50 protein-coding genes and 3 pseudogenes (1 of these 53 running past the window's edge) are annotated in these 57,671 nt (G+C 68.9%); 27 read left to right on the top strand and 26 right to left on the bottom strand.

Going from position 1 to position 57,671, the window contains the following annotated elements:
- On the top strand, window positions 1-513 hold the 3' end of the coding sequence (gene dapC / locus A5760_RS14235; RefSeq protein ID WP_064881778.1) for a succinyldiaminopimelate transaminase. It extends 606 nt beyond the left edge of the window; only the last 513 of its 1,119 coding nucleotides appear in the window; its start codon lies off the left edge, out of view; it ends in the stop codon at window positions 511-513.
- Between the two features lie 37 nt (window positions 514-550).
- A complete protein-coding gene (locus A5760_RS14230; RefSeq protein WP_419538247.1) occupies window positions 551-2,923 on the top strand; it encodes an APC family permease in 2,373 nt (790 codons plus the stop codon).
- 226 nt (window positions 2,924-3,149) lie between these two features.
- Here A5760_RS14230 and A5760_RS14225 read toward each other — a convergent pair.
- Window positions 3,150-4,332, bottom strand: a pseudogene (locus A5760_RS14225) (PPE family protein).
- Between the two features lie 854 nt (window positions 4,333-5,186).
- Here A5760_RS14225 and cysC point away from each other — a divergent pair.
- The 3 genes from cysC (at window position 5,187) to A5760_RS14210 (ending at window position 7,515) form a co-directional block, all read left to right on the top strand.
- Window positions 5,187-5,855, top strand: a complete 669-nt coding sequence (cysC, locus tag A5760_RS14220; RefSeq protein WP_064881982.1) for an adenylyl-sulfate kinase — start codon at window positions 5,187-5,189, stop codon at window positions 5,853-5,855.
- A gap of 74 nt (window positions 5,856-5,929) precedes the next feature.
- Window positions 5,930-7,189 (top strand): sulfate adenylyltransferase, encoded by a 1,260-nt coding sequence (sat, locus tag A5760_RS14215; protein ID WP_064881776.1) that lies wholly within the window; start codon window positions 5,930-5,932, stop codon window positions 7,187-7,189.
- Entirely contained in the window at window positions 7,186-7,515 is a 330-nt protein-coding gene (locus A5760_RS14210) for a DUF6955 family protein (protein WP_064881774.1), read from the top strand. Before sat ends, A5760_RS14210 begins: the two co-directional genes overlap by 4 nt.
- A 2-nt stretch (window positions 7,516-7,517) precedes the next feature.
- Here the strand turns inward: A5760_RS14210 and A5760_RS27370 are convergent.
- A pseudogene (locus tag A5760_RS27370) lies at window positions 7,518-7,613 on the bottom strand (hypothetical protein); the annotation flags it as partial.
- Window positions 7,614-7,624: 11 nt separating this feature from the next.
- Window positions 7,625-9,220: a PucR family transcriptional regulator gene (locus A5760_RS14205; RefSeq protein ID WP_064881772.1), complete on the bottom strand. Its 1,596-nt coding sequence runs from the start codon at window positions 9,218-9,220 to the stop codon at window positions 7,625-7,627.
- Window positions 9,221-9,303: 83 nt separating this feature from the next.
- Between A5760_RS14205 and pruA the strand changes: the two genes are divergently transcribed.
- Both pruA and A5760_RS14195 read left to right on the top strand, forming a co-directional pair.
- Window positions 9,304-10,935: an L-glutamate gamma-semialdehyde dehydrogenase gene (pruA, locus tag A5760_RS14200; RefSeq protein WP_064881770.1), complete on the top strand. Its 1,632-nt coding sequence runs from the start codon at window positions 9,304-9,306 to the stop codon at window positions 10,933-10,935.
- Window positions 10,935-11,906, top strand: a complete 972-nt coding sequence (locus A5760_RS14195) for a proline dehydrogenase family protein (RefSeq protein WP_064881768.1) — start codon at window positions 10,935-10,937, stop codon at window positions 11,904-11,906. Before pruA ends, A5760_RS14195 begins: the two co-directional genes overlap by 1 nt.
- Before the next feature lie 85 nt (window positions 11,907-11,991).
- Here the strand turns inward: A5760_RS14195 and A5760_RS14190 are convergent, their stop codons facing one another.
- The 9 genes from A5760_RS14190 to A5760_RS14150 are packed head-to-tail and all read right to left on the bottom strand — an operon-like array spanning window position 11,992 to window position 19,779.
- Window positions 11,992-12,597 (bottom strand): TetR/AcrR family transcriptional regulator, encoded by a 606-nt coding sequence (locus A5760_RS14190; protein WP_064881766.1) that lies wholly within the window; start codon window positions 12,595-12,597, stop codon window positions 11,992-11,994.
- A complete protein-coding gene (locus A5760_RS14185) occupies window positions 12,594-13,664 on the bottom strand; it encodes a zinc-binding dehydrogenase (RefSeq protein WP_064881764.1) in 1,071 nt (356 codons plus the stop codon). Before A5760_RS14185 ends, A5760_RS14190 begins: the two co-directional genes overlap by 4 nt.
- Before the next feature lie 11 nt (window positions 13,665-13,675).
- Window positions 13,676-14,845 carry a lipid-transfer protein gene (locus A5760_RS14180; RefSeq protein WP_064881762.1) on the bottom strand — a complete coding sequence of 390 codons (1,170 nt, stop codon included), beginning with the start codon at window positions 14,843-14,845 and terminating at the stop codon, window positions 13,676-13,678.
- Window positions 14,842-15,303 (bottom strand): MaoC family dehydratase, encoded by a 462-nt coding sequence (locus A5760_RS14175; protein WP_064881760.1) that lies wholly within the window; start codon window positions 15,301-15,303, stop codon window positions 14,842-14,844. The genes A5760_RS14180 and A5760_RS14175 overlap by 4 nt, the downstream gene beginning before the upstream one ends.
- A complete protein-coding gene (locus tag A5760_RS14170; protein WP_064881758.1) occupies window positions 15,300-16,412 on the bottom strand; it encodes an acyl-CoA dehydrogenase family protein in 1,113 nt (370 codons plus the stop codon). Before A5760_RS14170 ends, A5760_RS14175 begins: the two co-directional genes overlap by 4 nt.
- 7 nt (window positions 16,413-16,419) lie before the next feature.
- Window positions 16,420-16,830, bottom strand: a complete 411-nt coding sequence (locus tag A5760_RS14165) for a Zn-ribbon domain-containing OB-fold protein (RefSeq protein ID WP_064881756.1) — start codon at window positions 16,828-16,830, stop codon at window positions 16,420-16,422.
- Window positions 16,830-17,375: an FAS1-like dehydratase domain-containing protein gene (locus A5760_RS14160; RefSeq protein ID WP_064881754.1), complete on the bottom strand. Its 546-nt coding sequence runs from the start codon at window positions 17,373-17,375 to the stop codon at window positions 16,830-16,832. The genes A5760_RS14165 and A5760_RS14160 overlap by 1 nt, the downstream gene beginning before the upstream one ends.
- Before the next feature lie 18 nt (window positions 17,376-17,393).
- Window positions 17,394-18,578, bottom strand: coding sequence for an acyl-CoA dehydrogenase family protein (locus A5760_RS14155; protein ID WP_064881752.1), 1,185 nt, complete (start codon window positions 18,576-18,578; stop codon window positions 17,394-17,396).
- 4 nt (window positions 18,579-18,582) lie between these two features.
- Window positions 18,583-19,779: a cytochrome P450 gene (locus A5760_RS14150; RefSeq protein ID WP_064881750.1), complete on the bottom strand. Its 1,197-nt coding sequence runs from the start codon at window positions 19,777-19,779 to the stop codon at window positions 18,583-18,585.
- A 196-nt stretch (window positions 19,780-19,975) separates the two neighbouring features.
- Between A5760_RS14150 and A5760_RS14145 the strand changes: the two genes are divergently transcribed.
- From A5760_RS14145 to A5760_RS14125, 5 genes are all read left to right on the top strand, one after another.
- Window positions 19,976-21,436, top strand: a complete 1,461-nt coding sequence (locus A5760_RS14145; RefSeq protein ID WP_064881979.1) for an aldehyde dehydrogenase family protein — start codon at window positions 19,976-19,978, stop codon at window positions 21,434-21,436.
- On the top strand, window positions 21,433-23,724 hold the full coding sequence (locus A5760_RS14140) for a CaiB/BaiF CoA transferase family protein (RefSeq protein WP_064881748.1): 2,292 nt from the start codon (window positions 21,433-21,435) through the stop codon (window positions 23,722-23,724). Before A5760_RS14145 ends, A5760_RS14140 begins: the two co-directional genes overlap by 4 nt.
- Window positions 23,725-23,767: 43 nt before the next feature.
- A complete protein-coding gene (locus A5760_RS14135) occupies window positions 23,768-24,676 on the top strand; it encodes an alpha/beta fold hydrolase (protein WP_064881746.1) in 909 nt (302 codons plus the stop codon).
- Between the two features lie 29 nt (window positions 24,677-24,705).
- A complete protein-coding gene (locus A5760_RS14130) occupies window positions 24,706-26,121 on the top strand; it encodes an acyl-CoA synthetase (protein ID WP_064881744.1) in 1,416 nt (471 codons plus the stop codon).
- A 190-nt stretch (window positions 26,122-26,311) separates the two neighbouring features.
- Window positions 26,312-27,607: an MFS transporter gene (locus A5760_RS14125; protein ID WP_064881742.1), complete on the top strand. Its 1,296-nt coding sequence runs from the start codon at window positions 26,312-26,314 to the stop codon at window positions 27,605-27,607.
- Between the two features lie 8 nt (window positions 27,608-27,615).
- Here the strand turns inward: A5760_RS14125 and dapD are convergent, their stop codons facing one another.
- Complete coding sequence (gene dapD / locus A5760_RS14120; RefSeq protein WP_155764338.1) at window positions 27,616-28,569, bottom strand: 2,3,4,5-tetrahydropyridine-2,6-dicarboxylate N-succinyltransferase; 954 nt, start codon at window positions 28,567-28,569, stop codon at window positions 27,616-27,618.
- 306 nt (window positions 28,570-28,875) lie between these two features.
- On the opposite strand from dapD, the gene A5760_RS14115 reads away from it, so the two are divergent.
- The 3 genes and pseudogenes from A5760_RS14115 (at window position 28,876) to dapE (ending at window position 32,021) form a co-directional block, all read left to right on the top strand.
- Window positions 28,876-29,691 (top strand): PPE family protein, SVP subgroup, encoded by an 816-nt coding sequence (locus A5760_RS14115; RefSeq protein WP_064881976.1) that lies wholly within the window; start codon window positions 28,876-28,878, stop codon window positions 29,689-29,691.
- Between the two features lie 49 nt (window positions 29,692-29,740).
- A pseudogene (locus tag A5760_RS14110) lies at window positions 29,741-30,903 on the top strand (PPE family protein).
- A 53-nt stretch (window positions 30,904-30,956) separates the two neighbouring features.
- Window positions 30,957-32,021: a succinyl-diaminopimelate desuccinylase gene (dapE, locus tag A5760_RS14105; protein ID WP_064881737.1), complete on the top strand. Its 1,065-nt coding sequence runs from the start codon at window positions 30,957-30,959 to the stop codon at window positions 32,019-32,021.
- Here dapE and A5760_RS14100 read toward each other — a convergent pair.
- Entirely contained in the window at window positions 32,018-34,144 is a 2,127-nt protein-coding gene (locus tag A5760_RS14100) for an AAA family ATPase (protein ID WP_064881735.1), read from the bottom strand. The genes dapE and A5760_RS14100 overlap by 4 nt on opposite strands.
- 88 nt (window positions 34,145-34,232) lie before the next feature.
- Here A5760_RS14100 and A5760_RS14095 point away from each other — a divergent pair, with 88 nt between their 5' ends.
- From A5760_RS14095 to A5760_RS14065, 7 genes are all read left to right on the top strand, one after another.
- Window positions 34,233-34,796, top strand: a complete 564-nt coding sequence (locus A5760_RS14095; protein WP_064881733.1) for a TIGR00730 family Rossman fold protein — start codon at window positions 34,233-34,235, stop codon at window positions 34,794-34,796.
- A 74-nt stretch (window positions 34,797-34,870) separates the two neighbouring features.
- The gene (gene fadD6, locus A5760_RS14090; protein WP_064881731.1) at window positions 34,871-36,649 is read left to right on the top strand and encodes a long-chain-acyl-CoA synthetase FadD6; all 1,779 of its coding nucleotides are present in this window, start codon (window positions 34,871-34,873) and stop codon (window positions 36,647-36,649) included.
- Window positions 36,650-36,815: 166 nt separating this feature from the next.
- Window positions 36,816-37,682, top strand: coding sequence for a dihydropteroate synthase (gene folP / locus A5760_RS14085; protein ID WP_064881729.1), 867 nt, complete (start codon window positions 36,816-36,818; stop codon window positions 37,680-37,682).
- Window positions 37,679-38,695, top strand: a complete 1,017-nt coding sequence (locus tag A5760_RS14080; RefSeq protein ID WP_064881726.1) for a glucosyl-3-phosphoglycerate synthase — start codon at window positions 37,679-37,681, stop codon at window positions 38,693-38,695. Before folP ends, A5760_RS14080 begins: the two co-directional genes overlap by 4 nt.
- A gap of 59 nt (window positions 38,696-38,754) precedes the next feature.
- Window positions 38,755-39,114, top strand: coding sequence for a DivIVA domain-containing protein (locus tag A5760_RS14075; RefSeq protein WP_064881724.1), 360 nt, complete (start codon window positions 38,755-38,757; stop codon window positions 39,112-39,114).
- Window positions 39,111-39,692: a DNA-3-methyladenine glycosylase I gene (locus A5760_RS14070; RefSeq protein ID WP_064881722.1), complete on the top strand. Its 582-nt coding sequence runs from the start codon at window positions 39,111-39,113 to the stop codon at window positions 39,690-39,692. The genes A5760_RS14075 and A5760_RS14070 overlap by 4 nt, the downstream gene beginning before the upstream one ends.
- 166 nt (window positions 39,693-39,858) lie before the next feature.
- The gene (locus A5760_RS14065; protein ID WP_003878471.1) at window positions 39,859-40,032 is read left to right on the top strand and encodes a DUF3117 domain-containing protein; all 174 of its coding nucleotides are present in this window, start codon (window positions 39,859-39,861) and stop codon (window positions 40,030-40,032) included.
- Between the two features lie 29 nt (window positions 40,033-40,061).
- Here A5760_RS14065 and glgA read toward each other — a convergent pair whose 3' ends face one another.
- Window positions 40,062-41,225, bottom strand: a complete 1,164-nt coding sequence (glgA, locus tag A5760_RS14060; protein WP_064881720.1) for a glycogen synthase — start codon at window positions 41,223-41,225, stop codon at window positions 40,062-40,064.
- Window positions 41,226-41,397: 172 nt separating this feature from the next.
- Between glgA and glgC the strand changes: the two genes are divergently transcribed.
- Entirely contained in the window at window positions 41,398-42,612 is a 1,215-nt protein-coding gene (gene glgC / locus A5760_RS14055; protein ID WP_064881718.1) for a glucose-1-phosphate adenylyltransferase, read from the top strand.
- Here glgC and A5760_RS14050 read toward each other — a convergent pair.
- From A5760_RS14050 to A5760_RS14025, 6 genes are all read right to left on the bottom strand, one after another.
- Window positions 42,609-44,300, bottom strand: a complete 1,692-nt coding sequence (locus A5760_RS14050) for a CocE/NonD family hydrolase (protein ID WP_064881716.1) — start codon at window positions 44,298-44,300, stop codon at window positions 42,609-42,611. The two genes, glgC and A5760_RS14050, sit on opposite strands and share 4 nt — an antisense overlap.
- A gap of 29 nt (window positions 44,301-44,329) precedes the next feature.
- Window positions 44,330-45,004, bottom strand: coding sequence for a methyltransferase family protein (locus A5760_RS14045; protein ID WP_064881714.1), 675 nt, complete (start codon window positions 45,002-45,004; stop codon window positions 44,330-44,332).
- A 7-nt stretch (window positions 45,005-45,011) separates the two neighbouring features.
- Complete coding sequence (locus A5760_RS14040; protein ID WP_155764336.1) at window positions 45,012-46,655, bottom strand: ABC transporter permease; 1,644 nt, start codon at window positions 46,653-46,655, stop codon at window positions 45,012-45,014.
- A complete protein-coding gene (locus A5760_RS14035) occupies window positions 46,652-47,605 on the bottom strand; it encodes an ABC transporter ATP-binding protein (protein ID WP_064881709.1) in 954 nt (317 codons plus the stop codon). Before A5760_RS14035 ends, A5760_RS14040 begins: the two co-directional genes overlap by 4 nt.
- Window positions 47,595-48,233, bottom strand: a complete 639-nt coding sequence (locus tag A5760_RS14030; protein WP_064881707.1) for a TetR/AcrR family transcriptional regulator — start codon at window positions 48,231-48,233, stop codon at window positions 47,595-47,597. The genes A5760_RS14035 and A5760_RS14030 overlap by 11 nt, the downstream gene beginning before the upstream one ends.
- Window positions 48,234-48,362: 129 nt before the next feature.
- Window positions 48,363-49,031 carry an O-methyltransferase gene (locus A5760_RS14025; protein WP_064881975.1) on the bottom strand — a complete coding sequence of 223 codons (669 nt, stop codon included), beginning with the start codon at window positions 49,029-49,031 and terminating at the stop codon, window positions 48,363-48,365.
- A gap of 201 nt (window positions 49,032-49,232) precedes the next feature.
- Between A5760_RS14025 and sigE the strand changes: the two genes are divergently transcribed.
- The 4 genes from sigE (at window position 49,233) to tatB (ending at window position 52,581) form a co-directional block, all read left to right on the top strand.
- Window positions 49,233-49,988, top strand: coding sequence for an RNA polymerase sigma factor SigE (gene sigE / locus A5760_RS14020; protein WP_064881705.1), 756 nt, complete (start codon window positions 49,233-49,235; stop codon window positions 49,986-49,988).
- 129 nt (window positions 49,989-50,117) lie between these two features.
- Window positions 50,118-50,513 carry an anti-sigma E factor RseA gene (gene rseA, locus A5760_RS14015; protein WP_196772089.1) on the top strand — a complete coding sequence of 132 codons (396 nt, stop codon included), beginning with the start codon at window positions 50,118-50,120 and terminating at the stop codon, window positions 50,511-50,513.
- A 146-nt stretch (window positions 50,514-50,659) separates the two neighbouring features.
- Window positions 50,660-52,171, top strand: a complete 1,512-nt coding sequence (locus tag A5760_RS14010) for a S1C family serine protease (RefSeq protein ID WP_064881701.1) — start codon at window positions 50,660-50,662, stop codon at window positions 52,169-52,171.
- Complete coding sequence (tatB, locus tag A5760_RS14005; protein ID WP_064881699.1) at window positions 52,171-52,581, top strand: Sec-independent protein translocase protein TatB; 411 nt, start codon at window positions 52,171-52,173, stop codon at window positions 52,579-52,581. Before A5760_RS14010 ends, tatB begins: the two co-directional genes overlap by 1 nt.
- Window positions 52,582-52,614: 33 nt before the next feature.
- Here the strand turns inward: tatB and A5760_RS14000 are convergent, their stop codons facing one another.
- The 5 genes from A5760_RS14000 to A5760_RS13980 all read right to left on the bottom strand — a co-directional run.
- On the bottom strand, window positions 52,615-53,772 hold the full coding sequence (locus A5760_RS14000) for an Mrp/NBP35 family ATP-binding protein (RefSeq protein WP_155764335.1): 1,158 nt from the start codon (window positions 53,770-53,772) through the stop codon (window positions 52,615-52,617).
- 90 nt (window positions 53,773-53,862) lie between these two features.
- Window positions 53,863-55,227 carry a lytic transglycosylase domain-containing protein gene (locus A5760_RS13995; RefSeq protein ID WP_196772088.1) on the bottom strand — a complete coding sequence of 455 codons (1,365 nt, stop codon included), beginning with the start codon at window positions 55,225-55,227 and terminating at the stop codon, window positions 53,863-53,865.
- Between the two features lie 107 nt (window positions 55,228-55,334).
- Window positions 55,335-55,877, bottom strand: a complete 543-nt coding sequence (locus A5760_RS13990) for a DUF1003 domain-containing protein (protein WP_064881694.1) — start codon at window positions 55,875-55,877, stop codon at window positions 55,335-55,337.
- Entirely contained in the window at window positions 55,874-57,181 is a 1,308-nt protein-coding gene (locus A5760_RS13985) for a magnesium transporter MgtE N-terminal domain-containing protein (RefSeq protein ID WP_064881692.1), read from the bottom strand. Before A5760_RS13985 ends, A5760_RS13990 begins: the two co-directional genes overlap by 4 nt.
- Before the next feature lie 128 nt (window positions 57,182-57,309).
- Window positions 57,310-57,671: DUF4190 domain-containing protein (locus A5760_RS13980; RefSeq protein WP_155764334.1), on the bottom strand; the 362-nt coding region annotated here is incomplete at its 5' end.

Raw genomic sequence — 57,671 nt, 5'->3', positions numbered from 1 at the left:
GGCTGGGACGACCAGCCGCTGTCGATCCTGCATCCCTCGGTGTGCGACGGCGACCATGCCGGCCTGCTCGCGATCCACTCCCTGTCCAAGAGCTCCTCGCTGGCCGGATACCGGGCCGGTTTCGTCGCCGGCGACCCCGAGCTGATCGCTGAGCTGCTCGCCGTGCGTAAGCACGCCGGGATGATGGTGCCAACGCCGGTGCAGGCGGCCATGGTGGCGGCCCTGGACGACGACGCCCACGAGCTGGCGCAGCGGGAGCGCTACGAACGGCGCCGCGCGGCGCTGCTGCCCGCGCTGCGTTCGGCCGGCTTCACCATCGACCACTCCGAAGCCGGCCTCTATCTGTGGGCCACCCGCGGCGAGCCGTGCCACGACAGCGTCGCCTGGCTGGCGCAGCGCGGCGTCCTGGTGGCGCCGGGCGATTTCTACGGGCCGCGCGGTGCGCAGCACGTGCGGGTCGCGCTGACCGCCAGCGACGAGCGGATCGCCGCCGCCGTGCAGCGGCTGAGTTAGCCGGACCACCTGCCGCACCGGCGAGGCGAGCGGCAGAATGCATGTCGTGACGACTACGGCGGGCAAGACGTACATCCCAACCTCGGTCGGGGACATCGCCAAACGCATCTTTCTCGGAAAGCCGCTGATCAACGAGAGTCTGTCAACCGAGAAGCTATCCAATCCCATTGCACTGGGTGCGCTGTCGCCGGACGCGATCTCATCCACCGCCTATGGCACCGAACAGATTTTGATCGAGCTGCTGCCCAACGCCGGGCTTGCGGCTTTTGCGCTGTTGCTGCCCATCAACGCCGCGATTTTGGTGATTCTGGTGTTGGTGGCCGCGTCGTATCGGCAGGTCGTCATGGCCTACACGCGTGCGGGCGGTTCCTACATCGTGGCGCGGGAAAACTTCGGACCTCGGGTGGCGCAGGTGGCCGCCGCCGCGCTGCTGATCGACTATGTCGTTACGGTGGCCGTCCAGGCGGCGGCCGGGACGGTCGCGGTGGCGTCGGCGCTGCCGGCACTGGGACCCTACAGCCTCGCGATCACCGTCGGCGTCGTGCTGGTCATCTGTTACGCGAACCTGCGCGGATTGCGGGAAGCGGGCGTGCAATTCGCGGCCCCGACCTACTTTTTCGTCGCGATGATCGGCCTGACGATCCTGACCGGCGTCATCCGCGAATTATTTTGGCAATTACCGACTTACGATGCCCAGCACATTGCCGGAACAGTGCCGATCCATCAGGGCGACGGTTTGGTGATGGGCGCGACGGTCCTGGTATTGCTGCGCGCGTTCGCCAACGGCGGTTCGTCGCTGACGGGGGTCGAAGCGATCTCCAACACGGTCAACGTTTTCCGTAAGCCGCAGGGCCGCAACGCCCGCCGCGTTCTCACCGTTATGGCCTGCATACTCGGATTCTTGCTGACCGGTGTCGCGTATCTGACGTTTGTCACCCACGCAACGCCGTATGTCGCCGGATTTCCGTCCGTACTATCGCAGGTTGCCCGCGCGGTCTTCGGCAATGGGACGATCGGCAACGTCTTGTATATCCTCGTTCAGGCGTCTACCGCCGCGATCCTGTTCACCGGGGCCAATACCAGTTTCAACGGATTCCCCGCCCTGGCGAGCTTCGTTGCCGAAGACCGCTTCCTGCCGCGTCAGTTGATGAAACGCGGTCACCGCCTGGTGTTTTCGAACGGCATCATCGCCCTCACCGCGCTGTCGGTTGCGTTGCTGCTGGCGACGGGCGGTTCGGTCAACGCCTTGGTTCCGTTCTACGCGATCGGCGTGTTCACCGGGTTCTCGATGGCGGGCTACGGAATGACCAAACACCATTTGACCCAGCGTGAGCCGGGTTGGCGACGTCGGCTGGCGATCAACCTGTCCGCGGCGATTTTGTCGACAATCGTGGTGGGCATCTTCGCGGTGGCGAAGTTCACCGAGGGCGCGTGGTTGGTGGTCGTCGTGTTCCCCGTGCTGGTCTTCGTGCTGATGCGACTCAACCGCGAATATCGCGCCGAGGCGGCCATTCTCGAGATGTTCCGCACCGACCGACCGGAGTTGGTGAAGTATGCCCGGCACAAGGTCTTCGTGTTTGTGAACTCAGTGGACCTCGCGGTCATTGAAGCGCTGCGCTACGGCCGTGGACTACGGGCCGACGAACTGGTCGCGGTGCACTTCATGGTCGATGAAGCCCATGCCCAGTTGATCCGAACGCGTTGGGATCACTTCGAACTCGACACCCCGTTGCGGGTGGTGGACTGCCCGGACCGGCGGATCACCCGGGCCGCGCAGGTGCTGGTCGCCAACGCGCGCGATGAGCAGCGGAACACCAACGTCACGGTGTTGCTTCCACGCCGCACGTACGCACCACTGCTGGGCCGGCTGCTGCACGACCGCACCGCGGACAAGGTCTCCCGGGCGGTCAGCCTGATTCCGGACGCCGCGGCGACGATCGTGCCCTACGACGTGCAGACGCGGATTCAGCAGGCGTACCCGGACAACTTCGAGCAACGGATCGCGCGCGAGCTCGACAAGGTGGAAGCCTGGATCAGCCAAGACGAGCAGCGGGACGTCGAAGCCTATGAACATCCCGACCGCGGGCCGGCGCCGATCACGGTCTCGGGTCTGATACCCGGCCAGCGCGCCACTTTTGAGGGACGGGTCAACGAAGTAGAGGACGTCAACGAGGGCAGGCGGACCCGCCGCCGGGTTGTCGTCGGCGACAATAGCGGCGAAATCTGCGTCACGTTCCGTTCGGGGCGGGGCGGTGCCGACATAGCGCCCGGTCAGCTGCTGCGGATCACGGGTAAGCCCAAGCAGACCGGCAACCGGCCCATGTCGTTGGTTGACCCGGCGTACCACGTCATCGAGGATCCCGCGAAGCAAGAAGGGTCCGGCGAGTCCGAACAAGCCAGCAAAACGTAGCCACGATCGAATTACGTTGTAAACGCGGGATTTTCGATTTCGGCCCAACGTGTCCACGTCATTCCTCGCGCCGGTGCGCGAGGAATGACGCAATCGCGCGCTCACGGCGCGGGTTTCGCGGCCCTGGAAGATTCGTGCGCCGTTTTTGTATGCCCAGCCGCACTTCTTAACTCCCGCTGAGCTGGCATGGTTCCTAAAGGTCAACTGGAGGGTGGAACCCGATCGGCTATCCGCCGGCGGAAGGGCGCGGCATCTTGAACTGACGCGGCGTCACGCGCAGCACGTTGTTGACCGAGGGCCGCGACAAGAGTCCGGACCCTCGACCCCGCCGCCGGCGGCGCCCCGTTCCACACGTTGGTCGCCGGGGCCTCGTGCCATGACGGGCCCGCGTCGAGCTCGGCGTCCGACAGCCAGTGCGCCTCGGCGACGCTGGTGACCGCCGGATTTGTGGCCGCCCAGCTTTGCGGAACGGACAACCGGCCTACCGCGGTCGCGCTGCCCGTGCTCGCCAGCGTCGGACCTGCCACGCGTGCCGGGCCGGTTGAGGCGCTGGCAGCCGCGGCGGCTTTGGCGGCTCCGCCCGCCGCCTGAAGGTTGGAGGGGAGCAGCCGGGTGCCGAAGGTTCCCGCCGAAGTGACGGTGCGGCTCATGGCGTCGCCGAGGTTCACCGGCGCCGTCAGCGTGTTGAAATCGCTTACCGCGCCTAGCGCGGAGGACGACCCCGACGACGAGGACGAGCCCGAAGAGCTTGTGGTGGAAAGGGTTTGGAGCTGTTGCGGCACGGTCGACATCGTTCGGGACAGGGCGGCGTGCGACTGTCCGGCCGCCGAGCCGCCGGCTGCGTGGGTCACCGCGGCGGTCTGGGTGGATTGCCCGTCGGAGGTCGTGGTCTGGGGCGGTTGGCCGAACTGCCTGAGCGTGGTCGCGCCCGACGATGATGCGGCGTAGCCGTACATCGCGCCGGCATCCTGGGCCCACATCTCGGAGTAGGTGCCCTCGGTGGCCCCGATCATCGCGGTGTTCTGCCCCAGGAGGTTGCTGGCGACCAGCTGCGCCAAGAAGGTGCGGTTGGCGGTCACCAGGGCGGGCGGCACGGTGGCGTCGAACGCCGTCTCGTAGGCGGCCGCCGCGGCGCGGGCCTGCCCGGCGGCTTCCTCCGCGTGTGCCGCCGCGTTGGCCATCCATGCCAGGTATGGAGCGGCCGCGGTGGCCATCGCGGCCGACGCACCGCCAGACCAGCTTTCGCTTTCCAGCCGGGCGAGCACCGAGGCGTAGCCGCGCGAGGCCGTCTCGAGTCCGTTGGCCAATACGTCCCAGGCGGCCGCCGCGTCGATCAGCGGCCCTGAGCCTGGACCGGCATACATTCTGGTCGAGTTGATTTCTGGGGGCAGCGCCCCGTAATCAAGCATTCGCCTCCCCCGCGTCGCACGCCCGCCGTGCGTTTGCCGGCCGGCTTGAGACCTGGTCGAGGCGGCCGTCTCGAACGGTAGCTACGGGCGGTCATGACGAATCCCGCCGTCATCGTGTCTCGCCGCCCGCGCACCCGATCCGGGCACGGCAAATTACGTCCGCCTGAGTGAAGCCCACCGACACCCGCCGGACAACCCCGAACACTGGATGTACAGAAGATTAACAGCTAACCCGGCTCACGCCTACGTGGCATGTCCTGTTGAACCGCGTTCAGGGCCGAGCGGCGTGATACCGAACGGCAATCCCCCTTCGCTGTGGGCAAGGCCCGAACCTGTGGCGCCGGGCGCCCGGGACGCGGGCCGGATGACTCCTCCGGGCACGGGCCGCGGTGCGGCGGCGACACGACAGGTCGCAACGGGGGTGTCGACGCGTCACCATTTGCATCATGACGCCGCCCGCGCACGGCGGCGTTCTCCGGCGTCAATGCGCCGATCGGCATACCGAACCGGACGTGATTTCATTTGCCGCCGGACCCGAAACCGGGCCCGGCGGGGGACAGCGCGGCGGGGCCGCCGGGAAGCGAAAAAACTCCCGTAAATTGGCCATCTTTACTTGTGGACTGGTTCTGATCCGGATTGATTGATAAACAATATGGTGAAGGTGTGTGGCCGGGATCGGCGTGGCGAGGTTGCCGCACCGAAGCCGGGCGTCGGTGTCGGCAGGCAAACAAATCCTGCGGAGCGGGCGCAACGCCCTGCCGGCCGCCGGTGCGGCGACCGGTGATGCGGAGGATGGCAAGTGGCCGTCAGGGTTTCGTCGGCGCCGGCTGAAACGTTGTGAACAGGAGCTGGCAATGTCGAACAACATCACCTGGCACGAACACCAGATAAGCCGCGCCGAACGCGAAAGACTCAACGGTCACAAGGGCTGCGTCATCTGGTTCACCGGCCTGAGCGGCAGCGGCAAGAGCACGGTGGCCAACGTCGTCGAGCAGAAGCTCTACGAGCGAGGCATCCGCAGCTACCTGCTGGACGGGGACAACGTCCGCTATGGACTCAATGCCGGCCCGGACCTTCTCGAGGAGCGCCACGGGCCCGAGTTCGCGAAGCGGTTCGGACTGGGATTTTCCGCCCAGGACCGCGAGGAGAACATCCGTCGTATCGGCGCGGTCGCGAAGCTGTTCTGCGAGTCCGGCACCATCGCGCTGACGGCGTTCATCAGCCCGTACGTGCGTGATCGCGACGCCATCCGGGCCACCCTGAACGACGGCGATTTCCAGGAGATCTTCATCGACACCCCGATTGAGATCTGCGAGCAGCGCGACCCCAAGGGGCTGTACAAGAAAGCCCGCGCCGGCGAGATCAAAGGTTTCACCGGAATCGACGATCCCTACGAGGCCCCGGCGCAGCCCGAGCTGCGGCTCGAAGGCGGCAACAAGGACGCGGACACGTTGGCCGAGGAAGTGATCGCCCATCTCGAGCGGGCTGGCGTCATCTCGGCCCCGGTCCGGCCAGACGCTTAGCGGACGGGTCCGGCAGTGACGGCGTCGGGAGCCGTCCACGGGCAACCGCTGAATACCGAAACGAGGTCACTTTCATGAGCTATCAAGGTCATAACGGCAAGCCGATCGTGGAACGGGTGTCCACGGAGAATGCGGCGGGTCAGATCGCTGGGTTGCCGCGCATCCCGATCTCGAAAGCCACCGCGCACGAGGTGATCAGCCTGTCCTACGGGTTCTTCACCCCGCTGACCGGGTTCATGGGCCGGCGCGAAGTGGATGGCACGCTGGACGACTTCAAGCTGCCGGACGGCACGCTGTGGAGCATCCCGATCGTCTTCGACCTTTCGGCGGAAGACGTCGAAAAGTACGGGGTGAAGGAGGGCGAACGCGTCGTCCTCGAATATCTCGATGCCCCGATGGCGCTCTTCGAGGTCTCCGAGATCTACCAGTACGACCTGGAGAGGATGGCCGAAAAAACCTACGGCACCATCGACCCCCGGCACCCGGGCGTCAAGAAGACGCTGGCTTATGCGAATCGGTTCATCGGCGGCGACATCACGCTCATCAACGAGCCGGTGTTCAACGAACCCTTCAAGCGCTTCTGGCTCACGCCGCGGCAGCACAAGGATGCGCTGGCGGAAAAGAACTGGGTGCGCGCCGTCGCCCATCAAACCCGCAACGTCCCGCACACCGGCCACGAAGCCTTGATGAAGCAGGCGTGGCTGGCCGCCAACGAGGACCAGCCCGTCGACAGCCTGAACACCGGCGTGCTGGTCAATGCCATCATCGGCCAGAAGCGCGTCGGCGACTACATCGACGAGGCAATCCTGTTGGCACAGAACGAGTTGCGGACCAGTGGGTATTTCCGCGAGGACGTCCACCTGGTGTCGTTCACGCTGTGGGACATGCGCTACGCCGGGCCGCGTGAGGCGATCTTCCACGCGATCCTGCGGACGAACCTCGGCTGTACGCATCACATGTTCGGGCGAGACCACGCCGGCGTCGGCGATTTCTACCACCCCTACGATTCCCAAAACATCCTCAAGCAACACCGCAGCGAGCTGGGCATCAAACCGGTGTTCCTGCGCGAGAACTGGTACTGCCCGGTGTGCCAGGAGGTCACCAACTCGGCCCTGTGCGGTCACGACGACCAGTCACAAAGCTTCAGCGGCAGCCTGATTCGAAGCATCCTGACCGACGAGGTCAAGCCGACCCAAAAGGTGATGCGGCACGAGGTTTTCGAAGTCGTGATGGACAGCGCCGCCAAGTACGGCCAGGGCTCGCCGTTCGTCACCGAGGAATACCTGAAAGACAGATTGCCGGTCTTTACGCTGAACCAGTTGGAGAACTCATGAGCAACGGCGAGAAGAAGATCAAGGTCAACGTCTGGATCAACGAGGAAAGGCTGGAAGCGCTGGCGAATGCCGGAATGGCGGACCAGGCGATCGAGGCGTTCGCCGGCATGAAGCTACTCGAGATCTACGCCACCGACGAGCAGAAAGACGTTCTGCTGCAGCGCTTTCCCGGGGCGAAGTATGACTCGGCCACCACTCGCTCGATCGAGCTGCTGCCCAAGCAGGCCAAGGACAGGTTGCTCGAACTGTCCATCAAGATGCACTCCACCGGCCCCGACGTGGTGGGTCGCTTCCTGGAGGAAGCCCAGACGGCGAACAGCCAATAGGGCTAAGCGTCCAGTCGGGTGAACCGCCGGCGGCGGTACTGCTCGACGCATGCGGCCCGCCGGATCTTGCCACTGGTGGTGGTGGGAATCGATCCCGGTGTCGGGCGGGTCAACGACTTTCCAGCACCCGCAGTCCCAGCGAAAACAGCAGCCGCACCTCGGGATCGCCCAGCGACGTCGACAACAATTTCTCGACCCGGCGCACCCGGTATCGAACCGTATTCGGATGCACCCGCAACGCTTTTGCGGCCGCGGCGATGTCGCCGAAGGCGTCCAGATAGACCCGCAGCGTCTCGGCGAGCACCGGCTCGTCCTCGCGCAGCGCCACGATCCGCGGATCGATCAATCGCTCGTCGCTGCCGACCAGGGTCACGATCTCGTCGAGCAGCACGGTGGTACGCGCTTCGGCCAGCGACGTCACCTGCCCGAACGAAATCGGGTGCCGCTCAGCGCTGTCCAGCACGCGGTCCACCTCGATGCGCGCCGCCGCAATCCCGGCCAGACCGGCGATCGGTGCGGCGATGGCCGCCCGGAGCTGCACTCCGAGTTCGGCGCGCATGGCGCCGATGGTGCCACGCACCCACGAGGTGACCGACCGGTTGCGCGTCTGGGGGAGGAGGACATACGTGCGCGTGCCGTTCGACGCGACCTGGGCGTCAGTGCGAAAAGCACTGGCGCTCAGGGCGATAACGTCGGCAAGCCGGCCGTGACCGGGTGAGCCGTCCGCCGCGTCCCAACCGATCAGAGCCGCGTCGCCGTCGGCGGCCAGCCCGAGTTCACCGGCAACCGCGGCAACATCGACGTGCGCAGGGGTCTCCGCATCGGCGAGGCCGAGGAGTTGCTGCACGCGCCGGGCGTGCGTCGACGGCCGGGCAGCCAGCCGCGACATGATGCGGGCGGCCAGCACGGCGGCACCCCGCAAGATTTCCTCGGCGTCCTCGGCCAGTGGTTGCGAGCCTTGCTGCACCCAGATGGTTCCGGCGAACACCGGCGGCCGTCGCGCATCCGGTGCGGGCCGGTGGATGCCGACGGCGAGTCGCGGACGCAGCCCCAGCTCGGGCCGCTCGGCGACGCGGACGACGTCGCCGCCCGACCGCAACGCGTCGAAGATGCCCCATTGGCCGATCCACTCGAGATGCTCGGGCGGGCCCGCCCTGCCCAGGATGGAAAGGCGGCGCAGCTCGTCGGCTTCGTCGTTGGAGGCGGAATAGGCCAGCACGTGCGATTGGGCGTTTTCGATGCTGACCATGCCGTGAATGCGGTCGGCGAGCGACTGGGCCAACCCGAACAGGTCGGTGCCCGAGTCGTCCGTCGCATCCGCGCGGTCCCCGTGATGCTCCAACACGTGGTTGACCAACTGATAGAGGCGCTCCCAGCGGGCCCGCGGGTCGGCGGCCACCACGGCCGAGCCCGCCGCAACGGCCTTGGCCACCAACGCGTTCGACGGCTCCTTGACGAAGATGGCCACCGGAACGCGCTCGCGCGCCTGCTTGCCCACCCAGCGCAGCGCCTCGTCGTCGGCGACCCCCAGCAGGAAGAAGACATCGGCCGAGCCCGCCGCGGCCGCCAGCCCGAGCCGCACGTCGTCGGAGTCGATCAGCGCCGCCGACACCACCGGCAGGTCCAGGCCGCGGGGCGCGTCGACCAGGCTCACCAGGGTCGCGTCCAGCGCGAGTAGCAGCTGCCCCAGCCCCACACCGGCCATGTTGTCCGATTTTACTACGGCTACCGGCCTGTATTGTCCGATCGGCTAATTCTTCGCCGGGCCGCCGCGAGGATCCTTGCAGCATGGACGCGATAACCCAGGTCCCGATGCCGGCCAACGAGCCGGTCCACGACTATGCGCCACACTCGCCGGAACGCGCCCGGCTCCGCACCGAACTGGCCACGCTGGCCGATGGCCCGATCGACCTGCCGCATGTCATCGGCGGCACCCACCGGATGGGCGACGGTGAGCGCATCGACGTCGTCCAGCCACACCGGCACGCCGCGAGGCTGGGCACCCTGACCAACGGCGGGCACGCGGACGCGACGGCGGCGGTCGAGGCCGCGATGGCCGCGAAACGCGCATGGGCCGCACTGCCCTTCGACGAGCGGGCGGCGGTGTTCCTGCGGGCCGCCGACCTGCTGGCCGGGCCATGGCGGGAGAAGATCGCCGCCGCGACGATGCTCGGCCAGTCCAAGTCGGTCTATCAGGCCGAGATCGACTCGCCGTGCGAGCAGATCGACTTCTGGCGATTCAACGTCGCGTTCGCACGACAGATCCTGGCGCAGCAGCCGATCAGCGGGCCGGGAGAGTGGAACCGCAGCGAGTACCGACCGCTGGACGGCTTCGTCTACGCGATCACGCCGTTCAACTTCACCTCGATCGCGGGCAACCTGCCGACAGCTCCGGCGCTGATGGGCAACACCGTGGTGTGGAAGCCGTCGATCACCCAGACGCTGTCGGCGTATCTGACCATGCAGCTGCTCGAGGCCGCGGGACTCCCGCCCGGGGTGATCAACCTGGTCACCGGTGACGGCCTCGCCGTTTCCGATGTGGCACTGGCCGATCCGCGGCTGGCGGGCATCCACTTCACCGGGTCGACGGCCACCTTCCAGCACTTGTGGCAGCAGGTGGGCACCAATATCGGCCGCTACCACAGCTATCCGCGGTTGGTCGGCGAGACCGGCGGCAAGGACTTCGTCGTCGCCCACGCCTCGGCACGCCCGGAGGTGTTGTGCACGGCGCTGATTCGCGGCGCGTTCGACTACCAGGGGCAGAAATGCTCGGCCGCGTCGCGGGCCTTCGTCGCGCAGTCGGTGTGGCGCCGCATGGGTGACGACTTCCTGGGGAAGACCGCCGCGCTGCGCTACGGCGACGTGACCGATCTGACCAATTACGGGGGAGCGCTGATCGACCGGCGCGCCTTCATCAAGAACGTCGACGCCATCGAGCGGGCCAAGGGCGCGCCGCACGTCACCATCGCCGTCGGTGGCGAATACGACGACAGCGAAGGCTATTTCGTGCGGCCCACGGTGTTGCTGTCCGACGACCCGTCCGACGAGTCGTTCGCGACGGAATACTTCGGCCCGCTGCTGTCGGTGCACGTGTACCCCGACGACGATTACGAGCGAATCCTCGACGTCGTCGACGCGGGGTCGCGCTACGCGCTGACCGGCGCGGTCATTGCCGACGACCGCGACGCCGTGCTGGCCGCGCAGGACCGGTTGCGGTTCGCGGCCGGGAACTTCTACGTGAATGACAAGCCGACCGGCGCGGTCGTCGGGCGGCAGCCGTTCGGGGGTTCGCGCGGCTCGGGTACCAACGACAAGGCCGGATCGATGCTGAACATGTTGCGCTGGACGTCGGCTCGCACCATCAAGGAGACCTTCATCCCGGCGACCGACCACAGCTATCCGCACATGGGCGCCGACTGATGGCCGGACTGTTCGCCACCACCCTGCGCCCGGCGATCCTGGCCGCGGGCCGGCGCGAAGGGTTGCGCCGCACCGCCGAACGGCTGACGGTCACCCGTAAGGTCGTGCAGCGATTCGTGCCCGGGGAAACCATCGATTCCGTGCTGAACAGCGCAACGGTGCTTCGTGATTCGGGCCGACTCGTCAGCATCGACTATCTGGGCGAGGACGTCGCCAACGCCGACGACGCCGACGCGGTGGTGCGGACCTACCTCGGTCTGATCGACACGCTCGGCGGGCTCGGCGCAGCGGGCGACGACGTCCGGCCGCTGGAAGTCTCGGTCAAGCTGTCGGCCCTGGGGCAGTGGCTGGAGCGCGACGGGCACAAGATCGCGCGGGAGAACGCGTGGTCGATCTGCGCCGCCGCCCAGCGCGCGGGCGTGTGGGCGACGGTGGACGCCGAGAACCACACCAGCACCGATTCGACGCTGCGCATCGTGCGCGACCTGCGCGCCGAATTCCCCTGGCTGGGCCTGGTTTTGCAGGCGTATCTGCGGCGCACCCTGGATGACTGCGAGGAATTCGCCGCCTCCGGCGCCCGGGTCCGGCTGTGCAAGGGCGCCTACGACGAACCGGCTGCGCTGGCCTACCGCGAGCCTGTCGAGGTCACCGACTCGTATCTGGCGTGCCTTCGGGTGCTGATGGCCGGGTCCGGCTACCCGATGGTGGCCTCCCACGACCCGCAGATCATCGGCGCGGTGCCCGAGATGGTGCGCGAATCGGGCCGTCGCGTCGGCGAATTCGAATACCAGATGCTCTATGGCATCCGCGACGACGAGCAGCGGCGTCTCGCCTCGGCCGGCAACCAGGTGCGGGTGTACGTGCCGTTCGGCACCCAGTGGTACGGCTACTTCATGCGGCGGCTGGCCGAACGCCCCGCCAATTTGATGTTCTTCCTGCGGGCGCTGGCGCAGCGGGGCCGCCGAGTGTGAATCGTTGGCTTCGGGTGTGCGCTCACGGCGGCGACACGCCGACGATCACCGCCAAGGATTTACACTCAACGCTGTGGGCGCGCGCTCAACGCCGCCGTGGACGATCGCTGGCGAAGCCGCGAACCACATGGGCCCGAACGAATTCCGCCGCCACCTCCGGATCGTCCATGTCGAGCGTCGAGGACGGTGTGCTGAAAAGCGAGAACAGGATGCGCGCGAACCATTCACCGGCGGCTTCTATGTCGAGGTCCTTGCGCACCTCGCCCGTGAGCCGGGCGGCCGACAGGTAGGGCGCAAAGAACTCGACGCATTCGCGCAGCAGCACAGCGGCGTCCTTGGTCAGCAGCAGGCTGATGGCATCCTCGTCAAAGTACTTCTCCGAGGCGATGGCCCGTCGCGCCTGGGTGACGAAGACCGCTGCGGCACACAGCTTGTCCTCCAGGGTGCCGCCGTCGCGGTCCATGGCCTTGGTCATCTCGCGATAGAACTGCTGCGACGCGTGTTCGGCGCACGCCTCGACGATGGACGCCTTGTCGGAGAAGTATTCGTAGATCGTGCTGCGGGATACCCCGGCGTGCTTTGCGATGTCGACGATGGTCGCCTTCTGCAACCCCTGCTTGCCGAAGCACGCGAACGCGGACACCACGATGAGCTCGCGGGTGTCGGTCAGCTGAGCCGCCTGAGTCGTCACGGAACCAGTGCCCCTCGAGGGACCAACCCGGCATCGGCCGAGGCGAACGCGGCGTTGACGTCGGCCAGATGGAACGGCTTGGGCATCAGCCGGTCGAACGGAAAACTGGTGTGCTGCAGGAACGATAGGCCGGTGGCCAGGGTGACCGGGTCGTAGAGCATCACGCCGCGCACGGACTTGTTGCCGTAGACCAATGCGCTGGGGTCGAGCTCGAAGGTGCGTCCCATTCCGACGTTGCCGGCCTCGAGCAACGTGCCGCCGTTGTTGAGAAACCCGATCCCCTCCGGGATGACGCCCGGCACGCCCACGACCTCGAGCACCCAGTCCGCACCGATGCCGTCGGTGTGTTCGCGCACCCGCTCGGTGACCTCGGCGGCCGAGATCCCGCTGGCGTCGATGCAGTGGGTGGCACCGAAACCGGCGGCGACGTCGAGCCGTTCGGCGATCTTGTCGATGACGATGACCGCGCCGGCGCCTGCCGTCCGCGCCACGGCAGCGGCGTTGATGCCCAGCCCGCCGGCGCCCTGAATGACGACGGTGTCCCCGAGCCGCACATCGCGCAGTGCGAAAAGCGCTTGGGCGAGGGCGCAATTCAGCGGCGCGACCGCCTCGTCGGGCAGGTCCGCGGGAACTTTGTACAACGGCTGCCGGCGGCTGGTGTAGTAGTAATCGCCGTAGGCGGCAACGAAGTGCGGCGCCTGCTCGTGGGTGCGGTATTCGCCGGCCATCAGGTTCTGGCAGGCGTAGGAGCGTCCGCGCGCGCACGCGTGACAACTGCCGCAGAACCAGAAGTACGGCGCCACCACACGATCGCCGACCGCCAGCGGCTTACCGGTCGCGTCGGTGGTCAGGCCCTCGCCGAGTTCGGCTACCTCGCCGACCATTTCGTGGCCCATGGCGAACGGGCACGGCAGCGGCAGCTCGCCGCGAAAGATGTGCAGGTCGGATCCGCAGATGCCGGCCATCCGCAGACGCAGCGCCGCGGTGCCCGGCGCCGGTGTGGTCAACGGGAATTCGGCCAGCTCGATGGGCCCGCCGTGGGCGGTCAGGAGCGCGAGCCTCGGCATGACGGTCCCCCTCAGCCGGCCGGCGCAAGAATCAGGCCGCTGGTCGGCACCCCGGTTCCGGACGTGACCAGCACGTGTTCGACGTTGTCGACCTGGTTGTACGATGTGCCGCGCACCTGGCGCACCCCCTCGGTGATGCCGTTCATGCCGTGGATGTAGGCCTCGCCGAGCAGGCCACCGTTGGTGTTGATGGGGAAGTCCCCGCCCAGCGACAGCCGTTCGACGGTGGCGAAGTCCTTGGCCTCCCCGCGACCGCAGAATCCGAGCTCCTCGAGCTGGGTGAACACGAACGGCGTGAAATGGTCGTAGATGAAGGCGGTTTGGATGTCTTGCGGCTTGAGGCCCGAGTCGCGCCACAGCTGCCGGCCCACCACGCCCATCTCGGGCAGCCCGGTGATCTCGTCGCGGTAGTAGCTGGTCATCATCTCGCCGTTGTGGGCCGCGCCCTGGGCGGCCGCGGTGATGATGGCGGGCGGCTGGCGCAGGTCGCGGGCGCGCTCGGCGCTGGTGATGACCAGCGCGACGCCGCCGTCGCTCTCCTGGCAGCAATCCAGCAGGCGCAGCACGGGTTCGACGATCCAGCGCGAATTCTGGTGGTCTTCCAGCGTGATCGGGCGTTGGTAGAACCAGGCGTCCGGGTTGGTCGCGGCATGCTTGCGGTCGATTACGGCGATCCGGCCGAAGTCCTCGTTGGTGACCCCGTACGTCGACATGTAGCGCTGGGCGTGCATCGCGACCCAGGCAGCGGGGGTGAGCAGTCCGAACGGCGCGTAATGCGCCATGAACAAGGGCGTTTCGGCCATGCTGCGGCCGCTGCCGCCGAACCTGAAGCCGGACCGTTCGTTGAACGCGCGCCAGCACACCACCACGTCGGCGACACCGGTGGCGACGGCCATCGCCGCGTGCACGACGGTGCCGGCGGCCGCGCCGCCGCCGTGGTGCACGCGGGAGAAGAAGCTCAGGTCACCGATCCCGACGTTGCGCGCGATGTCGATCTCGTCGCTGGAATCCATGGTGAACGTGACCATGCCGTCGACGTCACTGGGCGCCAAGCCGGCGTCGTCGAGTGCGGCACTGACCGCCTCGCACGCCAATTGCAGCTCGCTGCGCCCGGATTCCTTCGAGAACTCCGTCTGGCCGATCCCGACGATGGCCGCGGCGCCGGGCAGCGTCCGGCTCATGCCTGCCTCGTTTCTGAGGCCTCGTCGAGCAGGCTGAGCACCGCGGTGCCGGACACATGGTCACCCAGGCTGTTGGTGCCGGCGAAGGTCACCTCGACGAAGTTCTCGCCGTCCGATCCTTCGGTCTTGCCGGTGACGCTGCCGGTGAATCGCAGCGGGTCGTCCGGGAAGCACGGCACGCCAAGGCGGATCGACAGGTTCTTCACCATTGCCTCGGGTCCGGCCCAGTCGGTGAGGAAGCGCACGCAGTAGCCGTTGGTGGTCAGGATGTTCATGAACAGGTTGGGTGAGCCCTGCTGCTTGGCGTAGTCGCGGTCGTGGTGCACCGGCATGAAGTCGCGGGTGGCGATCGCGCCGGCGACGATCATCGTTGTGGTGATCGGGATTTCGAGCGGAGTGACCGCGTCACCGACCGAAATGTCCTGCCATTGCAAAGTGCGGCTGGCGGTTGTCGTCATGCGGGTCCTTCCGAATAGGTTGCGCCGAGGTGGGCCAGCTGCGCCGAAGCCGGACCGAGGGTCAGCTCGTTGTGCTTGGCCCACAGGAAATAGCGGTGCAGGGGATAGGTGACATCGATGCCGATGCCGCCGTGGACGTGCTGGGCGGTGGCGGCCACGCGGGCGCCGGCCTCGGCGGCCCAGAATTTCGCGATGCGCGCCGCCCGGTCGGCGGGGCGCCCGTGTGCGATCAGCCAGGCCGCCTGCCAGGTGGTCCACCGGATCGCCTCGACGTCGATGAATGCGTCGGCCATGCGCTGCTGCACTGCCTGGAAACTGCCGATCGGGCGACCGAATTGCTCACGGCCCGTGGTGTATTCGGCCGCGATCCGCAGCGCCCGCTCGGTGACACCGAGCTGGATCGCGCACAGCGCGACCAGGGCGCGGGTGTAGAGCGCGTCGACCAGCCCGGCGCCCGTGATCATGCCCTCCGCGGAAACTGTTGCGCCGTCCAAGAATACGTCCGCGTGCGGCTCGCGGTTCGTGGTGGGCGCCGAGCGGATCTCGACGCCGGGGGCGTCGGCGGCGAGCAGGAACAGGCTCACGGTGCCGTCATCGACGGCGGCGGGAATCAGCACCGTGTCGGCGAGTTGCGCGGCCGGCACCAATTCCTTGGCGCCGTCGAGGCGCCAGTTGGGGCCGTCACGGCGGGCGGTGGTGACCGGGCGGGCCGGGTCCGAACGGCCGGGTTCGGCCAATCCCGCTGTCAGGATCCGGGATCCGGCGACCACGCCCGGCAGGAACCGCTGCTGCTGTTCCTGGCTGCCGTGCCGGGCGATCGGGTCGGCGCCCAGCACCAGCGTGGCGTAGGCCGGTACCGGCGCGACGCTGTAGCCGACCTCGGCCAGCAGCACCCCGAGCTCCACGAAGCCGCCGCCGTTGCCCCCCACCGACTCCGGCAGCGCGGTGCCCAGCAGGTCGGCGGCGGACAGTTCTTCCCAGAGCGCGGCGTCGTGGCGGGTGTCGCCGGCCTCCAGCTCGGTCAGCCGTTGCGGGGTGGCGCGGCGCTCGAACAGATCGCGGGCGAGCTTGGCGATCGTCTCCTGCTCTCCGGTGAACGAGAAGTCCATGACGGGCCTACGCGCTCGGCCGGAACTGGTGCAGCACCAGGTCTTCAGAGTCAGAACCGCCGAAGGTTTGGTAGTAGACCTCTACCGGCATTGCGGGCGTCACGTCGGCCGGGTCGATGCCGGTCAGGTTGGACACCAGACGTATCCCCTCCTCGAGTTCCACCAGCACGACGACGTACGGGTACTCGAAGAACGGAAACTTCGGCTCGTGTGGCATCACGTAGCTGTAGACGGTGCCGCGGCCCGACGACTCGATGGCCTCCCACTCCAACGACCGGCAGTGTGGGCACATCGGGCGGGGCGGGTGACGCAGTTGCCCGCAGCCGCCGCAGCGCTGTATCAGGAGTTTGTTCTCCCGCAACCCATTCCAGAAGAATTCGGTGTCCGGGGTGATCGCCGGAGCCAGACGGGCCGCCATCAGTCGGCCGGCCTGAAGCGCAGCACCCGGAATCGCTGGCGTCCCAACACCTCGCCGCTCTGGTCCGTGTAGGTCGTGAGCCAGGTCAGGAAGAATCCGGTGCCCAGCGCCGTCTTCTTCTCGTCGGAGACTGACTCGTAGACCGTTGTCGCGCTGATCACGTCGCCCAGCCTGGGGTACCGCTCGATCTCGAACTCCGAATTCGTGGCCACCGTGCTGGTGTAGCCGGCCTCATCGAGGAAAGCCGTTGGATTGCTGTGGATCTCGATGGGCGCCCCACCGCGCTCGCCGATTCCCTCCAGCTTCGGCGACGGCATGGTCCAGGTCTGCAGCATCACCGGCGGCGAGACGATGCCGCCGAACCGCGACGACGCGGCGAACTCCGGATCGATGTAGACGGGGTTCATGTCGGCCATCGCGTACGCCCAGTGCCGGATCATCGGCTGGTTCACCGGGTCCGGCGCCAGCGAGGGCTTTCCGGTGCCGCCGGTCGGCTGGCCGACGAGGGCCCGCACCTTGGCGCTGACGGTTTCTGAGTCGGTCACTGAGTCCTGTCCTCCTTGCTATTTCGCGGCCCGAAGGTCGCGTGGTGCCCGGGGCATGCCCAAACCGGCCATGGCGATGATGTCACGTTGAATCTCGTTTGCACCGCCTCCGAAGGTATTGATGACGGCCTGGCGGTAGGCGGATTCCAGCGCGCCGCGCAGCGGAGCGTCCGCGCCGCGCCGCACCCCGTTGCCGTCGAGCACCTCGAGCAGCTCCCGGGCGACCTGCTGCGTGAGCTCGGTGCCGAACACCTTGGCCGCCGACGCCTCGCCCATGCTGAGCACCCCCTTCGTCATCGCCGCGTTCACCCGCGAATTGACCAGCTTGTATGCGGCGACTTGGGCTTCGACCCGGGCCAGCGCCGATTGCACCCACGGCTGGTCGATGACGCGGCCACCGTCGAGCTCGGTGGTGACCGCCCAGTCCAGCGTCTTCTCGAACAGCGGCTCGAGCGCGCCGAGATTGCCCAGGGCGGCGCGCTCGAAGTTCAACTGCGTGGTGATCAGCTGCCAGCCCTGGTTCTCCCCGCCCACCAGCGCGCTGACCGGCACCCGGACGTCGTCGTAGAACGTGTAGAAGGTCGAGATGCCCGGCATGGTGTGCAGCGGCTGCCAGGAGAACCCCGGCGAGGAGGTCGGCACGATGAGGATGGAAATGCCCTTGTGCTTCTTGGCATCCGGATCGGTGCGCACGGCCAGCCAGATGTAGTCGGCGTAGGCGGCGCCGCTGGTGAACATCTTCTGGCCGTTGATCACATACTCGTCGCCGACGCGGACGGCCGTCGTCCGCACCGAGGCCAGGTCGCTGCCCGCGCCCGGCTCGGAGTAGCCGATGGCGAACTCCACGGTGCCGTCCAGGATCGCCGGCAGAAACCGTTGCTTCTGCTCGTCGGTGCCGTAGTGCATCAACGTCGGGCCGACGGTGTTGAGCGTCACCAGCGGGATGGGCGCGTTGACCCGGCGTGCCTCCTCGGAGAAAATGAACTGCTCGATGGCCGAGAAACCTTGTCCGCCGTACTCTTTAGGCCATCCGACGCCTAGCAGGTTGGCCGCCGCCAGGGCGCGGACGCAGTCGCGCACCGCGGGACCGCCCTCCATCCGCTCGCTGACCGCGGCGACGCGTTCCGGCGTCATCACCCTCTCCAGGGTCGCGCGGATCTCGGTGCGCAGCTTCTCTTGCTCCGGCGTGTACTCCAGGTCCATCGGCTCAGGCCCCCATCCGCACCGGCATGCGCTTCACCCCGGGCACCATGGTGGCCCGCATCCGATCCACCTCGCCCACCAGCTCCATGCGCGGAAACCGGCGCAGCAGCTCTTCGAAGAGCACCGTCGCCTCCAGTCGCGCCAATTGTGCGCCCACACAAGAATGTTCGCCACAGCCGAAGGCGATGTGCGGGTTCGGGTGACGGGTCACGTCGAACTCCTCGGAGTCGGGGCCGAACACGTCCTCGTCCCGGTTGGCCGATCCGTAGAGCATCACCACCACCTCACCGGCGCGGATCCGCTGACCGCGGAGCTCGATGTCGGCTGTCGCGGTGCGGGCCATGTGCACCACGGGACTGTTCCACCGCAACATCTCCTCGACCGCGAGGGGGATGCGGGCGGGATCCTCGGCGAGCAGGCGGTATTGGTCGGGATTCGCGATCAACGCCAGCGTTCCCAGCGCGATGAGGTTGCGGGTGGTCTCGTTGCCGGCCACCAGCAGCAGGAAGGCGAAGTTGAGCAGGTCTTCATCGTCTAGCCGGTGTTCGTCGATCTCGGCCTCGGCCAGGACCGAGAGCAGGTCGTCCCGCGGTTGCACGCGGCGAGCCGCGATCAACTTCTGGAAGTACTCGTAGAGTTGCCCGGCCGCCACCGCCGGGTCGAGCTCGATCTCCGGATCGGCCGTGCCGGTGGCCGCATCCGACCACGCCCGGAACTGCTCCCAGTCGTCGGGCGGGGCGCCGATCAGTTCGGCGATCATCCGGGTGGGCAGGGGAGCGGCGATCTGTTCGGCGAACTCGTGCACGGAGCCGGGTTCGACGCCGTCGAGAATGCCGCGCACAATCTCGCGGATCTTCGGCTCGAGCACCGAAACACGACGGCGGGTGAATCCGGAGTTGATCAGCTTGCGCATCTGCCGGTGCCGCGGCGGGTCGGTGAAGATCAGGCTCCCCTGCTGCACCGGGTTGGGCATCTGCGGATCGGGGATCGTGATGCCCTGGGTGGAGGTGAACAGCGCCGGGTTGCTCGACACGAACCGGATGTCCTCGTACTTGAGCAGCGCCCAGAAGTTGGTGACGTCGTTCCAGCACACCGGCGCCGTCGCGCGCAGCTCCCGGTAGGCGGGATACGGGTCACCGGCGTAGAAGTCGGGGGAGTGCAGCGGGAAGCTGGGCGAGCGCAGTGGTGGATGAGTCTGCACGGCAAGCCCCTCTCGCAGGACACCCGATCCGACAGATTGGTGCAATCTGTCTGCCGACTGTGTCTACTCCGCGTCGCCGCGTGCTGTCAATACGACACCAAAATAATGGAATAGCTTGGTTTTCACACGCAATTGATGATTGACGGCGGACACAAGGGGGTGTACACCAAGTGATCAGATGACCGGAGGAAGCAACATGGCCGATTCGCCCGCTCTTGTCCAGACCTACCAGCTCTACATCGACGGCCATTGGGTCGAGCCGCAGGACGGTCGCTACGACGACCTGTCCCCGTCCACCGAGGCCGTCATCGCCACCGCACCCGACGCGAGCGTCGCGCAGGTTGACGACGCGATCGCGGCCGCGCGCCGCGCATTCGACAGCGGACCATGGGGCACGATGTCCGCCGAGCAGCGTGCCGGGTGCCTGAACCAGCTGGGCGAGGCGCTGACCAAGCACGCCGACGACTTCTTCGCGCTGTCCCAGGCCGAGTGGGGCTGCATCGCCAACGAGCGCATCATGCAGATCGATGGCACCGGGTTCATGTCCATGCACGCCGCCCAGCTCGCGACCCAGCTGGCCGACCAGGAGGTCGCCGGCATCAGCGCCGGAACCACGTTGCTGCGGCACGCGCCGCTGGGCGTCGTATCGGTGCTCACGCCGTGGAACTTCCCGCACTGCCTCAACGTCATGAAGCTGAATCATGCCCTGGCCGCGGGCAATACGGTCGTGCTCAAGCCCTCTCCGCTGACACCGCTGGCCGGGCTGGCGCTGGCGCGGCTCATCGACGAGCACACCGACATCCCACCGGGGGTGGTCAACGTGGTGACGCCCTCGGGCGTCGAGGCGGCCAAGCTGCTGACCACCGATCCGCGCATCGATATGGTGAGCTTCACCGGCAGCTCGGTCGTGGGCCGCCAGGTGATGTCCGCCGCCGGCGACACCATGAAGCGAATCCTGTTGGAGCTGGGTGGAAAGTCGGCCAGCATCGTCCTCGACGACGCCGTCGTTACCGACGAGATGCTGGAACAGATGCTGTTCCAATCCTGTTCGCTACATGCCGGACAGGCCTGCATCCTGCACAGCCGGCTGCTGTTGCCCGATTCGCTGCACGACGATGTCGTCGATCGGCTGGCAGCATTGGCCCGCGAGGTCAAGGTGGGCGACCCCACCGATCCCGATGTGCAGATGGGTCCGCTGATCAGCGCGGCGCAACGCGACCGGGTCGAGGCGCACATCGCCGGCGCGCGCAGCGACGGGGCCAAGCTGGTGACCGGCGGCGGCCGGCCGGCCGGCCTGGACGTCGGCTACTACGTCGAACCGACGATCCTGTCCGGGGTGGAGCCGAATTCGACTATCGCGCAAGAGGAAGTGTTCGGTCCGGTGTTGACCGTGCTGCGCTACCGCGACGACGACGACGCCGTCGCCATCGCAAACAACTCGCAATACGGGCTCTCCGGTGCGGTGTGGGGTGACGACGTGGACCGCGCCGTCAGCGTGGCGCGCCGCATCCGCACCGGCCAGATTGCGGTCAACGGCATCAGCCCCGGCGGCGCGCCGTTCGGCGGCTTCAAGCTCAGCGGGCTGGGCCGGGAGGGCGGCGGAATCGGCGGGCTGCACCAGTACATGGAACCGATGGCAATCGGGGTTCCCGCGTGACGGGACCCCTCGCGGGGCTGCACGTCGTCGAAATCGCCAGTGAGATCTCGGGTCCCTACGCGGCAAAGCTTCTTGTCGACCTGGGCGCCGAGGTCATCAAGATCGAGCCGCCCACCGGAGACCCGCTGCGGCGCTGGGGCCCGTTCGCCTCGGGAGTCGTCGACCCGGATCGGTCGGGCCTCTTCGAGTACCTGAACGCCGGAAAAGACGCTGCCACGCTTGATCTCTCGGCGGCCGACGACCTCGCGGCCGCGCGTGAACTCGTCGCCCGGGCGCACCTGCTGATCGACGATTCCGAACCCGGAACGCTGGAGAGGTGCGGGCTCGGGGGTGATGACCTGCAGCGGGTCAACCCAAACCTAGTGTTACTACGCATCTCTGGGTTCGGTCAGTCCGGACCGTTCCGTCGTCGCCGGGCCACACCGCTGACCCTGCAGGCGGCATCGGGCTGGATCAGCTCCCGGGATCCCGAGCGCCCACCGGTTCAGGTCGGCGCCCGGATCCCCGAGTACGTCGCCGGCGCCTACGGCGCGCTGGGTGCGCTGACCGCCCTGCGGTCGCGACCCGACGGCCGCGTCGCCGAAGTGGATGTCTCGCAACTGGAATCGTTGCTGTCGACGTTGCCGTATCCGATGTTGATGGCGCAACGGATGCGACGGCTGGGCCTGCCCGCCAACCTGCGGTCGGGGCCGATGCTGGGTGTCGTCCGGGCCGCCGACGGCTGGGTGGGCATCAACTGCCTGACGGGCCAGCACTGGCTCGACGTCTGCGCGATGCTCGGCCTGCCCGAGTTCGGCGAGCATCAGCTCGCGATCATGATGGGTGGCCCGGAGCGCGACGACTTCTTCGCCAAGGCCGAGCCGGTGCTCGCCGGTCAGACCGTCGCCGAGATCGTGGAACTCGCTCAGGCGCTGCGGATTCCGGCGGCGCCGGTCAACGACGGCGCCACCGTGCTCGATTGCCCGCAATACGCCGAGCGGGGGTTCTTCACCGAAGCCGGGCCGTTCCGGCGTCCCGGACCGCCGTTCCGGTTCTCGAAAACCCCTGTGGCTCAACCCCGTCCGGCGCCGCCGCTGGGAGGGCAGCCGACGGCGTGGACCGGCGACGGCCGAGCGCTTCAGCAATCGGCTGGGCCGCTGCCCTTCACCGGGATGCGGGTGCTCGATTTGACCACGTTCTGGGCCGGCGCGTATCTGACCTGCTACCTCGGGGCGTTCGGCGCCGACATCGTCAAGGTCGAGTCGATCCAGCGGCCCGACGGGCACCGCTACTCGGGGGCGTTCGCCTACGAGGGCGACGACTGGTACGAGCGCAGCCCCATTTGGCAGGGCACCAACCTCAACAAGCGCGACCTCACGCTGGACCTGACGTCGGCGCGGGGCCTCGACCTGGCGCGGCGGCTGGCCGCCGAGGCCGACGTGGTGGTGGAGAACTTCTCGCCGCGCGTCGTCGAAAACTTCGGTCTGGACTACGACTCGCTGACAGCGCTGAACCCCGACGTGATCGTGGTGCGGATGCCCGGCTACGGCCTGCACGGCCCGTGGCGCGACTATGTCGGCTGGGCGCTGAACTTCGAGCAGACCTCCGGAATGTCGGCGGTCACCGGCTATCCCGACGGCCCGCCGTGCAACCCGCAGGGTCCCGCCGATCCGATCGTCGGCGTGCATGCCGGGGTCGCGCTGCTGGCCGCGCTCGAGCACCGCAACCGCACTGGCGCCGGCCAACTCATCGAGATAGCCCAGATCGAGGTCGCCGCCGCGGTCACCGCCGAACCGGTGATCGAGTACTCGATGAACGGCGTCGTGCGCCCGCGCGAGGGCAGCCGCCGGCGCGGCTGCCTGCAGGGCGTCTATCCGACGAACGAGGATGACGTGTGGGTGGCGCTGTCGGTTCCCGATCAGCCGATCGACCACGACGCCTTCGACGAGCTCGTCGCCGCCTGGACGCGCACGCAGGACGCCGCGGCGATCGTCGACTCCCTTCAGGCGCAGGGGATCGCGGCCGAGCGGGTGATCACCGGAGACCAGATGTATGACCCCGAATTCATCGGGGCCCAGCTCGACGCGCGCGGATACTACGAGGAGTTCGAACACCGGATCACCGGGCCGCACCGCTACCCCGGCTGGCCCTTCCGCATCACGCCCGGACCGCGCCACCACCACCGCACCGCCCCGCCGACACTCGGCCAGCACAACGACGAGGTCCTGCGCGAGCTGGGCTTGTCCGAGGCGGAGGTGACCGACCTGCGCGACCAGCGGGTGATCGGCGAACGCGTGCTTAACACCTAGCCGCCCTTTTGTAAGCCGCTCGTCTCATGCCAAGCTGCTCGACATGGTCATCGAGATCGCCCGCCCCAAACTCGAAGGAAACGTCGCCGTCGGCGAGGACCGCCAGATCGGCTTCGCCGAGTTCGGCGATCCGCAGGGCCGGGCCGTCTTCTGGCTGCACGGCACCCCCGGTGCCCGCCGCCAGATTCCCACCGAAGCCCGCCTGTACGCCGAGAACCACAAGATCCGGCTGATCGGGCTGGACCGCCCCGGGATCGGCTCGTCGACCCCCCACCGCTACGAGAACATCCGGGCATTCGCCGAGGACCTGCGGACCATCGCGGGCACGCTCGGCATCGACAAGATGGCCGTCATCGGCCTGTCCGGCGGCGGTCCGTACGCACTCGCCTCGGCCGCGGTGCTGTCCGATCGGGTGGTCGCGGCCGGCGTGCTCGGCGGCGTCGCGCCGTTCCTCGGCGACGAAGGCATCACCAGCGGCCTGATGAACCTGGGCAAACGGGTGGCGCCGCTGCTGCAGCTCGGCGGGGACCCGCTGCGGATCGGTGCGAGCCTGATGGTCCGGGCAATCCGACCGGTCGCGAGCACCGCGCTGTATCTGTATGCCGCGGTGTCGCCGGAGGCCGACCGGCGCCTGCTCACCCGGCCCGAGTTCGGGGCGATGTTCCTCGACGACCTGCTCAACGGCAGCCGCAAGCAGCTGGCGGCCCCCTTCAACGACATCATCCTGTTCACCCGGGACTGGGGATTCCGGCTCGACGAGGTCAAGGTCCCGGTGCGCTGGTGGCACGGCGACAGCGACCACATCGTGCCGTTCGCCCATGGCCAGCACGTGGTTTCGTTGCTGCCCGACTGCGAGCTGTTCGTGCTGCCCGGCGAAAGCCACCTCGCCGGGCTGGGCCGCGGCGAGGAGATCCTGTCCACCCTGATGAAGATCTGGGACGAGAAGGGCTGACCTTCTCCGGCGCCGGGTAGCCTGCTGACGTGCTGCTGGCGTCGCTTGATCCTTCGGTCCCGACCGCCACCGATGTCGCCGACGCGGTGCGCATCGACGGCACCGTGCTCAGCCGCAGCGACCTGGCCGGCGCCGCGACGTCGGTGGCCGAACGGCTGGGCGGAGCCGGCCGCGTCGCCATCCTGGCCGCCCCGACCGCCGCGACGGCGCTGGCCGTCACCGGGTGCTTGATCGCCGGGGTGCCCTTCGTCCCGGTGCCCGCCGACGTCGGCGCGGCCGAACGCCGGCACATGCTCACCGATTCCGGAGTCAAAGCCTGGCTCGGGCCGATGCCCGACGAGCCGGAGGGGCTGCCGCACATCCCGGTGCGGTTGCACGCCCGCTCCTGGCACCGCTACGCCGAGCCGTCGCCCGACGCCACCGCGATGATCATCTACACCTCCGGGACCACCGGGCTGCCCAAAGGCGTGGTGCTGAGCCGACGCGCGATCGCGGCCGACCTCGACGCCCTCGCGGAAGCCTGGCAGTGGACGGCCGATGACGTCTTGGTGCACGGCTTGCCGCTCTTTCACGTGCACGGCCTGGTGCTGGGCCTGCTCGGCTCGCTGCGGATCGGAAACCGCTTCATCCACACCGGCAAGCCGACGCCGCAGGGCTACGCGCAGGCCGCTACCGACCACGGCGGCACGCTGTTTTTCGGGGTGCCCACGGTGTGGTCACGGGTGGTGGACGACGACGCGGCCGCCCGGGCGCTGCGCCCGGCACGGCTCCTGGTCTCCGGCAGCGCACCGCTGCCGGTTCCGGTGTTCGACCGGCTGGCCGGGCTCACCGGACACCAGCCCATCGAACGCTACGGCGCGTCGGAATCGCTGATCACGCTGTCCACCCGGGCTGACGGCGAGCGGCGCCCGGGCTGGGTGGGCCTGCCGCTCACCGGTGTGCAGACCCGGGTGCTCGGCGACGACGGCGGGCTGGTGCCGCACGACGGCGAGACCGTCGGGAAGCTGCACGTGCGGGGGCCGATGATGTTCGACGGCTACCTGAACCGGCCGGACGCCACCGCCGAGGCGTTCGACTCCGACGGCTGGTACCGCACCGGCGACGTCGCGGTGATCGACGCCGACGGGATGCACCGCATCGTCGGGCGCGAGTCGGTCGACCTGATCAAGTCCGGCGGCTACCGCATCGGCGCGGGCGAGATCGAAACGGTGCTGCTCGGGCATCCGGGCGTCCAGGAGGCGGCGGTGGTCGGGATGCCCGATGCGGACCTGGGTCAGCGCATCGTCGCGTTCGTCGTCGGATCGGCCGACGGCGACGCGCTGATCGACTATGTCGCCCAGGAGCTTTCGGTGCACAAGCGGCCGCGCGAGGTGCGCATCGTGGACGCGCTGCCGCGCAACGCCATGGGCAAGGTGCTCAAAAAGCGGCTGCTGACCGACGGTTGAGCGGTCGCTCAACGGGGTAGCAGCTGGTCAGCCGAGTGCCGAGACACGCAGCAATTTGCCAGCTCCAGCGCCGAGCGTGGCCGCGAAGCTTCACCTACCGTCGTAACCGTGCATCGATGTAACCGGACGGCGAACGGCCGCCATGGGTGACCCCGCTCGGCCCGTGGGCGACGCCGCTGCCCCTACCCCCATGCGGCGGATCGCGATGGCCTGCCTGGTGGGCTCGGCCATCGAGTTCTACGACTTCCTGATCTACGGGACCGCGGCGGCGCTGGTGTTTCCCGCGGTCTTCTTTCCGCACCTGGGCCCGACGGTGGCCACCATCGCCTCGATGGCGACGTTCGCGACGGCGTTCCTGTCCCGCCCGCTGGGGGCGGCCGTCTTCGGCTACTTCGGCGACCGGCTGGGCCGCAAGAAGACGCTCGTGGCCACCCTGCTGATCATGGGCGCATCGACGGTCAGCGTGGGCCTGGTCCCCGACACTGCATCGATCGGGGTCGCGGCGCCGCTGATCCTCATCGTCCTGCGGCTGCTGCAAGGCTTCGCGGTCGGCGGCGAATGGGCGGGGTCCGTCCTGCTCAGCGCCGAATACGCGCCCCCCGGCAAGCGCGGCTGGTACGGCATGTTCACCTCGCTGGGCGGCGGCACGGCCGGCATCCTCGCCAGCCTGACCTTCCTCGCCGTCAGCCTCACCGTGGGCGAGAGCAGCCGCGCGTTCCTGGACTGGGGCTGGCGGGTGCCCTTCCTGATCAGCAGCGGGCTGATCGCCATCGCCCTCTATGTGCGGCTCAACATCGACGAAACCCCGCTGTTCGTCGAGGAGAAGGCCCGTAACCTGGTGCCCAAAGCGCCGCTGGCAGAGCTGGTCCGCCTCCAGCGACGGGAGATCGTGCTGGTCGCGGGCTGCTTCCTGGGTGGCATGGGCTTCGTCTACCTGGGCAACACCTTCCTGGTCATGTACGCCCACTCCCACCTGGGCTACTCGCGCAGCTTCATCTGGGGCGTCGGCGCCCTGGCCGGGCTGACGAGCATCGCGTTCGTCTCGTTCGGGGCGTGGCTGTCCGACCGCGTCGGGCGTCGCCGGGTGATGCTGTGCGGGCTGGCGGCGTGCCTGCCATGGGCGTTCGTGGTCATCCCGCTGATGGATACCGGCAACCCGGTCATGTACGCGGTCGCCGTCCTCGGCATGTTCGCCTGCGCGGCGGTGGCCAACGGCCCCACGGGTGCCTTCGTTCCCGAGCTGTTCGCCACGCGCTACCGGTACAGCGGCGCGGCGGTGGCGATGAACCTGGCCGGCATCCTCGGCGCCGCGGTGCCGCCGCTGCTGGCGGGCACCCTGCTGGCGACCTACGGCAGCTGGGCGATCGGGCTCATGATGGCGACCCTCGTGGTGACCAGCTTCGTGTCCGTCTCGCTGCTGCCCGAAACCAGGGGGACCGTGCTGCAGACCGCCGCCGTCGACGAGCGGGTCCCCGCCGATCTATAGGCGCACCCTCAGTTGGCGTGCAGGTCCTCGTTGAGGGCGATGCCCTGCCCGCCGCGGGCCACCACTTCCACCGCCCCGCTCACCGAATTGCGGCGGAATAACAGGTTGTTGCCGCCGGACAGCTCCAGGGCCTTCAGCGTTTTGCCTTCGGGCGTAATGACTTTGGTGCCCGCGGTGACATACAGGCCCGCCTCGACGACGCAGTCGTCGCCAAGTGAGATGCCCAGGCCCGCGTTGGCGCCGAGCAGGCAGCGCTTGCCGATCGAGATCACCTCGCTGCCACCCCCGGACAGCGTGCCCATGATCGAGGCGCCACCGCCGATGTCGGAGCCGTCGCCCACCACCACGCCGGCGGAGATGCGTCCCTCCACCATCGACGCCCCCAGCGTGCCGGCGTTGTAGTTAACGAATCCCTCGTGCATCACCGTCGTGCCCGGGGCCAGGTGGGCGCCCAGGCGCACCCGGTCGGCGTCGGCGATGCGCACCCCGGTCGGCAGCACGTAGTCGACCATGCGCGGGAACTTGTCGACGCCGTAGACCGTCACCGGTCCGTGGCGCCGTAGCCGGGCCCGGACCGCCTCGAAGCCCTCGACGGCGCACGGCCCCCGGTTAGTCCAGACGACATTGGTCAATACCCCGAATAAGCCGCCGGCGTTCAGCCCATGCGGCGCCACCAGCCGGTGCGAGAGCAGATGCAATCGCAGATAGGCGTCGTAGGCGTCGGCGGCCACGTTGTCCAGTGAGCCGATGACCGTGCGTACGGCGACGGTCTCGGTGCCGCGGTCGTCGTCGCGGCCGATTAGCGCGGTCAGCTCCGGAGGAACGTCGGACAGCGCCAGCCGCGATGTCGCGCTGGTGCCCGATTCGGTCAGTTCCGGTGCGGGAAACCACGTGTCGAGGATCGATCCGTCGGCGGCCAGCGTTGCCAGCCCGATACCTGCAGCTCCAGTCACGGCGGTCAGGTTACTTCCTGGGCCCGGCCCGGATCCGAGCGCCCTGCGAGGGAACGCCAAGCGGAAGCGGCGGCGGCACCGGCCGCGCATGCCCTGCGGCATCCAAAGGTCAACGCGGGCAACATAATCCGGCACACCAGGGCCGGTGCTGCGGGTCAGCGGGCGTTCGGCTTGGTCAGTCGTAGCAGGTCAAGGCGTGAATTTCACCGTTTCGGGTACGCAGCTTCCGGGGGTCCAGGGGCCGTTTTCTGGCCTCGTCGCAGGCCCCTTCGTCGCCGGTCCGTTGCGGCCGCCTGATTGCCCGAGGAGAAGAACATGTCCTTTGTCACCACCCGGCCCGAGGCGCTGCTGCTCGCGGCGAGCACCCTCGAAGGCCTCGGCTCTTCGATGGCCGCCCAGGACGCCGCGGCCGCGGCTCCCACCACGAGCATCGCCCCCGCCGCCGCCGACGAGGTGTCCGCGTTGCAGGCCGCGCAATTCTCGGCCTACGGCGCGTGGTACCAGCAGGTCAGCGCCCAGGCGAAGGCTGTTCACCAGACACTGGTGAACAACCTCGGCAGCAACGCCGGTTCGTATGGAACGACGGAAGCTGCGAACAAGGTCACCACCAGCGCCGCGGCGCTTCCCGCCGCCGCACCGGCCGCCGCTGCCGCCGACCCACCGCCCGGGGACGCTGCCCTCGGCACCACCATCGAGTGGGGGCAGAACGTCGGCGCCGCCGCCTCGGACTTCATCACCTTGGGCGAGGGGCAATTCGCTCCCGTCCCCGGCGCGGCCGGGATCCCGAATTTGACGGGTGATGTCGGTGCGGCAACTCCGGCGAGCGCGCCCGCTCCGGCCATCCCCGCGGGCGTGGGTGGGGCGCCGGTGCTGGCGAGCGTCGGCCAGGGTCCCTCGATCGGTGCGCTGTCGGTGCCGCCCAGTTGGGCCGCGAGCGGTGTGCCCGCGGTGACTCCCACCGCCGCGACGCTGACGGGGGCGGGCTTCACCAGCGCCGCACCCCACAACGCGTCGATGACCACCATCCCAGGCGGCCTGCCATCGATGGCCACCACCGGGCGCGGGGGTTACGGCCTGGGCGCACCCCGCTACGGCGTCAAGCCCGTCGTGATGCCCACACCTGCCGTCTGACAACCCCAAAAACTGAGAACACCCAAAAACTGAGAACAGGAGTCCCGCAATGACTTTCGACTTCGGAGCACTGCCCCCAGAGGTCAACTCCCTGCGCATGTACACCGGCGCCGGGGCCGCGCCGATGATGGCCGCCGCGGCGGCGTTCAGCGCCCTGGCCGACGAACTGAGTACCACCGCCGCGGCCAGCCAGTCGGCGATTTCGAATCTGACCGGCGAGGAGTGGATGGGTCCGTCCTCGGTCGCGATGGTCACCGCCGTCCAGCCGTACGTGATGTGGATGCACACCACCGCGGCCCAGCTGCAACAGGCGGCCTCTCAGGCCATGGCGTCGGCGGCCGCCTACGAGGCGGCCTTCGCGATGACGGTGCCGCCGCCACTGGTCGCAGCCAACCGGGCCCAGCTCGCGTCTCTGGTCGCGACGAACGTCCTGGGCCAGAACACCGCGGCCATCGCGGCCACCGAGGCGCAGTACGGCGAGATGTGGGCCCAGGACGCCGCGGCGATGTATGGCTACGCCGCGTCGTCCGCCGCCGCGGCCCGGCTGAGCCCGTTGACGTCACCGGCGCCCACCAACAGTCCGGGTGGGCTGGGCGTGCAGACGCGGCCACGGCCGCGCAGACGAGTGGGCTGCGGGGGGTCGTCTCCAACGTGCCCAACGCCGTGCAGTCGTTCGCCGCGCCGGCCGCCGCGCCCGCCGCATTGCCAGGGGCGAGCGCGGCGGGGACCGCATTGGACACCGTGCTCGGCGACCCCGTGGTGTCCAACGTCGGCAACGCGGGTTTCGACGTGGTGTCCTGGAATGTGTTCAACACCATCGTGTCCAACATCCTGTACAACCACACCCTGGACGTCGCGGCTTCCGGCAGCGTGGCCGGCAGTGTGGGAGGCGCGGCCGGCGGTGGCGCCCTGGTGGCCGCGGCTGCCCCGGTCAGCACCGCGGGCGTGGGCGCCGCCCCGGTGCTGGCGAGCGTGGGCTCGGCGGCCCCGGTCGGCGGACTGTCGACGCCCGCCGCGTGGTCGGCGGCCACCCCCCGGGTTCCCGCCGCGACCGTCGCGGGCACGGGGTGGACCGCCCCTGTCGAAGACCCGCACACCACGTGGGCGTCCGGCATGCCGGCGGTCGCGTCGGCAGGGCGGGGCGGCGGCTACGGCATGGGGCCGCGCTACGGCGTCAAACCCAAGGTGATGCCCACGCGGTTGCTCGTCTAGGCCACGCCGCGTTCCGCGGTTCGCCGCGCTTGGCCACTCGCTATCGTTGGACCGTGCTGGACTTACGCGGGGATCCGATCGCGCTGACCGCCGCGCTGGTCGACATCCCCAGTGAATCAAGGGACGAAGCGCGGCTGGCCGACGAGGTCGAGTCCGCGCTGCGCGCCGAGACCACCGGGTTCGAGATCGTTCGCAACGGCAACGCCGTGCTGGCACGCACCAACCACCGGCGGCCGTCGCGGGTCCTGCTGGCCGGGCACCTGGACACCGTGCCGGTGGCCGGAAACCTGCCCAGCCGCCGCGAGGGCGGCGACCTGTACGGCTGCGGCACGGCGGACATGAAATCCGGGGACGCGGTCTTTCTGCACCTCGCCGCGACCGTCGCCGACCCCGTGCACGACCTCACGCTGGTGATGTACGACTGCGAGGAAATCGACGCCGCGGCAAACGGATTGGGCCGCATCGAACGCGAGCTGCCGAACTGGCTGGCCGCCGACGTGGCCATTCTGGGCGAGCCCACCGGCGGCTACATCGAGGCCGGCTGCCAGGGCACCCTGCGCGTGGTGGTCAGCGCCAGCGGGACCCGTGCGCATTCGGCGCGATCCTGGTTGGGCGACAACGCGATTCACAAGCTCGGTGCCGTGCTGGAGCGGCTGGCCGGGTACCAGGCGCGCAGCGTCGACATCGACGGCTGCGTCTACCGTGAGGGCCTGTCCGCCGTGCGCATCGACGGCGGCGTGGCGGGCAACGTCATTCCCGACGCGGCCGCGGTGACGGTCAACTTCCGTTTCGCCCCCGACCGGTCGCTGCCCGAGGCGCTGCAACACGTGCATGATGTGCTCGCCGGACTCGACGTGCACATCGAACAGACCGACGCGGCGGCCGGCGCGCTGCCCGGGCTGTCCCAGCCCGCCGCCAAGGCCCTGGTCGAGGCGGCCGGCGGCAACGTCCGGGCCAAGTACGGCTGGACCGACGTGGCACGGTTCGCCGCGCTGGGCATACCGGCGGTCAACTTCGGGCCGGGTGACCCCAATCTGGCGCACAAGCGCGACGAGCGGGTCGCGGTCGCCGACATCACCGCCGCGGTGGACGTGCTGCGCGGTTACCTGAGCGGCTAAGCCGTCCCGGCCCCGCACCGCTGCGCCTGCGCGGCGGCGTCGGCGGCGGCCGCATGCATGCCGATCGAGGTCAGCTCGTCCGACACCGCCCGCAGACCCGCGTCATCGCCGGCGGCCAGCGCACGGGCATGGGTTAGCGCGATTCTTCCTGCGACGCAGTCGATCTCGGCGCAGAGCCGGGCCAGGGGCTCGGCGGCCCGGGTGTCGCCGAGCCGCACGGCCTCGTGCCAGACGCGCACCGCCACGCCCCGCTGGCCGCCGCGTTCGGCCATCCGGGCGGCGTCGCGCGCGGCGGCCACCGCCCCGTGCGTGTCGCGCACCAGGGCCAGCCGCCACGCCCGCGCCACCCCGAGCTCGGGCGCGAACAGCGCCGACTTGGTGCCGTGCCGGGATTCGGCCCTGCTCAACGCCTTTGCCGCGGCGGCGGTGTCGCCCTGCTGGGCCAGCGCGGTGGCCAGCAGCGTCAGCGACAGCGGACCCCACGAGTAACCGGTGCGCTCCAGGGTGGCGGCCGCCGGAGCCAATAATGCTGCCGCAGAGGCGAATTCACCGCCGGCGATCAGCACATGGGCCAGCAGCACCTCGCCGATGGCGCGGCCCGGCTGTTGCAGCTCGGCGAAGTCGGTGAACTGCTGAGCGAGCCGGCGGGCTTGGTCGGGTTGGCCGGCCATCAACAGCGCGGTGGTCTGACCCAGCCCGATGGTGAAGCGCAGCAGCCCGGGGTGTTCGGCGGCCAGGGCGCGCTGCGCCAGCGGCTCGACGTTCTCGAAGCGGCCCTCGCGCGCCGCGCACAATGCGCCGGCGCTGGCGGCCCAGGCCACCGCCTGGTCGTCGGCCGCCGGCGATGCGAGGACGTCGCCGGCAACCTTCATGGCGTGCCCGACGTTGCCCGCGTTCATCGCGAAGGTCGCGCTCAGCGCGTCCAGGGTGGTCCGCGGCCCGGTATCGGTGACCCGACCGCGCACGGTCCGCAGGAACGCGGTGGCGCGCTCGGGTTCGCTCAGCATCCAGAACTGGTTCGCCGCCCGCAGCAGGGCCCAGTCCATCAGCGCCGCTTCGGTCAACGCGGTGGAGTCGACGTCGGCCAGCACCGAATCGGCCTCCCGGCCGCGGCCCCGCCACGCCAGGGCGTGCGCCAGCGCCAGCCGCGCCGCCAGCCCGCCGGACCGCTGCAGTGCCGACCGGGCCAGCCGTTCGCCCAGGGCCAGGTCGCCCAGCCGGAGCGCCTGCTGGGCGGCGGCGACGACGTCGGCGACCCGCGGGGGAGCGTCGCTGTCCAGCGCCAGCGACACCAGCCGCAACCGGTCACTGAGGTGCTCGGACGGCCGCTGCGACAGCAGCCCGACCAGGTCGGTGCGTCGTTGCCGGGCGTCTTCGGGGTCGAGCGCGGCCCGCGTCCGCTCGGCGAACAGCGGGTGGGCCGTATAGACGACCGGGTCGTCCGACGACCCACCCCGCTCCCGGGTCTCGGCGGCGCCCCACGTCACCGCCTCGGCCACCGCGCCGTCGCCGGCGAGCGCGGTCAGGTCGGCGACCGAGAGCGGCTCGGCGACGGCGAGATACTCCAGCACCGACCGCGCCGCCGTGGGGAGCTCGGCGAGGAACGTGTTGATCTCCGCCGGCGCGGTCGCCCCGCCGGGCGGCTCGATGTCGATCCGGGTGAGCAGGCCGTCGCTCCACAGCGCCGCGATCGCCTCGGGGGCGGAGTCGGCTTGCGCGGTGACGATGAGCCGTCCCGCGCCGTCGCGCGCCAGCTGGTAGACCAGCGTGGCCGACAGCACGTCCAGGTGTTGGGCATCGTCGACGATCAGCAGGAGGTTGTCGCCGCCCAGCGATGCCCGGGCGGCCCGCAACAGTGCGGCCGGCTTGCCGAGGTCGGCGATCTGCACCAGATGGCTGAACGCCCCGAACGGGACGGCGCGTTCGGTCGGGGTGCCGGTGACCCAGCGGACGAGCGTGTTCGGGTGCCGGTCGGCGAACCGCTCCGCCGCCATCCTCGCCAGCGTGGATTTGCCGACGCCGTCGGGTCCCAGCACCACCGCCCCCCGCGCGCCGTCGGCCAGCGCCGCATCGAGCCGCTCTGAGGCCGTCGCATGCTGGGGGACGTTCCATCGAATCGGCACTGCCGAATTTTATGGTGCGAGAGCGGGGCCGCAGGGCGAAAGCCCCAGATATGACGGGCCGTATGCCGTTGGTCTACCTTTGGCGGATATGCCCGGCCAACGCGGTTCATCAGGCGAGTGGTCGGTGTGTGTGTTTTGCGCATCCGGGCCGCAGCATCCCGAATTGCTCGGCGTCGCTGCGGAACTCGGCGAGGCGATCGCCGAGCGCGGCTGGACACTGGTGTGGGGTGGGGGCCGGGTGTCGGCGATGGGCGCGGTGGCGAGCGCGGCTCGCGCCCGCGGCGGCCGGACCGTCGGCGTCATCCCCAAGATCCTGATGCGCCGCGAGGTTGCCGACGCGGACGCCGACGAGCTGATCGTCAGCGACACCATGCACGAGCGCAAGCAGCTCATGGAAGACCGCGCCGACGCGTTCGTCGTGCTGCCGGGTGGCCTCGGCACCCTCGACGAGTTGCTTGACGCATGGACGACGGCCTTCCTCGGTCTGCACGACAAACCCATCGTGTTGCTGGATCCCTTCGGTCACTACGAAGGGCTGTGGATCTGGTTGTGCGGACTGCTGGACAGCGGTTACATCTCCCAGGTGGCGATGGACCGGTTGGTGCTGGTCGACAAGGTGAGTGCGGCGCTGGAAGCGTGCGCACCCGGCTGAGGTCGCCGACGGGTTTGCCACTCCTACTAGGCTGTCCGCCGAGCTTGACTTTGGAAACGAATCGAGGGGATTACGTGTCCGATCGTGACGGGGGAGCGCGCACGGCGGTCAAACTGACCGACATCGCATTTCGGGCGCCGGCCGTGCTGGCCGACCTGCCGGTGATCGTGCGCGGCGCGATGACCGGGTTGCTGGCCCAGCCGGGCTCCAAGAAATCGATCGGCACGGTGTTCCAGGAGCGGGCCGCCCGCTACGGCGACCGGATCTTCCTGCGCATGGGCGATCAGCAACTGACCTACCGCGACGCCAACGCGGCCGCCAACAGGTACGCCGCCGTGCTGGCCGCGCGCGGCGTCGGCCAGGGCGACGTCGTCGCCATCATGCTGCGCAACTCGCCCAACACCGTGCTGGCCATGCTGGCCGCGGTCAAATGCGGCGCGGTCGCCGGCATGCTCAACTACCACCAGCGCGGCGAGGTGCTCGCGCACAGCCTCGGCCTGCTGGATGCCAAGGTGCTCATCGCCGAGGCCGATCTGGTCAGCGCCGTGGCCGAGTGCGGCGGCTCGGGCAGCACGCAGACGCTGACCGTCGAGGACCTGGAGCGGTTCGCGGTGAGTGCGCCGGCCACCAACCCCGCCTCGGCGTCGGCCGTGCACGCCAGGGACACCGCGTTCTACATCTTCACCTCGGGCACAACGGGATTCCCGAAGGCGAGCGTCATGACGCACCTGCGGTGGCTCAAGGCGCTCGCGGCGTTCGGCGGGATCGGGTTGCGGCTCAAGAGCTCCGACACGCTGTACTGCTGCCTGCCGCTGTACCACAACAACGCGCTGACGGTGGCGCTGTCGTCGGTGATCAACTCGGGGGCGACGCTGGCGCTGGGCAAGTCGTTCTCGGCGTCGAAGTTCTGGGACGAGGTGATCGCCAACGATGCGACCGCGTTCATCTACATCGGCGAGGTGTGCCGGTACCTGCTCAACCAGCCGGCCAAGCCGACCGACCGCGCACACAAGGTGCGGTTGATCGCCGGAAACGGGCTGCGCCCGGAGATCTGGGACGAGTTCACCAAGCGATTCGGCATCGCCCGCGTCTGCGAGTTCTATGCCTCCAGCGAAGGCAACGCGGCGTTCATCAACATCTTCAACGTGCCCCGCTCCACCGGCGTCTTCCCGATGCCGCTGGCCTACGTCGAGTACGACCCCGACACCGGCGCTCCGCTGCGGGACGACAACGGGCGGGTCCGCCGCGTGCCGGCCGGCGAGCCCGGGTTGTTGCTCAGCCCGGTCAACCGGCTGCAGCCGTTCGACGGCTACACCGACAAGGAGTCGAGCGAAAAGAAGTTGGTGCGCAACGCCTTTCGTGAGGGCGACTGCTGGTTCAACACCGGTGACGTGATGAGCCCGCAGGGCATGGGGCACGCCGCGTTCGTCGACCGGCTCGGCGACACCTTCCGGTGGAAGGGCGAGAATGTGGCCACCACGCAGGTCGAGGCGGCGCTGGCGTCCGACGACTCCGTCGAGGACTGCACGGTATTCGGGGTCGAGGTGCCGCGCACCGGCGGCCGCGCCGGGATGGCCGCGGTCAAGCTGCGCGGCGGCGCCGAGTTCGACGGGCAGTCGCTGGCCCGCTCCGTGTACGACCAGCTGCCCGTCTACGCGCTGCCGCTGTTCGTGCGGGTGGTGGACTCCATCGAGCAGACCACGACGTTCAAGAGCCGCAAGGTGGAGCTGCGCGATCAGGCCTACGGCTCGGACGTGGAGGACCCGCTGTACGTTCTGGCCGGGCGCGACGAGGGCTACGTGCCCTACTACGACGAGTACCCCGACGAGGTGGCCGAGGGCAAGCGCCCTTAAGCCGCGGCCACCCGCGGCCCGTCCCGGCCGCCACGCGGTGACCGCGGCCGCCGACTCCGGTCCCCGGGCCGCGCGCGCGGCGGAGACCGGGCACCATGTACGTGTGCACTTGACACCGCCGGCCTCCGCCGGCCAATCGACACCGCCGGCCTCCGCCGGCCAATCGATGCTGTGCGGCCGCCCGGTCGCGGGTGATCGTGCGCTGATCATGGCGATCATCAACCGCACCCCGGACTCGTTCTATGACAAGGGTGCGACCTTCAGCGACGAGGCCGCCAGGGCGGCCGTGCACCAGGCCGTCGCCGACGGCGCCGACGTCATCGACGTCGGCGGCGTCAAGGCCGGCCCCGGTCAACAGGTCGACGCCGACACCGAGATCGCCCGGCTGGTGCCGTTCATCGAATGGCTCCGTGACGCCTATCCGGACCAGCTGATCAGCGCCGATACCTGGCGCTCGGAGGTGGCCAAGGTGGCCTGCGCGGCCGGCGCGGACCTGATCAACGACACCTGGGGCGGCATCGACCCGGCGCTACCGGAGGTGGCCGCCGAATTCGGGGCGGGCCTGGTGTGTTCGCACACCGGCAACGCGCTGCCGCGCACGCGCCCCTTCCGGGTGAACTACGGAACCACCACCCGCGGCGTGGTCGACGACGTCATCGCCCAGGTCACCACCGCCGCCGAGCGGGCGGTGGCGTGCGGGGTGGCCCGCGACCGGGTACTGATCGATCCCACCCACGACTTCGGCAAGAACACCTTCCACGGGCTGCTGTTGTTGCGCCACGTGGGCGATCTTGTTAACACCGGGTGGCCCGTGCTCATGGCTTTGAGTAACAAGGACTTCGTCGGGGAGACTCTGGGTGTGGAATTGACCGAGCGGCTCGAGGGAACGCTGGCCGCCACCGCCCTGGCCGCCGCCGCGGGCGCGCGGATGTTCCGCGTGCACCAGGTCGCGGCCACCCGCCGGGTGCTGGAAATGGTGGCCTCGATCCAGGGCACCCGCCCGCCGGCGCGCACGGTGAGGGGGCTGGCATGACCGCATCGGATCTGTTCGCCGGTGATCTCGCCAAGGACAGGGTGCTTGCCGCCCGGCCCGGCGACGTGTGGCTGGCCGACGACAGGCGGAACCGGCCGGGCTGGACCATCGCCGAGCTCGAAGCCGCGAAGGCCGGGCGGACCATCTCGGTGGTGTTGCCGGCCCTCAACGAGGAAGAAACCATCGAGTCGGTGATCGAAAGCATCTCGCCGCTGGTCGATGGGCTGGTCGACGAGCTCATCGTGCTGGATTCGGGCTCCACCGACGACACCGAGATCCGGGCCGTCGCCGCGGGCGCCCGCGTCGTCAGTCGCGAGCAGGCCCTGCCCGAGGTGCCGATACGCCCCGGAAAGGGCGAGGCGTTGTGGCGCTCGCTGGCGGCCACCAGCGGCGACATCGTGGTGTTCGTCGACTCCGACCTGATCAACCCGCACCCGATGTTCGTGCCATGGCTGGTCGGCCCGCTGCTCACCGGCGACGGCATTCACCTGGTCAAAAGCTTCTACCGGCGGCCGCTGCGGGGCAGCGAGCTCAGCGACGTCGGCGACGTCGGCTGCGATGTCAGTGCCACCGGCGGTGGACGGGTCACCGAGCTGGTGGCCCGGCCGTTGCTTGCGGCGCTGCGTCCGGAGCTGGGCTGCGTGGTGCAGCCACTGGGCGGCGAGTACGCGGCCAGCAGGGAACTGCTGACGTCGGTGCCGTTCGCGCCGGGCTACGGCGTGGAGATCGGCCTGCTGGTCGACACGTTCGACCGGCTGGGCCTGGACGCGATCGCCCAGGTCAACCTGGGGGTGCGCGCGCACCGCAACCGGCCACTGGCCGAGCTGGGCGTGATGAGCCGGCAGATCATCGCGACCCTGCTGTCGCGCTGCGGCATCCCGGATTCCGGGGTCGGGCTGACTCAGTTCGTCGCCGACGGCCCCGAGGGCTCGGACTTTCAGGGCTACACCCAGCGCACCTCGCCGGTGTCGCTGGCGGACCGGCCGCCGATGCAGGTGCTCAGGCCCCGGTAGGTCCCGGCGCGGTCACGCTGGACGTCGCCGTGTCGGTGGGATAGGGCAGTATCGATCACGTGGCGTTGGTGTTGCTGTACCTGGTTGTCCTGGTGCTGGTGGCGATCGTCCTGTTCGGCGCGGCCAGCCTGTTGTTCGGTCGCGGCGAGCAGCTGCCGCCCCTGCCCCGGGGGACGACGGCCACGGTACTGCCCGCGTTCGGGGTGACCGGCTCCGACGTCGACGCCGTCAAGTTCACCCAGGTCCTGCGCGGTTACAAGACCAGTGAGGTGGACTGGGTGCTGGATCGGCTGGCGCGCGAGCTCGAGGCGCTGCGCGGCCAGCTGGCCGCCGTGCACGCCTCGCCGGCCGCCGGGCAGGAGGCCGAGGGCGAACCCGGGGAACCGGACGACGGTGAGGATCGTCAGGACTCAGTGTGAGTGAAGACGAGCTGGTTCGCTGCAGCTGGGCGACGGTGCGACCCGGACCGGATTTCGAGCTCTATCGCGACTACCACGACCGCGAATGGGGCCAGCCGGTGCGCGACGGAGTGGCGTTGTTCGAGCGGATGAGCCTGGAGGCCTTTCAAAGTGGCCTGTCATGGCTGATCATCCTGCGGAAACGAGAGAATTTCCGGCGCGCGTTCGCCCGGTTCGACATCGCCGAGGTCGCCGAGTACACCGACGCCGACGTGCAGCGGCTGATGGCGGATCAGGGAATCGTGCGCAACCGCGCCAAGATTGAGTCGACGATCGCCAACGCCCGGGCCGCCGCTGAACTGGGAACTCCGGCGGATCTGGCGGACCTGCTGTGGTCATTTGCGCCGTCGCCGCGGTCCCGGCCGACCGACGCGTCCCAAATCCCCTCGGCCACTGACGAATCGAAGGCCATGGCCCGTGAACTCAAGCGGCGCGGCTTCCGCTTCGTCGGCCCGACCACCGCCTATGCGCTGATGCAGGCGACCGGCATGGTCGACGACCATATTCGCGGTTGCTGGGTGCCCGCCACCGCCCGCTGAGCACACAGTTGTGGGTCTTTGTACAAGTGGTGACCTGGATAGGGAACAATGGAGGGGTGATAAGGCAGTTCGATGCCGGGTATGGCTTGAATTTCGCTGGCGGGGCATGCTCGGCGCCGACCAGGTCCGCACGGGCGGGCCAGCTCGAACCTGGAGGGAGCACTCGATGGCGGCGATGAAGCCCCGGACCGGAGACGGTCCTCTGGAAGCAACAAAGGAGGGGCGCGGCATCGTTATGCGGGTACCACTTGAGGGAGGCGGTCGACTGGTCGTCGAGCTGACGCCCGACGAAGCGGCTGCCCTCGGTGACGAACTCAAGGGCGTCACGAGCTCCAGCTAGGGCTTGCCGCCGAACGGATGTCGGCGGCGCTACGCACACACCTTCCGATAGATCTCCAGGGTCTGCTCGGCGACGTGGGCCCAGGAGAATTCTCCGACGCAGCGCTGGCGCCCCGCCTTGCCGCAGCGCTGCGCTTTGTCGCGGTCGGCGATCAGCTCGTTGACCGCTTCGGCCAATCCGCTCTGATAGCCCTGCGCGTCGTCCGGGTCGTAATGCACCAGCGTCCCGGTAATCCCGTCGGCGACCACCTCCGGGATGCCGCCGACATCGGAGGCAACCACCGCCGTCGAGCAGGCCATCGCCTCCAAATTCACGATGCCCAACGGCTCGTACACCGATGGGCATACGAAAACCGATGCCGCCGAAAGGATTTCGCGTAGCTCCCCGATGGGCAGCATCTCCCGGATCCAGAACACCCCGGTGCGGCTGCGCGACAGCGCGGCCACGGCGTCGCGGATCTCCTCGGCGATCTCCGGGGTGTCGGGGGCGCCGGCGCACAACACCACCTGCGCCTCCGGGCTGAACCGGTGGGCGGCGGCCACCAGGTGCGTCAGCCCCTTCTGCCGCGTGATCCGGCCCACGAACGCCACAATGGGCCGGGACGGATCGACGCCGAGTTCGGTCAGTATCGATCCGCTTTGCACCGGCCCCGCCGGGTACCAGACCTCGGTGTCGACACCGTTGCGGATGACGTGCACGGCGCTGGGATCCAGTGTGGGATAGACACGCAGAACGTCCTCACGCATCGCGGAGCTGACCGCGATGACGGCGTCCGCGGCCAGCACCGCGGTCTGCTCGACCCAGCTCGAGATCCGGTAGCCCCCACCGAGTTGCTCGGCCTTCCACGGGCGCAGCGGCTCGAGCGAATGCGCGGTCAAGACATGCGGGACGCCGTAGAGAAGTGCGGCCAGATGCCCGGCCATGCCGGTGTACCAGGTGTGTGAATGCACCACGCTGGCCTCCGACGCCGCGTTGGCCATCATCAGGTCGGCCGACAGGGTCGACATCGCCGCGTTGGCGCCCTGCAGCCGCGGGTCGGGCTGGTGCACGTGGGCGCCCGGGCGCGGTGCGCCCATGCAATGCACGTCGACCGCGCACAGTCGGCGCAGCTGGGCGACCAGCTCGGTGACGTGTACTCCCGCCCCGCCGTAGACCTCTGGTGGGTACTCCCGCGTCATCATCGCCACCCGCATACCCCGAACGGTAGTTCGGCGATGGGGCCCGCCGCGAGTCGGGTTCCGCCACACCGCCGGCGCGATCTTCGCGACGTGCGCGGCCAAATACCTTGACAGACAGCCCCACAGAAACCTCGCCAATCACCCTTCCCCCTGGCAGCCCTTCGCAACGGCCGATAGGTTTGACAGCATGAGGGAAGCGCCACACGTGCTGGGCATCGTCCTGGCCGGCGGTGAGGGCAAGCGGCTGTATCCGCTGACCGCGGACCGCGCCAAGCCCGCGGTTCCCTTCGGGGGCGCCTACCGACTGATCGACTTCGTCCTGTCCAACCTGGTCAATGCGCGGTATCTGCGCATCTGCGTTCTCACCCAGTACAAGTCGCATTCACTGGACCGTCACATTTCGCAGAACTGGCGGTTGTCCGGCCTGGCCGGTGAGTACATCACCCCGGTGCCCGCCCAGCAGCGCCTCGGGCCCCGCTGGTACACCGGCTCGGCCGACGCGATCTACCAGTCGCTCAACCTGATCTATGACGAAGACCCCGACTACATCGTGGTTTTCGGTGCCGACCACGTGTACCGGATGGACCCCGAGCAGATGGTCCGGTTCCACATCGACAGCGGCGCGGGCGCGACGGTGGCCGGCATCCGGGTACCCCGCCGCGAAGCCACCGCGTTCGGCTGCATCGACTCCGACGAGTCGGGCCGCATCCACGATTTCGTGGAGAAGCCACTGGATCCCCCTGGCACCCCGGACGACCCCGAGCAGACGTTCGTGTCGATGGGCAACTACATCTTCACCACCAAGGTGCTCATCGACGCGATCCGCGCGGACGCCGACGACGACCATTCCGATCACGACATGGGGGGCGACATCATCCCGCGACTGGTCGACGACGGGATGGCCGCGGTGTACGACTTCAGCGACAACGAGGTGCCCGGCGCCACCGATCGTGATCGCGCCTACTGGCGGGACGTCGGAACGCTGGACGCGTTCTACGACGCCCACATGGACCTGGTGTCGGTGCATCCGGTGTTCAACCTGTACAACAAGCGCTGGCCGATCCGCGGCGAGTCGGAGAATCTGGCGCCGGCCAAGTTCGTCAACGGCGGTTCCGCGCAGGAGTCGGTGGTGGGCGCGGGCAGCATCATCTCGGCGGCCTCGGTGCGCAACTCGGTGCTCTCGTCCAACGTGGTGGTCGACGACGGCGCGATCGTGGAGGGCAGCGTGATCATGCCCGGCGCGCGCGTCGGCCGCGGCGCGGTGGTACGCCACGCGATCCTGGACAAGAACGTCGTCGTCGGGCCGGGCGAGATGGTGGGCGTGGATCTGGAAAAGGACCGCGAGCGCTTCGCGATCAGCGCCGGCGGTGTCGTCGCCGTGGGCAAGGGCGTCTGGATTTAGCCCGGAATCTCCGGAATCAGCAGGTGCGCGTCGCGCTGCGGACCCCAGTGCAACGTGACGCGGCCACGCGGCGAGCCCTGGTACCACGCCGGAAACTGGCCGGTGAGTGGGTTTCTCGGGGACAACCAACGCGCGGCGATCACCAGCCGCAACTGCTCGCCGGCGCGGAACAGCGTCGCGGACGGGCCCAGCTCCACCTCGACAGCGGCCAACTCGCCGGCCGACAGCGGGCGTGGATCGACGCCGGTGATGACGGGTTCGGCCGGCCGGGACAGCTCGGGGTCCAGGGCGCGCAGAGCAACTCGCTGCCACCCGCTGGTCACCCGATCGCGGCCGTAGCCGTAGGACCCCTCGAAGCCGACGAACCGCCCGCCGCGCCACTTCTCCACGCCGACGAACAGGTTCGCGTCGTCGCAGCCGCTCAGCTCGACCCACAGCCGGGCCGCCATCGGGCCGGTCAGCTCGACATCCTCGGCAACGGTCCAGGCGAAAGATGCTGCACCGGAACGCGTTCCGAACGCGATGTGGCCGGGCGCCGCGGGCTGTTCGGCCGCCAGCGTGCCGGCATCGCCCAGATACAGTGGGCGCCAACGCGTGCGGGCCAGCGGCCATTCGGCCTCTTCGCGCACCGCCGTGACGGTATCGCGGTCCTCACGCACTTCCAGGCGCACACTGCGCGAGGCCGTTGCACCGTCCAGCACATCGCGAAAGAACTTCAGCTGCTCGGCGCGCGCCGCGTCGGAGTAGAAGGTCGTCCATTTGCCGCCGCGGTGGGTGTAGAGCCGCGCGTGGTCGGAGCCGCCGTGCACGAACGCCCGCATCGAACCGCGGCTGTGCAGGTTGTTGTCCGAGAAGCTGCCGCAGACCAGCATGGGGACCTTGATCGCCGACAGGTCGGGCGCCAGCGAGCGCCAGAATTCGTCGCGCTGCGGGTGGTCTTCCTGCATCCGCGCCAGGTCGTAGCTCTGCCGGGTGTCGCGACTGAGGTTGCGCGACCACAACCGGCTGAAGCCGATCTCGTGAACGCCACCGGGAAACATCAGGTCGCGGTAGGCGTCGGTGAACCCTTCCCACGGGCAGATCGCCCGCAACGCCGGCGGCGCCAGGGCGGCCACGGCGTACTGGCTGATCGCCAGGTAGGACACCCCGAGCATGACCACGTTCCCGTCGCTCCACGGTTGTCCGGCGATCCACTGCACCAGGTCGTAGGTGTCCTCGGCTTCCCGGCGGGACAGCAGGTTCCCGGTGCCGTCCGAATGGCCGCAGCCGCGCGAGTCGGCGTTCACCACGACGAAGCCCTGCGCGGTCCACCATGCCGGATCCGGTGCCTCCCAGCCGGTCAGGGTGGAAAAGGCCACCGGCTGCGGCTGGCGTATCACGCGGTACTGCACCGAGAACGTCGTCTTGGTGCCGCGCCGGGTCGGCAGGTTGTCCTTGCCGTACGGGTGAATGCTCAGGATGACCGGCCGGGGCGCTTCGGCCCCGACATCTTCGCGAAAGACGTTGATCCGCAAGGTCGTTCCGTCCCGCGTGGTGACGGCCACGTCACGTTCGACCCGCAGATCGGCGGGCGGATCGGTGACGGTGACGGGCGGCTTGGCGACGCCGCGAATCCTGGTCAACGCATACCGCAGAGCGCCGGGGCGCCGCCATGGGCGGTCCAGTGCCGGTGGCCGATTGCGCAGCACGCCAATACCCTAAGCGGCGGGTCCGGTGGCTACCAGACGTAAGGCACCAGCCGGTAGCGCACGCGCTCGGCGTATTCGCGGTATCCGGGCAATTCCCGGAGAAGCAACTTCTCCTCATCGAGGATGCGCAGCGTCAGCCCCACGGTGCCCGGGATGATGAAGAGCAATCCCCAGTACGAGCCGAGCGCCAGGGGGATACCGATCATCATGATCACATTGCCGACGTACATCGGATGGCGCACGAACTTGTAGAGGCCGCTGGACACGACGGTCTGGCCGCTCTCCACCGTGACCGTGGCGCCGGCATAGCTGTTCTGGACGATCACCAGCATGGCGATGCCGAGGCCCGTGGCCACCAGCACGTCGCCGAGCACCGACAGCCACGGCGGCACCGACGACCAGCCGAACCGATGATCGAGCGCGCTGAACACCATCGTCGCGAACAGGCCCAGGAACGACCCGGCGATGATGAACTTCTGGGCCTTCCGGGGCTCCGCCCGCGGGCCGGCGCGCATGCGGCGCTGCAGGGCCGCGGGATTGGCGTGGGCCAGGTAGACGGTCGGGACGATGGTCGCCACCGTAAACACGGCGATGAAGACCCACGCCTGCCAGTAGTGCAGGGTGCCGGCCGGCAGGAGGAGGATCAAAATCCAGGAGAGAATGCCCCATAGGGATGTCGCCGTTACTCTGATCCCGGTTTTCATCACCCTCCTAGCAGCGGAGATCGCGGCGCCGAAACGCTATGGCACCCAGAACCACCAACCCTACGTCCATGGCCAGTAGCCATAACAGTGGTGCGACGGTGAAATCTGTGCCGATCCGCGGAATGTGCGCGAAGGGTTCCAGGTCGAGCAACCACTGCGAAAAACCGGCCAACGACCCGACCAGGTACAGGGCGACGAAGCCGATCAGCACGCCCCAGGCCACCGGCGTGAGGCGCGGCGCGAAACCGAACACGCAGAGCGTCACGGCCGACAACAGCCACACGGCGGGCAGTTGGACGGCCGCGCTGGCAACGACCATCGGCAGCTTGGCGCCGACATCGCCGGCCGCGACGCCGTACACGACACCCGCCGTCAGGCCGCTGGCCAGCATCGCCGCCGCGGATCCGGCGAGTGCGGTCACCAAATGACTTGTCAGCCAGCGGGTTCGCGACACCGCGCCGGCCAGCACCGTTTCGGCTCGCTGGCTCGACTCTTCCTGGTGGAGTCGCAACGTGAGCGAGACGGCGAACGCGGCGGCCACCATGCCCATCATGGAAAACGCGACGGCGATGAACGCCTCCTCGAGGGCACTGGTGCCGCCCATCCGTGCGACGATGTCGCGCGCCACGCCGCTGTCGCCCAGCTCGTCGCCGATGCCGTGCACCACGCTGCCGATCAGCAGGCCATACAGGCACAACCCCACCGTCCACAGCAGCAGCGCGGCGCGGTCCAGCCGCCACGTCAGCCCGAACGCGTTGCCCAGTGCCGGCGCGGCGCTGGCGGGGCCGGGCCGCTCGGCGATCAGCCCGGCGCCGACGTCGCGGCCGGCGAGCAACCGATACGCCAGCACGGTCAACACGGCCGTCGTCACCAGGTGCAGCACCAGTACCCACCACCGGTCGCCCGCATACGGTTTGACCTGCAGCGACCACCCCAGCGGCGAGAGCCACGACAGGGTGCCGTCACCGGCGTCGCCGACGGCGCGCAGGGTGAACGCGGCACCCAGGACGGCGAACGCGGCACCGCGGGCGAACCTGGCGCTCGGCGACAGCTGCGCGGTCACCGCGGCGACGGCGGTGAACACCAGGCCGGAGCAGGCCAGCGCCGCCCCGAAGGCCAGCGACCCGCCGGCCGGGACGTCGGTGCTCAACAGGCCGGCCGCACCGATGGCGCCGGTGGCGATCGATGCTGCGAACGACAGCAGCAGCGCCGCGCTCAAGCTGGCGTAGCGGCCGATCGCGGTCGAGTCCACCAACTCGGTCCGCCCGTTCTCCTCGTCGGCGCGGGTATGCCGGATCACCGTGAGGATGACGGCCACCGCGATCAGCACGTGGAACATGCCGGCTTTCCAAATGCCCACGGCGCCAAGGCTGTCGTTGTACACCTGACCGTAGAGGGCGCGCTGGGCCGGGCTGGCCATGATGGAGGCCGCGAACCCGGCGCGGGCGGGCGCGGTGGGGTAGACCTTTTCGATGCTGCCGACGTACACCGTGGCCAACGGCACCGACAGCAGCAGCACCCACATCGGCATCGAAACGCGGTCGCGGCGCAGGTAGAGCCGCAGCATCGCGAGCGTTCCGGAGAAGCTCGAACTCCTAAGCGGCGCAGGCGATGCCGACGCGAAGGGTCGGTCCAGCGTGGTCGTGCTCATGACAGCGAGACCTTTGCTTCGTCGCGTCCGTGCCGACCGTCGCCGCCCGACGTGTCGTAATGGCGCAGGAAAAGCTCTTCCAGGGTCGGCGGCTGGCTGACCAGGGTGCGCACCCCGGCATCGCCGAGGACGCGGATGAGCTCGCCCAGGCTCTCGCTGTCGACCTGGGCGCGCAGCGTGTTGCCCTCGACGGTGACGTCCTCGACACCCTTGATGCGCCTGAGATCACCTGGATCACCGGTCATTTCGGCCTTGATCGAGGTGCGGCTCAGGTGCCGCATGGAGTTCAGCGACCCACTCTCGATGGTCTTGCCGGCGCGGATGATCGTCACCCGTTCGCACAACGCTTCCGTTTCGGCCAGGATGTGGCTGGACAACAACACCGTCGTGCCCCGGTCGCGGGCCTGCGCCACACACTGTTGAAACACGTTCTCCATCAACGGGTCCAGGCCGCTGCTCGGCTCGTCCAGGAGCAGCAGCCTGGCGTGCGACGAGAACGCCGAGATCAGCGAAACCTTCTGGCGGTTGCCCTTGGAATACGTGCGCGCCTTCTTGTGCGGGTCCAGGTCGAAGCGCTCGATCAGCTCGGCGCGGCGCTTCTTATCGATGCCGCCCCGCATGCGGGCCAGCAAGTCGATGGTCTCACCGCCGGTCAGCGACGGCCACAGCGTCACGTCGCCTGGCACGTAAGCGATTTGGCGATGCAGGGCGACGGCCTGGGTCCAGGGGTCGCCGCCGAGCAGCCGCACGCTGCCGCCGTCGGCCTTGACCAGGCCCAGCAGGATGCGGATGGTCGTCGACTTCCCGGCGCCGTTGGGCCCGAGGAACCCGTGGACTTCGCCTTCCCGCACCGTCAGGTCCAGGCCGTCCAGCGCCCGCACCACACCGAAATTCTTGGTGAGCCCTCGGATCTCGATGGGTGCGACACCGGTAGCGTTTTCAGTTGGCATCAGATTCTCCTTGATCTTCAGCGGCCAGGAATGCGTCGTACATGGTCCGGTCGGTCAGCAGTCCCTCGGTGTAGACCTCGAGCGCGGGCAACACCATGTCGCGCGAGTAGTCGCGCAGCACCGTCCGCAGATCCGTTGGTGTTTCGTGCATTTGGATGTAGAGCAGGAAGCCGCCGCCGCCGGTGATGGCCAGATACCTGGCCCTGGCCTTGGGGTCGCGGCTGGGCTTGATCGTCCCGGCGCGCACGCCCTCTTCCATGTATTCCTCGGCGTTGTCGATCATCCTGCGCCACAGCATGTTTGCCAGGTCGCCGCCGGCCTGCATGCTGCGCACCAGGTAGGCCATCAGCGGCGCGTACTCCTCGATCTCGGCCATCTGGGCGAACCACGTGGCCGGGTCGTTGGACTGCAGTGCCTCCGACTTGGTGCCGCGGATCGTCTCGGCGATGTAGTCCTCGCACGCCTTGCGCAGGCCGTCCTTGGAGCCGAAGTGGTGGATGACCAGTGCGGCGCTGACGCCGGCCGCTTCGGCGATGGTGCGAAGCCCGACGCCGAACCCGTGCTCGCCGAATTGTTCGATGGCCGCGTCCCGGATCCGGGCGGCTGCGGTCAAGTCGGCTGAACGCATGTTCAGTACGCTAAACGGACGTTCAGTGCGGAGTCAAGGAGGCGCGCGTCAAGAATCCATAAAGATGTAGCCGACCCCGAAACGGCGTGGTCAACGCCAAAGCGGCGGGATGGGAGAAAGACGGGCGAATCAGTCGCGGACGGCGGCCAGGATGCCGTCGCCGAGCGGCACCAGCGCCGGGGTGAGGCGCTCGTCCTCGGCGATCAGGCGCGCCGCCTCCCGGACCGCGACCACCTCGGCGTCACGGGCAGCCGGGTCACCGGCCCGTCCGCCCAGCGCGGCGCGATGCACCACGATCACGCCGCCGGGGCGCAGCAGCCGCACGCCCTCGACGACGTAGTCCGGCTGATCGACCGGGTCGGCGTCGATGAATACCAGGTCGTAGGACTCGTCGGCGAGCCGGGTGAGCACCTCTTGGGCGCGGCCACCGATCAGTCGGGTGCGCGACGGGCCGATGCCGGCCTCGGTGAACGCCTGCTTGGCCAGCCGCAGATATTCGGGCTCGATGTCGATCGTCGTCAAGACGCCGTCGTCGCTCATGCCGGACAACAGCCACAGCCCACTGACGCCCGCGCCGGTGCCCACTTCGGCGATGGCCTTGCCGCCACTCAGCTTGGTCAGCAGGCTCAGCAACGCGCCGACCGCCGGTGTCACCGCGCCGGCGCCGATGTCCACGGCCCGCTCGCGCGCGGCCGCCAACAGCGCGTCTTCCGATATCGAGCTTTCGGCGTGCGCGAAGAGCGATTCGGCCCGGCTGGGCGCTGCCTGGCCGGGGGCTTCTGCGTCAGTGCCGTCCATGCCCGCAGCGTATTCCACTTCGGCGCGCAGTCCGACAGGCGCGCCTGAATCGGATCGGGGTGACACGCCCAACGGTCCAACTGCGTTTAATGTCACTGCGCGATGGATATCTCCTGCACAGCGCAGGTAACGATACGGTTTCTCAGGGTCAGCTCAGATTGTTCATATACCGCACATACTCCGGTACGCGACGGTAGCCGTATGGATCGCGGAGGGCGTTGGACCGGGAATACCGAATGGGAACTACCTGTTGCCGCCAGTGACGAAGTGCCGTTGTTGGGCACGCCGGATTCGGAGGATTTGATCATCACCACGCTTCTCAGCCCGTCCAGCATGTCTCATGCGCAGGAGCTCCCCGCCGGCGAGTGGGTGGAGCCGTCCGACGCGCTGCACGGGACCGCGGTGTTCGACGCGACTGGCGACAAGGCGGCCATGCCGTCCTGGGACGAGTTGGTGCGTCAGCACGCCGACCGGGTGTACCGGCTGGCCTACCGGCTTTCCGGCAATCAGCACGACGCCGAGGACCTCACCCAGGAGACCTTCATCCGGGTCTTCCGGTCGGTGCAGAACTACCAGCCGGGGACGTTCGAAGGGTGGTTGCACCGCATCACCACGAACCTGTTCCTTGACATGGTGCGCCGGCGCTCGCGCATCCGGATGGAGGCGCTGCCCGAGGATTACGAGCGGGTGCCCGCCGACGAGCCGAACCCCGAGCAGATCTACCACGATTCGCGGCTGGGCCCCGACCTGCAGGCCGCGCTCGATTCGCTGCCGCCGGAATTCCGTGCCGCCGTCGTGCTGTGCGACATCGAAGGCCTGTCCTACGAGGAGATCGGTGCCACGCTGGGTGTCAAATTGGGCACCGTGCGCAGCCGCATCCACCGCGGCCGCCAAGCCTTGCGGGACTACCTGGCGGCGCACCCCGATCACGACGCCGTGCGCGCCAAGTCGGCGTAATCACTGATCGCCCGCCTAACGTTCGGGCAGCTATTCAGCGGCTTTGCGGCCTTAGCCTCGGTATCGCGCGCCCTCTCGCGCTACATTCGAATAAGGCGGCAATAAGAAATGAATGGCGAGGAGTTGGTGATGCCCGATCGTGGACATGTGTTCCGCCGCGCGTTCTCCTGGCTCCCCGCTCAGTTCGCCTCCCAGAGCGACGCACCCGTCGGCGCACCGCGCCAGTTCGGATCCACCGAGCACCTGTCGGTCGAAGCGATCGCGGCGTTCGTCGACGGCGAGCTCCGGATGAACGCGCACCTGCGGGCCGCGCATCATCTGTCGTTGTGCGCACAGTGTGCCCGCGAGGTCGAGGACCAGAGCCGGGCGCGCGCGGCGCTGCGCGATTCGCGCCCGATCCGCATCCCCAGCACGCTGCTCGGCATGCTCGCCGACATTCCCTACGAGTCGCCCGACGACTCCTCCGCGCGGCCATCCGACCGCTTCGTCGACCGTGACGGACGTGAGCGGCGCAAGCGCCGGTAGCGTCCAGCCTCACCCCACACGCGCGTTCATGCCGACCGACGGCGCGCCATGGATACTAGGGTGGACACGGACAACGCCGGTGCCGCGTATTTCGCCCGGTAAAGGCCTGTCTCGAGCGCTCAAGTAGAGGATCCAAAAGGGATAACGTGACCTCCGACCAAGGCTACGACCAAGCAAAAGACAGCGGCAACCGCTTAGCGCCGCGCCCCATCTCGCGTCCGCCGGTCGACCCCGCTTCGACTCGGGAGTTCGGTCGTCCCGACGGGTTGCGCGGGTCGTTCGTGGCCGAGCGGGTCCGTCCGCAGAAGTACCGGGACCAGGCCGAATTCCGGCCGAGCAACCGGCCTGCCGATCCCGTGCTGCAGGAGGCTTTCCACCGGCCCGACGGCAGTCCCGAATCGCTGCAGCGCCACCCGGTGGACGCCAACGCGTTGGCCGGCGAGAAAAACGGTGTGGAGCCCGACGGGCACGACGATCCCTGGCGAGACCCGGGGGCCGCGGCGGCGTTGGGCACGCCGGCGGTGGCGCCGTCGCGATCCGGGACCGCGCTGGGATACGGCGGCAAACTGGGCGTGCGCGACGTGTTGTTCGGCGGCAAGGTGTCCTACCTCGCGCTGCTGATCCTGCTGCTGATCGCCTTGGTCATCGGCCTGCTCGGCGGTGTGATCGGTCGAAAGACGGCCGAGGTCGCCGAGGCGTTCACCACCTCGAAGGTGACGCTGTCGACCAACGGCAACGGCGAAGGCCCGGCCGGCCGCTTCGCCAAGGTGGCGGCCGCGACCGCGGGTGCGGTGGTGACCATCGAGTCCAAGAGCGACCAGGAAGGCATGCAGGGCTCCGGCGTCGTCATCGACGGCCGCGGCTACATCGTCACCAACAACCACGTCATCTCCGAGGCGGCGAACAACCCCAGCCAGTTCAAGACGACGGTGGTGTTCAACGACGGCAAAGAGGTGCCGGCGAACCTGGTGGGCCGCGACCCCAAGACCGACCTGGCCGTGCTGAAGGTCGACAACGTCGACAACCTGTCGGTGGCGCGCCTCGGCGACTCCGACAAGGTGCGGGTGGGCGACGAGGTCTTGGCCGCGGGTGCGCCGCTGGGCCTGCGCAGCACCGTGACGCACGGCATCATCAGTGCGCTGCACCGGCCGGTGCCGCTGTCGGGGGAGGGCTCGGACACCGACACGGTGATCGACGCGCTGCAGACCGACGCCTCGATCAACCACGGCAACTCCGGTGGCCCGCTGATCAGCATGGATTCTCAGGTGATCGGCATCGACACCGCGGGTAAGTCGTTGTCGGACAGCGCAAGTGGGCTGGGCTTCGCGATTCCGATCAACGAGGCCAAAGAGGTCGCGCAGACCCTGATCAGAGACGGGAAGATCGTGCATCCGACGCTGGGGGTCAGCACCCGGTCGGTGAGCAATGCGATCGCATCCGGCGCCCAGGTGGCCAACGTGAAGGCAGGCAGCCCCGCGCAGAAGGGCGGGGTCCTGGAGAACGACGTCGTCGTCAAGGTCGGCAACCGCAAGGTCGCCGACGCCGACGAGTTCGTCGTCGCAGTGCGGCAGTTGACCATCGGCCAGGATTCGCCGATCGAGGTCGTCCGCGACGGCCGGCACGTCACGCTGACCGTCAAACCAGACCCCGACAGCTGATGTTCGGCAGCCTGAGCTGGGAGCACATGCTCGTCCTCGTCGTGGTCGGGCTCGTGGTCCTTGGGCCCGAGCGGCTGCCGGGTGCCATCCGGTGGGCGTCCAACGCCTTGCGCCAGGCGCGTGACTACCTCAGCGGTGTGACCAGCCAGCTGCGCGAGGACCTGGGGCCCGAGTTCGACGATCTGCGCGTCCCGCTCAGCGAACTGCAGAAGCTGCGTGGCATGACACCGCGCGCGGCGCTGACCAAGCATCTGCTGGACGGCGACGACTCCTTCCTTACCGGAGCCTTCGAGAAACCGGCGAATGGCGCCCCGCCGCAGACCCCGCACCCGCCCGCCGCGAACGGCCAGGCGCTGGCGGCCGAACAGCAGACCGGCGGTCACACGCCGTTCGACACCGACGCGACCTGAGCGCCATCAGCGGACGGTAGGGCCGCGCGTGCGTCAGCGCCGGGTCGGATCGAGCCCCAGCGATACGCCGGCGAGCCCGCGCTTGCGCGACGACAAGCTGTCGGCCACCCCGCGCAGCGCCTTGCCCACCGGCGAATCGGGCGCGCTCAGCACCAGCGGGGTGCCGGAATCGCCCGCGGCCACCAGCTCGGGATCCAGCGGGATCTGCCCCAGCAGCGGCACGTCGGCGCCGACCGCCCGGGAGAGCCGCTCGGCCACCTGCTGACCACCGCCCTCACCGAACACCTGCAGGGTGGAGCCGTCGGGCAGGGTGAGCCCGGACATGTTCTCCACGACGCCGACGAGGCGCTGGCGGGTCTGCAGCGCGATGCTGCCCGCCCGCTCGGCGACCTCGGCCGCGGCCAGCTGCGGCGTCGTCACCACCAGGATCTCCGCGTTCGGAATCAGCTGCGCCACCGAGATGGCGATGTCGCCGGTCCCCGGCGGCAGGTCGAGCAGCAGCACGTCCAGATCGCCCCAGTAGACGTCGGCCAGGAACTGCTGCAGCGCGCGGTGCAGCATCGGCCCGCGCCACACCACCGGGGTGTTGCCCTGGGTGAACTGGGCGATGGAGATGACCCGGACCTCGTGCGCGATGGGCGGCAGGATCATCGACTCGACCTGGGTAGGCCGGTCGGTGGTGCCCATCATCCGGGGGATGGAATGGCCGTGGATATCGGCGTCCAGCACACCGACCGACAGGCCGCGGGCCGCCATCGCCGCCGCCAGGTTGACCGTGACGGTGGACTTGCCGACCCCGCCCTTGCCGGACGCGACGGCGTAGACGCGGGTCAGCGAATTCGGTTGTGCGAACGGGATAACGGGCTCGCGGGCGTCGCCGCGCAACTGCTTGCGTAGCTCGGTGCGCTGCTCGTCGTTCATCACGTCCAGGGTGACCTTGACCGCGCCGGTGCCCGGGACGTCGGCGACCGCCTGGCTGACGCGGTCGCTGATCTCGGTTTTCTTCGGGCAGCTGGCGGTGGTCAGGTAGATCGCGACGTGCACCGCGCCGTCGGGCTCGGTGTCGACGCTCTTGACCATCCCGAGTTCGGTGATCGGACGCCGGAGTTCGGGGTCGATCACCTTGCCCAGGGCGGTGCGGATAGCCGCGCTCAGGTCGGCTGCGGAATCAGAAGAGTCATGGCGGGACATCACCGCCGAGTGTAGGCGTGCGCGACGACGCCGTTTTGCGGTGACCCGCTGCGCCCGGCTTCGCCGCGCTTGCGATCGCCGCGGGGCCGGTCAGTTGGCCGGACCGGGTCCCGCCGGCTTCGGCTTGGGTGCGCCGGGCGCCGCGCCCGACGGGCCGGCGGGCTTGGGCGCCGAAGGCGCCGACTGCGATGGTCCGGCGGCCGGAGGTGGCGGGACCGCGGCCGGGGGCGCCGGCGGGGGGCCGGCGTCCGGGGGCTGCGCGCCGAACGGCGGCGGCGCCGGGGGCGCGAACGGTGCCGGGGGCGCGAACGGTGCCGGCGGCGCGAACGGCGGCGGCGGACCCGCGGGCGGGGTGCCCTGCGAGCTGATGCAGATCACCGTGCAACCGGGAACCTGGGCCGGCGCCTGCTGGGGCGTGGGCGTCATCCACGGGAACATCGGCGGGGGGCTGACGAGCGCCGGGCTGCTCAAGTCGATCAGCGGAATGCGCGCCAGCGGGTCGTCCAACGGCAGGCCGTTGATGTTCATCGGCAGGTTGGGGCCGAGCCCTTCGGGGTGCTCGAGGTGCGCGTCGCCAAGCGGCGGCGGCGGTCCGGTCATCGGCGGCAGGTCGACCGGCACCACACCGGTGGCGTAGGCCGCCGCCCAGCCCAGCACGTTCTGCGCGTAGGGCATCGAGTTGTTGTAGCGCAGGATCGCGCTCAAGACCTGCGACTGATCACGCAGGTTGAGCCCGCCGCTGCACAGGTAGCGGGCGGCGGCCAGGGTGGCGTCGAAGATGTTCTGCGGATCCGCCACGCCGTCACCCTTGCCGTCGGAGGCGTAGCGCGCCCAGGTCCCCGGCAGGAACTGCATCGGTCCCATCGCGCGGGCGTAGGTGACGCGGTTGCCGGCGCTGCTCTGGATGATCGTTTCGTTGCCGGGCAGCGTGCCGTCCAGCGACGGTCCGTATATCGGGCTGATCGCGGTGCCGCGGGCGTCGACCGCACCGCCGCCCGCGTGGCCCGATTCGATGCGTCCGATGCCGGCCAGCAGGTTCCAGCTGACTCCACAGCCCGGGGCGGCGACGGCCATCTTCTGCTCCGCGCTGCGGTATGCGGCCAGCGCGATGCTCGGAATGCCCAGTGCGCCGGGCGCATTGACGATCATCGCCGGCGGCGGAGCCGACAACGCGGGCTCGGCGACGTGAAAGACGGTCGGGCCGCGGTCGACCGCGACCACGGCGGGCCCGGTGAGGTCGGGGAAGGTCGGCGAGACGGCGGCCACCGGGGTGACGGCGGCATGCCGCGGCGGCATTCGCACCGGAAGCGTAGGGGCCGCCGCGCTGACCGCCCCCGCGAAGACCAGTGGAGTAATCATTGCTACGCCGAAAATCGGCTTGCGCGTGTTCCGAAGTGCTCGCTGCCGCTCAGTCGCGGCCGCGGGGCTCTCACCCCGGCTTCCCCCTATGCGCACTCGACCGTCCTAGATATGTGAGCTGGGTTCACTTTCTGTTAGCTCGGTGAACCAGATCACCATACATAACTCTTGTGACACGAGTGGCGCAATGGTCTAAACGGTTCTCACCTGGATTTCTTAGCCGTTCGCTCCAGGCCGTCGCCGCCCTGAATCGGGTCGACGTCTCCGGTCTCGGGCGGCAGATTGGTCAGCAGTTCGCGCAGGTCATCGAGCTCGTGACGCAGATATTCGCGTGTGACACCCTCGCCGACCGCCAGCCGCAACGCGGCCAGTTCGCGCGCCAGGTATTCGGTGTCGGCTTTGGTTTCGGCGGCGCGACGACGGTCTTGCTCCAGCGCGACTCGGTCGCGGTTTTCCTGACGGTTCTGCGCCAACAGGATCAATGGGGCGGCGTACGCGGCCTGAGTCGAGAAGGCGAGGTTCAGCAGGATGAACGGATACGGGTCGAAGCGCGCCGCGACCGCGATGAGGTTGAACGCGATCCACACCACCACCACGACCGACTGGATCAGCAGATAGCGGCCGGTGCCGAAGAAGCGCGCGATCGACTCGGTGATCTGCCCGACGGCCTCGGGGTCCAGCCGCGGTGAGTACCTGCGCGAGGTCCGCGGGGTGTACAGGCCCCGCGGGGCCGAGGATTTGCTCACTCGGTTCCTCCCAGTCCGTTGGTCCGGCCGGCGGGGTCGAACTCCTGCATGTCCACCCGCCAGTCGTGCGGCAGCAAGTGATCGAGCAGGTCGTCCACCGTTACCGCGCCGAGCAGATGATTCTGGTCGTCGACCACCGGCCCGCACACCAGGTTGTACGCGGCCAGGTAGCGGGTCACCGCACCGAGCGGAGTCTCCGGCGTCAAGGTCAAAAGGTCGCTGTCGACAATGCCACCGACCAGAGCCCCCGGCGGCTCACGCAGCAGTCGTTGCAGGGGAACGCAGCCCAGGTAGTGGCCGGTGGGGGTGGCCGTCGGCGGGCGCGCGACGAACACCATGGACGACAGCGCGGTGGTGACTTCTGGGTCGCGAACCCGGGCCAGCGCCTCGGCGACCGATGTGTCGGGAGTCAGCACCACGGGGTCCGAGGTCATCAGGCCGCCGGCGGTGTCGGGGGAATGGGCGAGGAGCCGGCGCACCGGCTCGGATTCATCGGGATCCATCCGGGTCAGCAGCATCTCGGCGTCGGTCGGATTCAGCACCCCGAGCAGGTCGGCCGCGTCGTCGGGATCCATCTCCTCGAGCACGTCGGCGGAGCGTTCGGTGCCCAGCTGCGACAGCACGTCGGCCTGATCCAATTCGGGCAGCTCCTGCAACACGTCGGCCAGTCGGTCGTCGTCGAGCGCCTTGAGTACCTCGTAGCGCCGCTTGACCGGAAGCCCGCGGATGGCATCCGCCACGTCGACCGCCCTGCGTCCCTCGAACTGGTCCAGCAGTTGGCTCACTCCCTGGCCTGGCAACGCCAGCGCCGACGGGGTCAGGCCCTGCACGTTCTGCCAGTCGACGACGTGGACGGGGCCGCGTCGTCCCAGCCGCCTCGGCACGCGGACGGCGACCCTGGCGACCATCCAGTCCCGAGTCCGGGTCTGTTCGATCCCCAGGTCCGTGATGACCACGTCGAGGCCGGCCAGTTCCGGCAGATCGGGGTCCTTCACCTTGACTTGCGTGTCCAGCACCTGGCCCATCGCCAGCACTTCGCCGGGCCGCTGCACGAAATGACGCAGGGACACGCTGCCGGTGCTCAGCGTCACGGCGTTGGGCTCGATGGAGGCGACGCGCAGCATCGGGATGAAGATGCTGCGCCGCGTCGCCAGGTCGACGACCAGCCCGAGCACGCGCGGTTGCTGGCGCACGATGCTGATGCTGATCACGGCATCGCGCACTCGCCCCACGGATTCGCCGAGCGGACCCAACACCAACATCCGCGACAGCCGCGCGATGTACACCCTGTTGACCGATCCCATGGATGTAGAGCCTAGGCAGCCGCCGGCCCGATGGCTGACAGCCCGGGCCCGGCGTCGCCGTGCCTGATGCGTGGCGACCCGCTGCACCCGGCTGCGCCGCACTTGCGATCGCCCCGGGTTGGGCTGCGCTAAAGCGCGTGCAGCCTGAAGATCACGATCACCAAAATGACCACCAGAGTGGCGATTCCGACGACGATGCCGGCCACCGCCAAGCCGAAGCCGTCCTGGCGAGTCCGCTTGATCTGATCCAGGGCGATCGCGCCCAGCACTATGGCCACGATCGAGCCGATGCCGCAGAGCAGGCCGGTCAAGGCCGCGACGAGTGAGGCGATCGCCAGACCGTTCGTCCCGGCCCGGTGGGGTCCCGCGGGTCCGTAGCCGCTCTGGTAATCCGGCGTCGGGTAGTAACCGCCCGGATAGGCGGGGGGCCCGTAGGTGGGCGGACCGCCGTAGGGCGGGGCCGGCTGCGGATAGGCCGGGCCGCCATAGC

Source organism: Mycobacterium colombiense, from assembly GCF_001665835.1.
Taxonomy (GTDB): Bacteria; Actinomycetota; Actinomycetes; order Mycobacteriales; family Mycobacteriaceae; genus Mycobacterium; species Mycobacterium colombiense_A.
This window is presented reverse-complemented; position numbering and strand designations above follow the sequence as displayed.

What these genes read in the sequence shown, in the direction of transcription:
- pruA (WP_064881770.1), top strand. Translation starts at nt 9,304, where the DNA reads ATGGACGCGATAACCCAGGTCCCGATGCCGGCCAACGAGCCGGTCCAC.
- A5760_RS14095 (WP_064881733.1), top strand. Translation starts at nt 34,233, where the DNA reads ATGCCCGGCCAACGCGGTTCATCAGGCGAGTGGTCGGTGTGTGTGTTT.
- tatB (WP_064881699.1), top strand. Translation starts at nt 52,171, where the DNA reads ATGTTCGGCAGCCTGAGCTGGGAGCACATGCTCGTCCTCGTCGTGGTC.
- cysC (WP_064881982.1), top strand. Translation starts at nt 5,187, where the DNA reads ATGTCGAACAACATCACCTGGCACGAACACCAGATAAGCCGCGCCGAA.
- glgC (WP_064881718.1), top strand. Translation starts at nt 41,398, where the DNA reads ATGAGGGAAGCGCCACACGTGCTGGGCATCGTCCTGGCCGGCGGTGAG.
- A5760_RS14065 (WP_003878471.1), top strand. Translation starts at nt 39,859, where the DNA reads ATGGCGGCGATGAAGCCCCGGACCGGAGACGGTCCTCTGGAAGCAACA.
- glgA (WP_064881720.1), bottom strand. Translation starts at nt 41,225, where the DNA reads ATGCGGGTGGCGATGATGACGCGGGAGTACCCACCAGAGGTCTACGGC.
- A5760_RS14025 (WP_064881975.1), bottom strand. Translation starts at nt 49,031, where the DNA reads ATGGACGGCACTGACGCAGAAGCCCCCGGCCAGGCAGCGCCCAGCCGG.
- sigE (WP_064881705.1), top strand. Translation starts at nt 49,233, where the DNA reads ATGGATCGCGGAGGGCGTTGGACCGGGAATACCGAATGGGAACTACCT.
- A5760_RS14165 (WP_064881756.1), bottom strand. Translation starts at nt 16,830, where the DNA reads ATGGCGGCCCGTCTGGCTCCGGCGATCACCCCGGACACCGAATTCTTC.
- A5760_RS14210 (WP_064881774.1), top strand. Translation starts at nt 7,186, where the DNA reads ATGAGCAACGGCGAGAAGAAGATCAAGGTCAACGTCTGGATCAACGAG.
- A5760_RS14175 (WP_064881760.1), bottom strand. Translation starts at nt 15,303, where the DNA reads ATGACGACAACCGCCAGCCGCACTTTGCAATGGCAGGACATTTCGGTC.
- A5760_RS14080 (WP_064881726.1), top strand. Translation starts at nt 37,679, where the DNA reads ATGACCGCATCGGATCTGTTCGCCGGTGATCTCGCCAAGGACAGGGTG.
- A5760_RS14040 (WP_155764336.1), bottom strand. Translation starts at nt 46,655, where the DNA reads ATGAGCACGACCACGCTGGACCGACCCTTCGCGTCGGCATCGCCTGCG.
- A5760_RS14000 (WP_155764335.1), bottom strand. Translation starts at nt 53,772, where the DNA reads ATGTCCCGCCATGACTCTTCTGATTCCGCAGCCGACCTGAGCGCGGCT.
- A5760_RS14195 (WP_064881768.1), top strand. Translation starts at nt 10,935, where the DNA reads ATGGCCGGACTGTTCGCCACCACCCTGCGCCCGGCGATCCTGGCCGCG.
- A5760_RS14115 (WP_064881976.1), top strand. Translation starts at nt 28,876, where the DNA reads ATGTCCTTTGTCACCACCCGGCCCGAGGCGCTGCTGCTCGCGGCGAGC.
- A5760_RS13985 (WP_064881692.1), bottom strand. Translation starts at nt 57,181, where the DNA reads ATGGGATCGGTCAACAGGGTGTACATCGCGCGGCTGTCGCGGATGTTG.
- A5760_RS14170 (WP_064881758.1), bottom strand. Translation starts at nt 16,412, where the DNA reads ATGGACTTCTCGTTCACCGGAGAGCAGGAGACGATCGCCAAGCTCGCC.
- A5760_RS14185 (WP_064881764.1), bottom strand. Translation starts at nt 13,664, where the DNA reads ATGCCGAGGCTCGCGCTCCTGACCGCCCACGGCGGGCCCATCGAGCTG.
- A5760_RS14135 (WP_064881746.1), top strand. Translation starts at nt 23,768, where the DNA reads ATGGTCATCGAGATCGCCCGCCCCAAACTCGAAGGAAACGTCGCCGTC.
- A5760_RS14030 (WP_064881707.1), bottom strand. Translation starts at nt 48,233, where the DNA reads ATGCGTTCAGCCGACTTGACCGCAGCCGCCCGGATCCGGGACGCGGCC.
- rseA (WP_196772089.1), top strand. Translation starts at nt 50,118, where the DNA reads ATGCCCGATCGTGGACATGTGTTCCGCCGCGCGTTCTCCTGGCTCCCC.
- A5760_RS14205 (WP_064881772.1), bottom strand. Translation starts at nt 9,220, where the DNA reads ATGGCCGGTGTGGGGCTGGGGCAGCTGCTACTCGCGCTGGACGCGACC.
- A5760_RS14180 (WP_064881762.1), bottom strand. Translation starts at nt 14,845, where the DNA reads ATGAGCCGGACGCTGCCCGGCGCCGCGGCCATCGTCGGGATCGGCCAG.
- A5760_RS14155 (WP_064881752.1), bottom strand. Translation starts at nt 18,578, where the DNA reads ATGGACCTGGAGTACACGCCGGAGCAAGAGAAGCTGCGCACCGAGATC.
- folP (WP_064881729.1), top strand. Translation starts at nt 36,816, where the DNA reads ATGCTGTGCGGCCGCCCGGTCGCGGGTGATCGTGCGCTGATCATGGCG.
- A5760_RS14045 (WP_064881714.1), bottom strand. Translation starts at nt 45,004, where the DNA reads ATGAAAACCGGGATCAGAGTAACGGCGACATCCCTATGGGGCATTCTC.
- A5760_RS14145 (WP_064881979.1), top strand. Translation starts at nt 19,976, where the DNA reads ATGGCCGATTCGCCCGCTCTTGTCCAGACCTACCAGCTCTACATCGAC.
- A5760_RS14125 (WP_064881742.1), top strand. Translation starts at nt 26,312, where the DNA reads ATGCGGCGGATCGCGATGGCCTGCCTGGTGGGCTCGGCCATCGAGTTC.
- sat (WP_064881776.1), top strand. Translation starts at nt 5,930, where the DNA reads ATGAGCTATCAAGGTCATAACGGCAAGCCGATCGTGGAACGGGTGTCC.
- A5760_RS14035 (WP_064881709.1), bottom strand. Translation starts at nt 47,605, where the DNA reads ATGCCAACTGAAAACGCTACCGGTGTCGCACCCATCGAGATCCGAGGG.
- A5760_RS14230 (WP_419538247.1), top strand. Translation starts at nt 551, where the DNA reads ATGCATGTCGTGACGACTACGGCGGGCAAGACGTACATCCCAACCTCG.